The sequence below is a fragment of the Micromonospora sp. WMMA1998 genome, assembly GCF_027497375.1.
In the GTDB taxonomy this organism is placed as follows: Bacteria; Actinomycetota; Actinomycetes; order Mycobacteriales; family Micromonosporaceae; genus Micromonospora; species Micromonospora sediminicola.
The window spans coordinates 1,279,491-1,335,020 of record NZ_CP114911.1 but is presented as its reverse complement, the minus strand read 5'-3'; the positions used below and the strand labels follow the sequence as shown (position 1 = coordinate 1,335,020).

Below are 55,530 nucleotides of genomic sequence, written 5' to 3'. Positions count from 1 at the left end.
CTCCTGCGCCACCACCTCCGCCTTCGCGGCGGTGGTCGACTGCACGGCGGCGCCGGCCACGAGCGTCTCCGCCTCCACGGTCACCGCCGCCCGGGGCGGCGGCTCGGTGTCCGGGCCACGGGTCACCAACCACACCACCACGCCGGTCACCACCAGCAACAGCACCGCCGCGGCCGCCAGCCACGGCCACGGGGAACGCTTCGGCGGTACGACCGCGCGCACGTCGTACGTCACCCGGCCGCTGGAGCGGGAACTCTCCTCCGGGGCGGTGTTCGCCGAGTACGCGAACCCGGTCATGTCGTAGCGCCGGGGCGGCGTGCCGGGCGGCACGGCGAGCCGCACCAGGAACGACACCGAGCCCTGCCCGGGCACCACCCGCTGCGGCTCGGCCACCGTGAACCAGGCGCGCTGGCTGCCCTCGCCGGGCGCGACGTCGAACACCACGGTGTCCGGCGCGGTGCCCGGGTTCGACACGGTGAAGGTCAGCTCCCCGGCGTTGCGGGCGTCCAGGGTGAACTGTTCGGCGGCGGCGACGACGGTCCATTCGGTGGTCATGACGGCTCCTCGGGCGGCTGGTGGGGCGGGGGTGGGGGCACGTGCGCCCGGCCGACCGCGCGCACCGACGCCACTCCGGTCGCGCCGTCCGGGGCGGTCTCGTCGGCCTCCGGACCGGTCGGCGCCGGGTCGGCCGGCTCCGGACCGGGCGGTGCGGGGTCCGGCGGTGCGGGGTCGGACGGTGCGGGGTCCGGCGGTGCGGGGTCGGGTGGGGGCGGGTCCGTGGACGGCGCCGGGACGCCGGGCGGCGCGGCGTTGGCGGCGAGCACCTCGACGGTGACCGCGGCCGGCTTCTCCGCCTCGACGATCCGGGTGACCAGCGCGATGCGGTCCGCGGCGGCCGGCGGCACCCGCACCACCAGGTGGAACGGCCGGTCGGCCGGCTCGTCCAGCACGAACCCGGTCACCCCGGTGGCCAGTTCCAGGGCGGTGCGCATCCCGTACGGGGTGCCCCGCCACCGGGCCAGCAGCGCGCCGTGCGCGACCAGGTCCCGCAGCCGGCCCACCGGCAACGGCAGCGGCGCGTCGACGCGGGGCGCGGCGACCACGTGGTCCATCGCCACCCACCGGGTCAGGTACGCCACGAACCCGTCCGGCGTCCGGTACGCACCGAACAGCGCGTCGACGTCGGCGAGCACCGCCTCGTCCGGGGCGTGCAACGCCTCCATCACGTCCAGCAGCGCGCCCAGCACGCTGCCCGGGCCGGCGGCCCGCTGGTAGGCGGCCGGCAGCAGCCGCTCAATCGCCGTTCGACGCATCCTGCCGCACCACCTCGATGTCGTGCTCGCCGGAGCAGAGCAGCCAGGTGCCGGGAACGGTGACCACGTCGGCGGTGGCCTGGTTGGCGCTGGCCGCCCAGTCCTCGGCGTCGCCGCTGCGGAACACGCCGCGCTCCCCGCCGGCCAGGACCAGCCGTCCGGCGCCCGACGGGCCGGACGGCGCGGTCGCGGCGATGGCGTCCACCGGCACGAAGCGGGTCCGGTCGCGCAGCGGGAGGCCGCAGTTGACCATCACCGACTGCCACTGCGGCTGCCCGGCCAGGGTGTCCAGCCGCACCACGCCGCCGCTTTGCGTGGCCGCCAGCGCCAGCGGGCCGCTGAACGCCAGATCCCGGCAGGTGCCGCCGATCCAGCCGGCGGCCATCGACTGCCACTTGACGTCCGACTCGAACAGCCGGGTGCGGTGGCAGCCCTGGCCGGGTTTCTTCGGGTCCGGTTCGCCCGCGCCGCACCACAGCAGCGTGGCCGGCCCGTCGTACTGCACGGCGAGGACCCGGTTGTCCACGTTGGCCAGGCCGACGTGGGCGAACGTGCCCGGCCGGCCGGCCGCGGTGGACAGGTAGACGCCGAAGCCGGCCTGCGCGGCCACCGCCACCCCGGGCGCGCCCCGCTCGGAGACGAAGGACCGGACCGCGTAGAAGCCCCGGTCCGCGTCGGCCGGGTCGACCAGGATCTGCAACGGCACCGCCCCCGGCAGCAGCGGCACCTCGTAGAGGCCGGCGTCGGTGGCCAGCAGCAGCGCCCCGGTGCCGTCGCGGTCGATCCAGGCCAGGTCGCGTACGCCCGAGTCGAGGTCGGTGAGCAGCGTCCAGGTCTCGCCAAGGTCGGTGCTCAGCCGGACCCGGGAACCGCCGGCATCGCGGGCGGTCACCACCGCCACCGAGCCGGCCCGGGGCACCACGCCGGGGCGGGCCGGTGCGGGGGCGGGGACCACCCGGACCACGGTCTCGTCGTCGTCGAACCGGCCGGCCGGTTCCCAGCCCGCGCCGGCGTTGGTCGAGCGGAACAGCACCGGGCCGCCGCCGGCGTACCAGGTGTCGGGCTGGTACTGGTCCACCGCCACGGTGCGCACCCGCGCGTCCGGCGCCTCGTCGACCACGAACCGCACCGACTCGACGTAGCGCACGCCCGGCTCGGCGTGCTCCAGCATCCGGTAGACGTTCGAGGCACGCAGCGGCTCGCCGAACGCCCACCCGGTCGGGTTCAGCGGCGTGGGCAGCGGGCTCAGCGTCTGGTGCAGCCGGTCGTGGATGCGGCGGCGGACCGCGTCGACGTCCTCCTCGCGGCGCACCACCACCCGGGCCCGGATGGAGACCGCCTTGTAGCGCGCCCAGCTCGCGCGCACACCCGTACCCAGGGCGCGCCGCCGCTCCAGGTCGGCCTCGACCCGGCGGCGCGCCTCCTCCACCTCGTGCTCGCGCAGCACCGCCACCGGCAGCCGGCCACCGGGCCGGGCCGCCTCCGGCACGTACGGCACCAGCACCACCTCGACCTCGCCGGGGCGGGCGAAGCTGTAGACCGCGGCGCGGGTGAACGCCCGTGCCCGCGCCACCGCGCCCGATCCGGCGGCCAGGATCTCGAAGTCCCGGGCGGTCACCGCGCGCTGCTGGGCGAAGAACTCGTACGGCCCGCGCGCCAGCACCGACTCCAGCGACTCCAGCTCCCGGCCGCCGGTGGCCGGCGCCGGGTTGTCCACCTTCACCCCCGGCAGCGGGTCGCGCAGGCTGGTCAGCACGCCCGCCGCGACGTTGCCGGCCGGCCCGCCGCCGCAGCGGTACCAGAGCCGCACCTGCCGCCCGGCCGGCGGCACCGCCGCCACCGTGGTCACCCGGGCCGCCCCCTCGACGGCCGGGTCGTCCCCGAGGGTCGGGCGCAGGTCCAGCGCCGGGGCGAACGTGAGCACCCCGGCGGCCCGGTCCACCAGGTAGACCTTCGCCTGCGGGCCGAGACCGGCGAAGCTGTCCACCGGCCGCCAGATCTCGTACGTGCGACCCTCGTGCTCCCGGGCCGCCGCGCCCAGCTCCACCGAACCGGTCGGCACCTCCACACCGAGCAGCAGGTCCAGCGCCTCCGTGGTGCGGGTCAGCGGCGCGCGGGCGGCCCGGAACACCTGGCCGGGCTGCCCGGTGCCGGTGCCCAGCAGCTCCGCCTCGACCGGCTCGCAGTGGTGCACCCGTACCGTCACCGTGGTCTCGCCGGCGGGCAGCACCGCCGGTTCGGTGGTCACGAAGACGACCGGCCGGGGGTCCGCGCCCCGGGCGGCGGCGACCCGGGTGCCGGCCGGCACCCGGACCGCGCCGCGGTCCGCGCCGGTGCGGGTGAAGCGCACGTCCGCCCAGGCCGCCGCCGGTGGGTGCCGGCTCACGCCGAGCAGGTTCAGGAACGCCACGTACGCCTTCTCCGGCAACTGGTTCAGCCGGTAGATCATCACCTCGGTCAGGTAGGCGAACGCCTCCAGCAGCGCCACGCCCGGGTCGTGCGCGGACAGGTCGGTCCAGTCCGGACAGGACCGACGGATCCGATCCCGGGCCTCGGTGACCAGGTCGAGGAAGGCGCGGTCGTCCAGGTGCGGCACCGGCAGCGTCATGACGTGCCCTCCTCGTCAGGGGTGTCGCCGGGTTGCTCGTCGGCGGGGAGCAGGTCCACGGAGAACACGAGCTGGCCGGGGGAGAGGCTGGCCCGCACCCGGTAGTCCAGCCGGATCACCAGGCGCCACGGGTCGTCCGGGTCCGGCCCGGCGTCCACGTCGAGCACCTCCACCCGGGGCTCCCACCGCCGGATCGCCTGCCGGACGTAGTGGATGGCCAACCCGGCGGTGGTGTCGTCGTTCGGCGCGAAGACCAGGCGGTGCAGCCGGGAGCCGTAGCCGGGACGCATCAGCCGCTCGCCGGGGGTGGTGGACAGCAGCAGGTACAGCGCCTGGCGTACCGTCTCGTCGCCCTCGGTCATGGCGAGGCCGCCGGCGGCGGTCAGCGCCAGGCCGCCGGCGCGACCCGCGTCGAAGCCGGCGCCGACGAAGCGGAAGGCCCTCATGCGTCCGCCCCCAGGAACGCCTGCCGCGGGTCGCGGACCTGGTGGTGCACGGTGCCCGGCGGGGTGCCGTCGGTGAGGCCGTCCAGGTGCGACAGCACCACCGGCTGGCGGTCCACCCGCAGCCAGGTGCTGTAGCCCACGGTGACGGTCTTGGTGTGCAGGCAGGGTTTGATCGTCGGGCCGTAGTTCGGGCAGGCGGTGATGTCGCGCTCCTCCGGGTCGGGGCGCACCAGCACCGGGACACCCCGCACGGTGACCCAGTGCTGCGACGGGCGGTTCGCCACCCGCCCGTCGTGTCCGCAGGTGATCAGCGAGTCGCGGTGGATCCAGCGCATCAGCCACCTCCGTGGGCGCGGGCGAGCGTACGGGCCTGGGCGGCGGCGGTATCGGCGTCCTCCGCCGTCGGGGCGTGCAGGAAGTCCACGGTGCGGGCGCGCACCACCATGGCCCGTCCGGGCGCGGAGAGCACCAGGTCGCCCGCGGCGTGCACGGTGGTCAGCTCCGGCCGCAGCTCGACGAAGCTGCCGGCGTCGGTGGCCAGCCGCAGCGTGCGCCCGTCGTCGTCGATCACGATCGACTGGCCGGTGCCGGTCCGCATCGACCAGCGGCGGGACCGCCCGGAGACGATGCCCGCATCGTACGGCTCGACCGCGCCGAACAGCGAGCCGAGCACCACGCCCGAGGCCGGCTCGCCCCCGGGCAGGGCCACCAGCACGGTGTCCTCCGGGTCGGGCAGTGCGACGATCCCCTTGCCCCGGCCCGCGCCCGGGCAGAGCACGGCGAGCCAGCCGGCGTCCAGGTCCCCGTAGGCGGGCAGCGTCACGCGGGCCCGGCCCAGCCCGTCCGGGTCGGCCACGTCGGTGACCGTGCCCAGGGTGACCGTGGCCGGGGGCGGCGCGGCGGCCGACGACGGGTCGGGCGGGACGGTGGAGAACCGGGTCAGGTGCCCGTCCGCGTCCACGGTGTGCACCACCTCGGTCAGCACGTACACGCCGGCGACCGGCTCGGGCACGCCGGCCAGCGCGATCCGCCGACCCGGCCGCAGCGCGGGATCACCCTCGGCCGTGCCCTCGGCGGTGACCAGCGCGGCGACCCGGGCGTCCAGCCCGGCCTGGGCCAGCGCGGCCAGCTCGTCGTCGCTGCGCCCGGGCTGGTCCACCGCCGTGCGGACCCCGTCCGCGCCCACGTCGCCCGGATCCGGGCGCAGCGGGATGCGCCGTCCGCTGCGGGCCTCGCCGGCCCGCTGCGCCAGCGGCTCGGCGCGTTGCGGGTGCCAGCCCAGCGCGGCGCACTCGCGGCCCGCGCGGTCCAGGTTCTCGGTGACCCGTAGCGCGTGCACGGTCTCGCCGAGCGTCAGCGCGACCGGGTCCCCGTAGCCGTCGAGGGTGCACAGCCGCAACCGGTCGCCGTCCACGGCCAGCCGCAGCCCGGCCCGACCGGCCACCTCGCGCAGCAGCTCCAGGTCGGTGTGCCGGTGCTGGAGCAGCCGGTCCAGGCGCGGCCCGTCGTCCTCGGCGGCCACGCTCAACCCCAGCCCGGCGCACAGCTCCCGAGCCAGCTCGGCGGCGGTCACCGACTCGAACACCCGCAGCTCCTGGCGCTTGCGCAGCCGGTGCAGCGGGTCGTACGCGCGGATCCGCAGCAGGGCGGCGCCGTCGCCGGCGTACTCCACCTCCACGGCGGTCACCTCGCCGGCGAACAGGTCCTCCGACTGCCCGTCCAGGCGCACGTCGAGGGCGGCGCCGGGGCGTACCGGCGGGTCCAGGGCGCCCGCGCCGGGGGCGGTGGCCAGGGCCAGCTCGCACTGCGTCGGCTGGTCCAGCCGGGCGGCCACCCGGATGCCGCGCAGCCGGGACGGGTCGGCGAGCGGCCGACCGTCGACGGTCACCGCCGCGGCCCGGATCACGGCCGGCCCGCTCTCGGCGTGCCGGCCGCCGGCCGCGGGGCAGGGTGCCTCTCGGCCGCTGTCCGCAGGGTGACCGCCGCGAGCGCGGCGCCGGCCCGGGGCGGGGTGGGTTCTGGTGTGGTCACGGGGCGCCTCCGGTGGTGGTGGCGTCGGGTGGTGGGCCGGCGACGCCGCTCGGGGGCACCGCCAGCGCGGTGCCGGCCGGCACCGCGAGCGGGTCGGTGATCCGGTTGTGCTCGGCGAGCAGCCGCCAGCGCAGCGGCGAGCCCAGCGCGTCGTGGGCCAGCAGGTCGAAGCGCACCCCGGACCAGCCCGGCTCGGCCGCGCCGTCGGCGGCGGCGACCACCGCCGACCCGGGCGCCACGGTCGGCGTGCTCGCCGCGGCCAGCTCCTCCTCGAAGCCGGCGCGGGCCGCGTCGGCGGTCTCCGCCACCCGCACCAGGCGCAGGCGCAGCCAGGAGCGCCGCGGCGTGCCGGTGAGGGTGAACGCGTCGAAGCGCTCCGCGATCGCCGTGATCACGCCGGGCACGTTCCAGGTCTTGCCCCAGACCAGCCGGACCAGCGGCGGGCGGGGCCAGCCGTGCTCGACGGTCGAGTTCTCCGCCAGCATCCACAGCGGACGGGTCAGCGCGCGCACGTCGGCGGGGCGGGTCGGCGACTCCACGAAGTCGATGTCGAAGAGCAGGTCCAGCACCAGTTCGGTCCGACCGCCGCCGGTGAAGACCAGCGGATCGTCGGCCCGGCCGGCGCCGACGAGCGGCCCGTCGGGGCCGCCGCGCGGGCGTACCCCGGCGAGCCGGGTCACCTGCACGGTCTCCGGGTTGAGCAGGCAGTCCACCCGGGTTCCGGACTCGTCCACGAGGAAGGCGACACGCTCCATCAGCCACCCGCCTGTTCCCGGTCCAGCCGGGCCGTGTCGCCCCACGGCACGGCCCGCGTCGCCGGGGTCCCACCCACCGGCTCGCCCGGCAGCGCCGGCCACGGGTCCGCGTGTGCCGCGCCGCCCTCGGTCGCCCGGCCCGCGCCGGTCGGCGCCGGGCTCGTCGTCCGGGTCGGGTCGGCGTCGTCGGGCAGGGCGGGCCAGGGGGCGCCGGACGCGGGCCGCGTGGGTCGATGCTCCGGTCGCTCCCGGAACTCGCGGCCGAGCGCCGGGTCGCGCCCGTCCGGACGCGGTGAACCAGCGGCCCGACTCAGAGGGTGGCCGGCGGACTCGGCGAAACCACGCCCACGGTCTCCGCCGTGCGAGGCCGGTGCCGACCGCAGGGCCGGTGACGCGGCAGCAAACACGAGTGGACGTCCGTCCCCCCGGCCGGGCGGAGGGTCTGCACCGGCGATGTCACATGGGTGCGGTCCGCGGCGCCGGTCGGCTGGCGCGCGGCCCTCGCGGCCGGACCGTCGGGTGGGCGTCGACGCCATCTCCGGTCCGTCGAACGGCCTACCGCCCCGCGATGCGACAGTGCCCGTGGCGTCGGCCGTGGGCGTCGACCCGATCGCGCCGGCTGCGCCGCTCGTGGCTGCTGAGCCCGCGGAGCCACTCGGGTCGGCCGCACCGGTCCCGCCGGCCGCGCGCGCCGTGCCGGCTGTGTGCCCCGTGTCCGCGATGCGCGGCGTTCTCTCCGGGCCGCCTGGCCCGGGCACGGACCGGTACGCCGGAGCGATGGAAGGCGACGCGGCGTCACCCGGCCGCACGTCACCGTTGACGCGGAACCCGGTATCCGCCGCCGAGCATCCCGTCCCGGACGGTTCGCTCCCCGCACCCGCCCAGGTGGAGGCCGTTCCCGGCCCGGGTGGTCCCGTGTCGGGCGGTGCCGTGCCCCGTTCCGCCGGCCCGCCGTCGACCCCCGTCTCCAGACCACCGACGTGACCTGCCGGTGCGGCACCCCGTCCACCGACATCCTCCAGCGCCCCGTCCCCGCGCCGCCCCGTCCCGCCACAGCCGAGACACACCCCCAACGACGCGGAGTTCCCACCCGCCGAGAACCCCGTCTCATCCTGCGGAAGCTGTGGGAGATCTTGGTAGGAAACGGCCCCTATAGGGGCCCTTTCGTACCAAGATCTCGACGGATCGGGAGCGGGGGAGTGCCGCCGGGGCCGGGGCAGGCCGCGCAACAGTGCCTTCCAGCCTCGCCGCAGCCGGCCCGCCCGAGGCCGTCGCGCCGGAACCCCGTCCGCGTCGCCGCCCGTCGGTCCGTCCTCGCCCCCCGTCGACCGGCCGTCCGCCCACTCCTCGCGTGCCGGCTGGCCGGTGAGCGGCGACGCGGACGGACCGACGGGCGGCGACGCGGACGGGGGCGGGGGAAGGTCGCGCAGCAGGCCGGGGGCGTGCGCCGCCACCAGGCGCCGCCAGTGCTCGGGCGGCTGGCCGGGCGGGGGCGGCACGTCCTCCGGTGACGACGGTGAGCCCGGTCCGGACAGGCGGTCGGCGGCGACCCGCAGGGCGCGGGCCAGCCGGTCACGCGGTCGTCGGGGCGGCGGCACCGCCGGCCTCCAGCTCCAGTCCCTCGTACGCCAGGGTCAGCGCCTCGATGGCGATCTCCTGCGACAGGGTGTTGAGGTGCGCGCCCCGCCACCGGGTCGGCCAGGCGTTGATCATGTTCCAGCGCAGCACCTCGGCGGTGCCCGCCGGGTCGAGCAGCACCACCGAGACGTTGCGCCGGTTGACCGTGCCCTTCGCCGCCGCGTTCACCCAGTCCCACAGCTCGCGTGAACTGGTCAGGCCGAAGTGGAGGGTGACCGGGGCGTACTCGACCTGACCCGGCACGGCCCGGATGCGCTCGTTGCCGGCCTCCCGGTACGACAGCGCCGGTATCGCCACCTCGAAGCCGCTGACCTCGGTGAAGTGGCCGTTGGTGATGCCGTTGATGAGCAGCTTGAAGTGGTACGCGCGGTACGGGTCGACGGGTGCGCCCGGCTGCGGCGTGGCCGTGGTGGGCATGTCAGCCTCCGATCGTCTCGGTCTCGGTGCCGCCGGCCCACTGGCTCAGCTTGAACACCACGAACTCCGCGGGCTTGACCACGGCGATGCCGATGTGCGCCACCACCATCCCGGCGTCGCGTACGTCGGCCGGGTTGGTCTCCTCGTCGCACTTGACGAAGAACGCCTCCTCGGGGGTGCGGCCGAGCAGCGCGCCGTCGCGCCACACCCGGGTGAGGAACGCGCCGATGTCGCGGCGGATCGAGCGCCACAGCGTGAAGTCGTTCGGCTCGAAGACCATCCACCGGGTGCCGTTGGCGATCGCCTGCTCGATGGAGATGGAGAGCCGCCGTACGTTCAGGTAGCGCCACTCGCTGGCCTCGGCGGCGAGCGTGCGGGCGCCCCAGAGCCGGATGCCCTCGCCGGCGAAGAACCGGATCACGTTGACGCCCTTGGGGTTGAGCACGTCGTGCTCAGGCCGGGTGACCCGGTACGCCAGGTCGACCGCGCCGCGTACCGGCTCGTTCGCCGGGGCCTTGTGCACGCCGCGCAGCGCGTCGGTGCGGGCCCAGATGCCGGCCACGTGCCCGCTGGGCGGGGTGAGGACGAGGTCGCCGCTGAGCGGGTCGCGGACCCGGATCCAGGGGAAGTAGAACGTGGCGAAGTCCGACTGCCGGGGCCGGTCGCCGCCGGTGCCGGGCGGCTCGTCGTCGCCGTCCTTCGGCGTGTCCTCGGCGGGCTTGCCGGCAGACGGCTCGGCCGGCTTGGCCGGCTTGCCGGGGGTGGCGACCCGGGTGAGCCGGGAGACGTCGGCCACCTCGGGCGGCGGGTCGCAGATCGCCACCATGGTGCGCAGCCGTTCGGCCATGCTGATCAGGGCCTCGTGCGAGACCGGGTCGTGGTAGCCGGGGGCGGCCAGGATGGAGATCTCGTCGATCGCCTCCAGCAGTTGCAGGCCGCCGCGCCGCCCACCGGTGCCGGTGAGCTGGCCGCCCTCGCCGACGTTGACCACCCAGCAGCGGGTGCCGCCGTTGTCCAGGAAGCCGAACACGGCCCGGGCCAGCGGGGTGCTCTCCAGGTGCTCGCCGTCGGCGTACAGGCGCAGGAACTCGGTCCAGCTGTTCACCGCCAGCGCCTGGCCGACGTGGGCGCCACGGTTGGGCGCCAGCCCGACGAAGGCGGCGGTGCTCATGCCGACCGGGCCGATCGGGCGGGCCCCGCCGGGCACCTCCTCGACGTAGATGCCGGGGGAGAAGTAGGTGGGCATCGGTCCTCCTCGGGACGTCAGTCGGGGGCGCTGACGACGACCAGGTCGTCGCCGTTCGGGTCGAGTTCGGCGGTGTGGACGCGCCCCCGGCCGATCAGCCGGATCCGCACCGGAGCGTCCGGGGCGTCGGGGTCGTGCGGCACGCCGACCAGCCGGAACCGGCCCGCGGCGTCGGTCTCGGTGGCCTGGGCGGTGCCGACCAGCTCCACCCGCAGGGCGGCCAGGGGCTGGTCCTGCGGCCCGACCACCCGGCCGGCCACGGTGCGCATGTCGAGCTGCCGCAGCCGCAGCGGCTGCCGCACCGGCGGCGCGGTGGGGGTCGGCCGGTCGATCCGGGCCGGCACGTCGAGCAGCAGCGCCGGCCGGGGCGCCACGCCGAGCGCCCGCCACAGCGCCGGGTCGCCGGCGGCCAGCACCAGCTCCGGCTGCCCGGCCGCGGTGGCCGCGGCGAGCACCCGGTCCAGCGCCGGCAGCGCCGCCGGCCCGCCGCCGCTGACCAGCAGCCGGACCACGAACCGGTACGGCTCGCGGGCCGCGCCGACGGTCGCGGTCTGCCGGGCCGGCCGCAGCTCCAGCGGCCACACCGTGAGACCGCCGTCCGGGTCGTCGCGCGGCGGACCGACCGGGACGGGCATACCCGCCGTCCCGGTCAGCCAGGCCGTGACGTCCGCGACGGCCGCCTCGATCGCACCGGTCATCGCGGCGGCGTCCCCTGGAACCGGTACGCGATGGCCTCGTTCCAGACGTGCGGGTAGACGCCGATCTCGAAGTAGCGGGTGAAGCGGTTGATCGGCGCGTTGGTGTGGTCGTGCCAGAGCAGCCACACCGGGGCGATGGTGAACAGCGCGTAGTTGAGCGCGACCAGCGGCAGGTAGAGCGGGCCGAGCAGCCGGGCCTGGAGCACGTGCACGTCCTCGTGGCGCTGGATGCCCGGGCTCGACCCGGCGCAGACCGTGCCGATCGTGGTGGCGTAGCGGGGGGAGACGCCCTCGACCACGTTGACCCGCCCGCTGGCGGCCGAGACGACCCGGTCGAGCTGGTGGCCGAAGACCAGGTGCAGGGCCAGGTAGAGCGCGCCGGCGAACGTGTTGAGCAGGCTCCAGGTGTGGTCGACCACGAAGAGGAAGATCCCCTTCGGGTCGGCGCCGTACGTGCCGGCGGAGGCGACCGCCCAGCCGAAGGGCGCGCCGACGAGCAGCCCGACGACCGCGCCGACCAGCAGGCCGACGGTGCCCGCGGCGGCCTGCCCGAGCACGGCGCCGAAGACGATCTGGACGGCGGCGCTGATGATGCCGAAGACCATGGGGGTCACCTCTCTCAGACCCAGGAGCGGACGAAGCGGGGCTCGTTGCCCTGGGCGAGCTGGGTCGGCGACGCCTGTGTCGCCTGCCGGTTGCCCGGGGGCAGCTGGTTGATGCCGAGCGCGGCGGAGAAGATGACCAGGCCGTTGAAGAACGCGATGATCCACTTCTCCGGTCCGGCGTCGGCGGCGAACGCGGCGGTCAGGTAGGACAGCAGGAGCGCGAAGCCCAACGCGATCCACTTGCGCGCCTTGTCGCCGCTCGGTCCGATCAGGCCGCCGATGACGTTGGTGGCGAGCAGGGTTGCGGCGCTGGCGCCGGTGAGACTGCCCAGGGCGGCCCAGGTGAAGAGATCGTTCACGGCGATCCCCCTTTTCGATCGTGCGGTGGTGCGGTCGGGGTGGGATGGTGCGGCGGTCCGTGGCGTCGCCACGGTCGCGCCCGGGTCGGCGGTGGGGGACCGGCGAGGCCTCGCCGGTGGTGGGAGGGCCGCTGCGGCGGGACTCAGGCCGGTGGGCCGATGGGAGGCGTCGGCGCGGCCGGGGCCGCGGATGCGGGCGTGGCGGCGGCCGGTGCGGGGGCCGCGCCGCCGGAGCGACGTCGCCGCAGGACGACGACCGCCACCGCGACCAGGAGCAGCAGCAGCACCACGCCGCCGACGACCAGCAGCCAGGGGAAGGAGCCGCCGGTGACCGCGGCGACGGCCGCGCTGGTGGCGGGCGCGGGTGGCGCCTCGGCGACGGCGCGCAGCTCGGCCGGCTTGGGCTGGTTGGCGACGACCTTCCAGCTCACCGAACGCCCGTTGATCGCGCCGTTCGTGTCGAGCACCCGCCCGGGGAACGTCACGGATATCTCGAAAGACATCAACGTCATGAACGCCTGCTGGTTGCGCGGATCCTGCTCGGCCACCTTTCCGCCGTATTTCTTCGGATCCAGCGGCAGCGAGAAGCGGTAGAGATCGTCGTCGCGGACAAGATTCACACTTTCGCTGGTGAATTGCGACAGCGGTGTTTTCCGGTACGCGATCTGAATGCCGTAGTAGGTGGCGTCCTCGTACCGGCTCTCGACGCCGGCGGGAAGCGTGGGAATGTTCTGCCGCAGTTCGGCGAAGGCCGCCGCGACGTCCGGGTTCCGCTGCTTGAGCACGGACTTCTGGGCGGTCAGCAGGAGCTGGCCGGAGACCGTGTCGTCGGTGTTCACGGTCAGCCCGAGGTTGAGCTGCATGCAGCCGCTCAGTGTCGCCACGAGGGCGAGACACACCGCGAGGCGGAATGCCCGGCTGCGGCGGAGTCTCGTATTCATGCGCCCAGTGTGGGCGGTCGCGTCACGCTCGGCAGTCAGCGATCAGCCAGCGCTTTGTCGCCGATCTTACCGGCCGGCTCTCCCATTCGGACGACCCTGGATTCCGGCCCGCTCGATATTCTGGAAGGTTGTTCGCGAATATCATTCCGCCGTGGTGATCCGAAAGACCGGGAGGTCGGCGGCGACCCGGGTGAAGTCGGCGAGCGGGGCGTCGCGGTCCACCGGGACGTGCGGACGTGCGCCGGGGGCCAGCGCCAGGTGGCGGCGCAGGATCGGCGGCCGCTGCGCCACCGGCACCTCGACCAGCCGGACCGGTTCCCGGCGGACCCGTCGCAGCACCGCGCGTCCGCCGGCGGCGCGGACGTTGGCCACCCAGTTGACCCGTTCGCCCAGCATGGACACCAGGTAGCGCTCACCCTCGTGGTCGGCGACCACGAGCGGCACGGCGACGGTCCGGCCGGTGCGCCGTCCCGACACCTCCAGGGTGACCCAGTGCCGCGGGCCCAGGCCGGCGGCGAACTGCGCGGCGGACAGCGCGTTCATCGCCCGGGCGAGCCGGTTCGGCCGGCCGCCCCGGTACATCCACCTCAGCTGTCGGTGCCACGGCCCCGTAACCATCGGGATCTCCCTCCGTCCCCTCCATTACGGACCTCACCGGGTGGCGTCGGCCAGGGTCGCTCGGCCCCGGGTGCCGGGCCCTTTACCGGATTGAAATCGACTGTTATCTTTCCGGCAAAACTTGCAAGGTCTTGCAGCAACCGGAAGTCGGCCGGCGTCCGTACGCACCATCCACCCCCGCGTCCCGTCGGAGACCGCCATGTCCAGACCCCGTCCGGTCCTCGCCCTCCTCCTCGCCACGGTGCTGGCCGCCGTGGGCCTCACCGCCGCCGCCCCACCCGCCGGTGCCGCCGTCGACGCCCGCGCGCTCGGCGCCCGCTACGACGCCACCGGCTCGGCCATCACGTTCCGGGTCCACTCGACCGCCGCCACCCGCATCGCCGTCTACCTGTACGCCACCCCCACCGGCGCGGCCGAGAAGGTCAGCCACGTGCTGAGCCGGGACGCCTCCGGCGTCTTCGCCGTCACCGTCGACGTCGCCACGCTGCGCACCACCCACGGCATCACCGGCACCGTCTGGTACGGCTACCGCGCCTGGGGGCCGAACTGGCCCTACAGCAGCGCCTGGACGAAGGGCTCGGCCGCCGGTTTCGTGGCCGACGTCGACGCCGCCGGCAACCGGTTCAACCCCAACAAGCTGCTGGTCGACCCGTACGCGCGGGAACTGAGCCACGACCCGCTGCGCCCGGGCGCGACCGACGACTCGGTGTACGCCTCCGGACCGGCGTACCGGACCGTCGACAGTGGCCCGTACGCGCCGAAGGGCGCCGTCCTCGCCGCCGCCCCGAGCGGCGTCACCGGCGTCAAGCCCACCCGCCCGCTCAAGGACGACGTGATCTACGAGGTGCACGTGCGCGGCCTCACCCGCGACGACCCGAGCGTGCCGGCGGCCTGGCAGGGCACCTACCGCGGCGCCGCGACCAAGGCCGGCTACCTCGCCTCGCTCGGCGTGACCGCGGTGGAGTTCCTGCCGGTGCAGGAGACGCAGAACGACACCAACGACGTCGACCCGACCGGCACCGCCGGGGACAACTACTGGGGTTACATGACCCTGAACTGGTTCGCCCCGGACCGGCGCTACGCCGCCGACCGGTCGCCGGGTGGGCCGACCCGGGAGTTCCAGGCGATGGTCAGGGCGTTCCACGACGCCGGCATCAAGGTGCTGCTCGACGTGGTCTACAACCACACCGGCGAGGGCGGGGCGCGCACCGCCGGCGGCGCGACCGTCTACGACCTGTGGTCCTGGCGCGGCCTGGACAACCCGACCTACTACTCGCTGACCGCCGACCGGCAGGCGCCGTACGACAACACCGGCGTCGGCGGCAACTACAACACCTACCACCCGGTCGCCCAGGACCTGATCGTCGACTCGTTGGCGTACTGGAAGGACACGCTCGGCGTCGACGGGTTCCGGCACGACCTCGCCACCGTCCTGGGCAACACCTGCCAGCACGGCTGCTACCGGTACAGCCGCACCGACCCGGGCACCGCGCTCAACCGCATCGTGCGGGAGATGCCGGCCCGGCCGGCCACCGGGGGCGCCGGGGTCGACTGGATCGGCGAGCCGTGGGCGATCGGCGACGGCACCTACCAGGTCGGCAACCTGCCGGCGGGCTGGTCGGAGTGGAACGGCCAGTACCGGGACACCGTGCGCAGCGACCAGAACCGGATGGGCTACGACCCGGTCACCCCGGGCCGGCTCGCCAGCCGGATCGCCGGCTCCGCCGACCTCTACGGCGACGACGGCCGCCGGCCGGGGAACTCGGTGAACTTCCTGGTCGCCCACGACGGGTTCACGCTGCGTGACCTGTACGCCTGTACCGCCAAGAACAACACCCAACCCTGGCCGTACGGCCCGTCGGACGGCGGCAGCGACGACAACCGCTCGTGGGACCAGGGCGGTGCCCCGGCCGACCAGCGTCGGGCCGCCCGCACCGGGCAGGCGCTGCTGCTGCTCTCCGCCGGCACCCCGATGCTGACCGGCGGCGACGAGGTGCTGCGCGGGGTGCGCTGCAACAACAACCCGTACAACCTGGACTCGCCGGCGAACTGGCTGAACTGGAGCCCGGACGGCAACCAGACCACGTTCCGCACCTTCACCTCGCGGCTGGCCGCGTTCCGGGCCGCGCACCCGGCGCTGCGCCCGGCGACCTTCTACTCCGCCGGTGACGGCAACGGCAACGGGATGGCGCAGCTGAGCTGGTTCACCCCGGCCGGGACCGCGCCGGACGCCGCGTACTGGGACGACCCGAACAACCACGCGCTCGGCTGGCGGATCGACGGCACCGAGTTCGGCGACCCGGCGCCGGCGGTCTACGTCGGCTACAACGGCTGGTCCGGCGACGTGAGCTTCACGCTGCCCGCGCCCGGCCCCGGCCGGCAGTGGTACCGGGTCACCGACACCTCCACCTGGGCGGAGGGGCCGGACCAGGTGGCCCGCCCGGGCGCCGAGGTGGCGGTGGGCGGCCAGGGCACGACCTATCTGCTGCGCGGTCGGGGACTGCTGCTGCTGGTCGCCCGCTAGGCGGCATGGCCCGGTGCGCCGGCGGTCAGCCCGGCGGCTGCCAGTCGGCGTACCGGGCCATGCCGCGCAGCGCCGTGCGGGACGGGGTCAACCGGATCACGGTGTCGCGCAGGGCGAGCGCCACCGGGTTGCGCAGCTGCTGGCCGTACCGCGCGGTGCGCAGGGCCGCGCGGGCGACGGCCTGGCTGCGCGGTCGCCGCTGGCGGTCGTACGCGGCCAGCGCGCCGGCGAGGTCCGCCCGACCGGCCGCGCAGACGAACCCCAGCACCACGGCGTCCTCGATCGCCTGACCCGCCCCCTGGCCCAGGTGCGGCGTCATCGCGTGCGCGGCGTCGCCCAGCAACGCCACCCGCCCCCGCACGTACGACGGCAGGGGGGTGGCCAGGTGCAGCAGGTCCGTCCGGAGCACCGCCTCCGGTGGCGTGGCCGCCAGCAGCGCCGGGATCGGCTCGTGCCAGTCGCCGAACCGCTCCCGCACGGCGGCCAGCTCGTCCGGCTCGCGCCCGCCGGGCGCGGCGACGTCCGCGGCGTACCAGTAGAGCCCGCCGTCGCCGAGCGGAACGGTGCCGAACTCCCGGCCGGCGCCCCAGGTGACCGCCGTCGCCACCGGCGTGGGCCAGGGGATCGCCGCGCGCCAGGCCGTCGAGCCCGAGTAGGCCGGTGGCGGCAGCGCCGGCCAGAGCCGGCGGCGCAGCGTGCTGTGCAGCCCGTCCGCGCCGACCACCAGGTCCGCCGCGAGGACCTCGGTGGCGCCGTCCGCCCGGCAGGTGACCGACGGCGCGTCGGCGTCGACGTCGACGACCTCGACGCCGGTGCGCAGCGCCCCGGCCGGCAACGCGCCGCGCAGCAGGCGGTGCAGGGCGGTCCGGTGGATGCCGAGCGCGGTGGTCCCCAGCGCGCGGTGCAGGTCGGCGCCCTCGATCCGGGACAGCCACCGGCCGGAGCGCCGGCGCAGCCCGCCGGGGGTGTCCGGCACACCGTCGCGCCGGACGGCGTCGCCGAGGCCGAGCGCGTCGAGCCCGCGCAGCGCGTTGGCCATCAGCGTCAGGCCGGTGCCGAGCTCCCGGGGGCGGGCGGCGCGCTCCAGCACCGTGACCCGCCACCCGTGCCGGCCCAGCGCGAGGGCCGCCGCCAGCCCGCCGATCCCGGCGCCGACCACCACCGCGTGTGGTTCGCCCACCCCACGCCCCCTTCTACAGATGTAGAAGGTGATACTACCGTGGTCGGGCCCGGCTGAGGAGAGTGGACGTGAGCGCACGAGCGACCCGGGTGGCGACGCTCGCCGACGCGGCCGTGGGGCTGCTCGCGGCCGGCGGCATGCGGGCGCTGACCCACCGAGCGGTCGACGCCGCGGCCGGGATGCCGCCCGGAACCACGTCGGCCTACCTGCGGACCCGGCGGGCACTGATCGAGGCGGTCGTGCAACGCCTGGCCGACCTCGACCGGGCGGACCTGGTCGACCACGACCTGCCCACCGCACCGACCGGGCCCGCGCCGCCGCTCGGGCCGGACGGGCTCGACCACCTCGCCGCCGGCGTGGCGGACGTGCTGGACCGGTGGCTGACCGCGGGGCGCGACCGGACCCTGGCCCGGTACGCCTGCCTGCTGGAGGCCACCCACCGGCCGGAGCTGCGCGCGATCCTGCACCACGGCAGCGTTCTCCGCGTCCAGGCCCGTGAGCTGCTGGCCCGGGCCGGCGCCGCGGACCCGCTGCGGCAGGGCGACCAGTTCGTGGCGTTCGTCGACGGGTTGCTCTTCGACCGCCTGGTCGGCGCCGGCGGCCTCAGCGCGCCACCACCCGGCACCCCCGCCGGTCGGGACGACCTGCGGGCCGCCGTGCGTACCCTGCTGCGGGCGTTCACCGGCGCCTGAGCCGGGCGGCGCGCCCCGGTTCCCGGCCGCCCGACCCGGCCGGCCGCGCGCCTGAGTCGGCCCGCCGCGCCCGGCCCAGGCACCGCCCGCCCGACCCGGCCGGAGCGCGAGACCGGAGGATAGGTGCCGACGGCACAGGAGGTGAGCGATGGCGGCGGGAGCCCGGGGCCGGACCGCTACGGCGGTCCGGGAGGCGGCCGGACGGCTGCGGCGGGGCTGGGTGCCGGTGGTCGAGGCGACGCTGGCGGCCACCGTCGCCTGGGTCCTCGCCACCCGGATCGTCGGGCACCCGCAGCCGTTCTTCGCGCCCGCCGCCGCCCTCATCGTGCTCGGGCAGGCCCGCGGCCAGCGGATGCGCCGGGCGGTGGAGGTGGTGCTCGGCGTCGCCGCCGGCGTGCTCGTCGCCGACCTCGTGGTGCAGGCGCTCGGGCCGCGCACCACCTGGACCGTGCTCACCGTCATCCTGCTCACCGTCGCGCTGGCGGTGGCGGTCGGGGCCAGCTCGGTTACCGTGGTGCAGGCCGCGGTCTCCGCGCTCTACCTGGTGGTGGTCTCGCCGCCGACCGAGTCGCTGGTCCCGTTCCGGTTCGTCGACGCGCTCATCGGCGGCGCGGTGGCGGTCGTCGCCAGCCAGCTTGTCGACGCCCGCCGGCCGCTCGCCCCGCTGGTCGCCGAGTTCCGGCACACCTTCGCCGAGCTGGCCGGCGTGCTCGACGACGTCGCCGCCGCGCTCGACGACACCGACGACGACGCCGCCCTGGCCGCGCTGGAGCGGGCCCGGCACGCCGACGCCGGGGTGGAGCGGCTGCGGGGCGCGGTCCAGGCCGCCGGCGAGGCGCTGCGGCTCAACGTACGCCGCCGCCGGCACCTCGGCCGGCTGCGCTCGGTGCAGGGCTCGATCCGGCAGATCGACTACGCGGTCCGCAACGTGCGCGTGCTGGCCCGCGCGGCGGTCACGCTCACCCGCAGCCCGGCGCCCGTCCCGGCCGATCTCGGCACCGCGGTACGCACGCTCGGCGAGGCCGTCCGCTCGGCCGGCGACGCGCTCGCCGCCGACCTCGACGGGCAGGAGCAGATCGCCGACGGCCACGCCGCCCGGGTCGACGTCGCGGCGTTGGAGGCGGTCCGATCGGCCGGGCGGCTGTTCACCGCCGGCCCGACGCTGCCGCTGGCGATGATCATCGGCCAGGTCCGGGCCACCGCCATCGACCTGCTGCGCGGTGTGGGCGTGGACGACGACGCCACGGTGCTCAGCCGGGTCGACTCGGCGGTCGGCGGGCCGGAGCGCTGAGCGCCGGTCAGGCGCTCTCCCGGGCGACCAGCGTGGACGCGAAGGCGGTCGTCGGCGCGACCGGCGCCCGGGTCAGCACGGCCGTGGCCGCGGCGGCGGCGATCCGGTCCACCGGGTGGGTCGCGGTGGTCAGTGGCGGGCTGCTCACCGCGGCGTACGGCAGGTCGTCGAAGCCGGCGACCGCGACGTCGTGCGGCACCCGCAGGCCCCGCCCGCGCAGCGCCGCGATCACCCCGAACGCGGTGGCGTCGCTGGCCGCGTAGACCGCGTCCACCTCCGGCCACCGGCGCAGCGCCTCCAGCGCCGCCCGGCCGCCCCGGGCGGTGGTGAAGTCGCCGGTCACCACGCGTTCCGGCAGCCCCGCCGCGCGCATCAATTCCCGGTACGCGGTCACCGAACGCTCCGCGCAGACCAGCCAGCGCGGACCGGTGACCATGGCGATGCGGCGGCGGCCGGTGGCGTGGAGGTGGCGCAGCACCGCCTCGGCCCCGGCCGCGTTGTCCACGTCGAACGAGGGCACCGTCGCCGAGCCGGTGCCGATCGAGACGACCCGGCCGCGCAGCCGGGCCGGCACCGCCGCCAGCGCCGCCGGGGTGGTGTTGACCAGGATCACGCCGCAGACGCCCCGGTCGGCGCCGAGCCGGCCCAGGCCCGACGGGTCGCCCAGCGGCAGCCACTCCAGCGCCACCCCGACGCCGTGCGGCGCGCACACCCGCGACGCGGCGCTCACCACCCGGTGCACGTACGGGTCGTCCAGGACCGTCCCGGCGCGGCCGATCACGGCCACCACCAGCCGTACCCCGGCGCCGCGCACCAGCGCCCGGGCCGTGACGTCCGGCACGTAGCCGAGCCGGTCGGCGGCGGCGCCCACCCGCGACCGCGCGTCCGCCGAGGCGAAGCCGTAGCCACCGAGCACCCGGGAGGCGGTGGCCCGCGACACCCCAGCGGCCCGCGCCACGTCGTCGAGCGTGGCGGGTCGTGCGGTCGGCGTGCCCATGCCCGCATCATGCCCGGTCGGGGCCGGCCGGGGTAAGGGGTGGGAGCGCTTGTGGTGGTAGCGCTCTCAGGTGTGCGATGGTCGTCGGGACCACCTCGGGGAAGGGGACGACCGCACCGTGAGCAGCACCCTCGACGCACCGGCCGGGCAGCGGCCACCGGTGCCGCGGCCGGTTCTGGCCGCCCGCACCGGCGTCGCCGTCGTGTTCGCGCTCAACGGGCTGGCGGTGGCGAGCTGGTTCTCCCGGGTGCCCGCGGTCCGGGAGGCGCTCGGGCTCAGCCCCGGCCGGCTCGGCCTGCTGCTGCTCTGCATGTCGGTGGGCGCGCTGCTGGCCATGCCGACCGCCGGTCTGGTCACCCAGCGGCTGGGCCCGGCCCGCACGGTGGCGGTGGCGACGCTGCTGGTCGCGCTCGGCATGACGGTGGCCGGACTGGCCACCGGGCTGGCCGGCTGGGCGCCCGGCGTGGGGCTCGGGCTGGCCGCGTTCGGCTTCGGCTCCGGCCTGTGCGACGTGGCCATGAACGTCGAGGGCGCGGCGGTGGAGAAGCGGATCGGCCGCACCATCATGCCCCGGTTCCACGCCGCCTGGAGCCTCGGCTCGGTGGCCGGGGCCGGGCTGGGCGCCGGGGCCGCCCGCCTCGGCGTACCCATCGAGGTGCACCTGCCGGTGCTCGCGGCGCTGATCCTCGCCGGCACCCTGCTCGGCGCCCGGGCGTTCCTGTCCGCGCCGGCCGAGGCGGCCGGCGCGGGCGAGCCGGCCGCCCGCCGGCGGGCGTTGCTGGCCGCCTGGCGGGAGCCGCGCACCCTGCTGGTCGGCCTGCTGGTGCTGGTCATGGCGTTCACCGAGGGCAGCGCCAACGACTGGCTGGCGGTGGCGTTCGTGGACGGGTACGGGGTCAGCGAGGCGGTCGGCGCCGCCGTGTTCGGCGTGTTCGTGGTGGGCATGACGCTGGGCCGCACCGTCGGCACGGTCGCCATCGACCGGTGGGGGCGGGTGCCGGTGCTCTTCGGCACCATCGGGCTGGCCGCCGCCGGCGCCACCCTGGCCGTGCTGGCCGGCTCGGGTCCGCTGGCCGTGGTCGGCGTGGCGCTGTGGGGGATCGGCGCGTCGCTCGGCTTCCCGGTCGGGATGAGCGCCGCCGCCGACGACGAGGACAAGGCCCCGGCCCGGGTGAGCGTGGTCGCGGTGATCGGTTACACGGCGTTCCTCGCCGGCCCGCCGCTGCTCGGCTTCCTCGGCGACCACTTCGGGGTGCTGCCGGCGCTCGGCCTGGTGCCGCTGCTCCTGCTGCCCACGCTCGCGCTGGTCCCGGTGCTCCGCCAGCCGGCCCGCTGACGGCTCAGCCGACTCCCACCCGGCTCCCAGGCCCCTGCCAGGCCGGCGTGCTGCACTGGGACGGACGCCGAGGAGAGGAGGCGGGCATGGGCTGGTTCAGCCGACGGGCCGCCGACCCGACGACCCCGACGAAGCTCGACCGCGAGGCGAACCGGGAGGACCTGGCCCAGCTGGAGGCGTTCGTCACCAGCCGCAGCGGGGTCGAGTTCTATCTGGAACCGGAGACCACCGCCACGGACACCACGGTGGTCGCCATCGCCCACGACGGCGAGTGGATCCGCCGCCGCACCGGCTCACCCCGGGTCGCCGGCAAGATCGCGCAGCGGCACGCGGTGCCGCTGTACGAGGCGGCCCGCACCGGCTACCCGGAGCGGATGCGGGTGTGGAACCGGGCCCACCCGGAACGCCACGCCCGCTGACGAACCGGTCAGAACGCCGCGACGACCGCGTAGCCCAGGAACGCCGCACCGAGCCCGGCGATCACGCTGGCCAGCACGTTCGCGTACGCGTGCCGGCGCGCACCGGAGCGGGCCAGCCGCAGTGTCTCGTAGCTCAGCGTCGACCAGGTGGTCAGCGCGCCGCAGAACCCGGTGCCGACCAGCGCCGTCACGCCGGGGTCGGCGGGCACGGCGAGCACCGCGCCGAGCAGCAGCGACCCGGCGACGTTGACGGTCAGGGTGCCCCACGGGAACGCCGAGTCGTGCCGGGACTGCACGGCCCGGTCGGTGAGGTAACGCAGCGGCGCCCCGAGCGCGGCCCCGAGCGCGATCAGCAGGACGGTCACCGGGCCACCCCGTCCCGGGCGGTGAGCAGCCGGGCGGTCACCGCGTCCCCGACCGCCACCGCGACCAGCGCCCCGAGCACGGTCAGGGCCAGGTAGGCAAGCGCCGTCCCGGCCGCGCCGGAGGTGACCAGCCGTTGCGCGTCGACCGCGTACGCGGAGAAGGTGGTGAATCCGCCGAGCACCCCGACGCCGAGGAACGGGCGGGCCAGCGGGCCGGCCGGGCGGGCGGTGAGCACCGCCATCAGCACGCCGATCAGCAGGCAGCCGGTGACGTTGACGCCGAAGGTGGCCCACGGGAACCCGGTGGGCGGGTGCGGGACGGCGGCCTGCACGCCGGCGCGGGCCAGCGCGCCGAGCGCGCCGCCGGCGGCGATCACGGCGAGCACCGCCGCCGGATGCGCGGTCAGCTCACCCCGGTCCGCGGGCACGCGGAGATCGACATCCGGATCGACGCGGGACTCGGGCGGTCGTGACACGGTGCCTCCCACCAGGACGGGCATCACTGGCAGGGACCGTTGGCGTGTTCGCGGTTCTCCCGGCGCGTCCCGGGACGGCGGGCCCCACCGCCGGTTTCGTTCCCGAGCATAACCCGCCCGCGTCCGGTCCCGCCCCGCCGGCGGCGCGGGGCGGGGTGGGGTCAGCGGGTGGCGTCGGCCAGGTCGCGGGGGACGGGCGTGGGCTCGTGCCCGGTGCGGCGGGCGGCGCGTTCGGCGAGCAGGAGCACCGCGAGGCCGAGCAACGTGAGCGCGGCACCGGCCCAGATCGGGGCGGTGAACCCCAGCCCGGCGCCGATGGTGAGGCCGCCGATCCAGGCGCCGAGCGCGTTGCCCAGGTTGAACGCGGCGATGTTGGCGCCGGAGGCGAGCGTGGGCGCCTCGTGGGCGTACCGCATGATGCGCATCTGCAGCGGCGGCACGGTGGCGAAGCCGAACGCGCCCATCAGCACCAGCGCGACGACCGTGAGGGCCGGGCTCGCGGCGGTGAGCGCGAAGCCGACCAGCACCAGGGTGAGCACCGCGAGCACGGTGACCAGGGTGGTCGACAGCGAGCGGTCGGCGGCGCGCCCGCCGGCCAGGTTGCCGGCGAACAGGCCGACGCCGAAGAGCACCAGCAGCCACGGCACGGTGCCGGTGGCGAAGCCGCTGACCTCGGTCAGCGTGTAGGCGATGTAGGTGAACGCGCCGAACATGCCGCCGAAGCCGAGCACGGTGACCACCAGCGAGAACCAGACCTGCGCCCGGGTGAAGGCCCGCAGCTCGCCCCGGAGGCCGCCGCCGGTGGCGGCGTCGGTGGCCGGCCCCCGGCCGGGCACCAGCAGTGCCAGCCCGGCCAGCGCCAGCACGCCGATGCCGGTGATCGCCCAGAACGTCGACCGCCAGCCGAAGTGCTGGCCGAGGAACGTGCCGAACGGGACGCCGAGGACGTTGGCGACGGTCAGGCCGGCGAACATCATGGCGATCGCGCCCGCCCGGCGGGCCGGCGGGACCAGGCCGGCGGCCACCACCGCGCCGATGCCGAAGAACGCGCCGTGGCACAGCGCCGCGACGATCCGGCCGGCGAGCATGGTGGTGTAGTCGCCGGAGAGCGCGGAGAGCAGGTTGCCGGCGATGAAGAGCACCATCAGCCCGAGCAGCACCGGCTTGCGGCGCAGCCGGGTGACCGCCGCGGTGAGCGCCACCCCGCCGACCGCGACGCTGAGCGCGTACCCGGAGATCAACCATCCGGCGACCGACTCGCTGACCGCGAAGTCGGTGGCGACCTGGGGGAGCAGCCCCATGATCACGAACTCGGTGAGTCCGATGCCGAACGCCCCGATCGCCAGGGCCAGCAGGCCGCCCGGGAGCGCGGAGGTGCGTGGTGACATGACAGTCCATTCCATGCGAGAGAAGACAGAGTGCGCGTGCAACTATCCGCGCCTGCAACGAAATAGTTGCACGCGCCTGCTATCGGCGCAAGCGTGCTAGGCTGGGGGCCGTCCAGGTCACAGCGGAGGAGGGCCGGATGGGCATCGGCGACGACGCGGTCGAGATCCGCGCCCAGGGGTGGCGCACGCTCGCCGCGCTGCACGGCCTGATCGAGACCGCCCTGGAGCGCGCCCTCCAGACCGAGCACGACCTCTCCGTCGTGGAATACACGGTGCTCGACGCGCTCTCCCGGCAGGACGGCTGGCACATGCGCATGCGGCAGCTGGCCCGCGCCGCCGCGCTCTCCGGCAGCGCCACCACCCGCCTGGTCACCCGCCTGGAGGAGCGCGGGCTGCTCACCCGGATCCTCTGCGCGGACGACCGGCGCGGCATCTACACCGAGCTGACCCCGGCCGGCTCGGAGCTGCTGGCCCGGGCCCGACCCACCCACGACCGGGTGCTCACCGACGCGCTGGCCGAGGGTGGGCGCACCCCCGAGCTGGCCCCGCTGGTCGACGCGCTGCACCGGCTGCCGGCCGCCCGCTGAGCACGCTCGGCCCCGCCGATCCCGACGGCGCTGACCTGGCAGGACGGCCCGTACGGGCGTACGGTGATCGGCATCGCCCGGCGCGGCGGCGTCCGGGCCCGTCGCGCAGGAGGCAACCGTGCAGGACCGCACCCCTCGTCCGGACGAGCTGGATCCCGTCGAGCGGATCGGCGTCGACGAGCTGCGGGCCCTGCAACGTGACCGGCTGCGGCACTCGCTGCGCCACGCCTACGCGCACGTGCCGCACTACCGGCGCGCGTTCGACGCCGCCGGCGCCCACCCCGACGACCTGCGGGACCTGGGCGACCTGGCCCGCTTCCCGTTCACCACCAAGACGGAGCTGCGGGAGAACTACCCGTTCGGCATGTTCGCGGTGCCACGCGAGCGGGTCGCCCGGCTGCACGCCTCCTCGGGCACCACCGGACGCCCGACGGTGGTCGGCTACACCCGCGCCGACCTGGACACCTGGGCGACGCTGATGGCGCGCTCGATCCGCGCCGCCGGCGGTCGCCGGGGTGACCGGGTGCACGTCGCGTACGGCTACGGGCTGTTCACCGGCGGCCTGGGCGCGCACTACGGCGCCGAGGAGCTGGGCTGCACGGTGATCCCGGTGTCCGGTGGCATGACCGAGCGCCAGGTCATGCTGATCCGCGACCTCGCGCCGGAGGTCATCATGGTGACCCCCAGCTACATGCTGGCCATCGTCGACGAGATGGAGCGGCAGGGCCTCGACCCCCGCGCCACCTCCCTGCGGGTGGGCGTCTTCGGGGCCGAGCCGTGGACCGAGGACATGCGCCGCGAGCTGGAACAGCGCCTGGACATGCACGCCCTGGACATCTACGGCCTCTCCGAGGTGATGGGCCCCGGGGTGGCCGTCGAGTGCGTGGAGACCAAGGACGGCCTGCACCTGTGGGAGGACCACTTCTACCCGGAGATCATCGACCCGGCGACCGGCGCGGTGCTGCCCGACGGGGAACGGGGTGAGCTGGTGCTGACCTCGCTCACCAAGGAGGCCATGCCGGTGGTCCGCTACCGCACCCGCGACCTCACCCGCCTGCTGCCCGGCACCGCCCGCCCGATGCGCCGGATCGAGAAGATCACCGGGCGTACCGACGACATGATGATCGTGCGAGGGGTGAACGTCTTCCCGACCCAGATCGAGGAGCTGATCCTGCGCACGCCCGCCCTGTCGCCGCACTTCCAGTGCGTGCTCGACCGGCGGGACCGGCTGGACACGCTCACCGTCCACGTGGAACGGCGCGCCGACGCGGCGCCGGACGAGGCGGAGCGGGCCGGTGCGGCCCTGGCCGAGCAGGTCAAGAACACCATCGGGGTCTCCGTCGCGGTACGGGTGATCGAGCCGGACGGGGTGGAACGCTCGATGGGCAAGATGCGCCGCATCGTCGACCAGCGGCGGGAGCGCTGAGGTGGCGGGCGACGACGGCCGCACCGCCGCGCACGACATGTTCGACGCCGACGTGGCGTCGAAGGGGCTCGGCATCGAACTCGTCTCGGCCGGCGACGGCGCCGCGGTGGCCCGGATGCGGGTCACCCCGACCATGCTCAACGGCCACGCCATCGGCCACGGCGGCTTCGTGTTCCTGCTCGCCGACACCGCCTTCGCGCTGGCCTGCAACAGTCACGGACCGGCCACCGTGGCCGCCGGCGGCGCGATCTCCTTCCTCCGCCCGGTGCGCGAGGGCGACCTGCTGGAGGCGTACGCCACCGAGCGGGTGCGCCACGGCCGCAGCGGCATCTACGACGTCACCGTCCGGCGCGGCGACGAGGTGGTCGCCGAGTTCCGGGGGCGCAGCCGGACCATCGCCCGCGACTGACCGGCGCGCCCGACCTGGCCCGGCGTGCGAGCTGCGCGACGATGGGTCGATGGCCGACGTCCTGCTCCTGCACTCCGTCTTCGGGCTGCGGCCCGCCGTGCCGGCCGCCGCCGACCGGCTGCGCGCCGCCGGGCACCGGGTGACCACACCCGACCTGTACGGGGTGCCCGCCGCCGAGACGGTCGAGGCCGGGTTCGCGTTGTTCGGCGAGATCGGCCACGAGGCGGTGCTGGACCGGGCCCGCGCGGCGGCCGCCGCGTTGCCCGACGAGACGGTGCTGGCCGGGTTCTCGATGGGCGCCGGCATCGCCGGCGCGCTGCTGGCCGAGCGGCCCCGGTCGGCGGCGCTGCTGCTGATGCACGGCACCGGCGGCGCGCCCGAGTCGGTGCGCCCCGGCCTGCCGGTGCGGCTGCACCTGGCCGATCCCGACGAGTACGAGACCACGGCCGAGGTGGAGGAGTGGCGAGCGGCGATGACCGGCGCCCGCGCCGAGGTGGTCGTGCACCGCTACCCGGGGCCGGGCCACCTGTTCACCGACCCGGACACGCCCGACTTCGACGCGTTCGCCGCCGCCCTGGCCTGGGACCGGGTGCTCGCGTTCCTCGCCGACCTGTGACGCCCCCGCGCGCCCCCCGGTGACGCCCGGGCCGGAGTGGCCCCGTGCCCGCTCCGACCCGGACGCACCCGCTCAGGCGGCGAGCCCGAGCGCGGCGGGCCGCCGCGGCGCCGCCGTTTCCGGCCGCCGCCCCGCCCGTTCCGGCGGCCCCGTCGTCGACCCGGACCGCGCCACCGAGCCCGCCGGCAGTCGGAGCACGCTCCCCGGGCCGGAGGACGACCCGGCAGCCGCCGTGGACGGCACCACCGCGCCTGCTCCGGACGGTGCCGCGGCTGCTCGGGACGGTGCCGCGGCGGCCTTGCCCCGTTCGGCCGCGGCGGCCGTCGGCGGTGCGGCGGCCGTCGGGGGACCGGCGCCGGACGCGACCGGCGCGGCGTGCCCCGAGCGGTGCGACGCCGTCCGGATCGGCGGGACGGGCGCCGGTCGGGCCCCTCCACCCGACCGGCGCGACCGCCCCACCCCGAGCGGGCAGGTCACCCGCCCGTCGACGTCCCCGCGGGGAACGTCGAGCCTCGACGCGGCGCCCGGCCGGCGCGTGGCGGGGACACCCCCCGACCGGTCGTTGGTCCCGTCGCCGCGTAGCCGCCGGGCGAAGTCGGCCCGGGCCGCGCGGGGCAGTCGGTACGCGGCCATCCGGGCGACCACCGGCTCGGCGATGGTCCAGCCGCCCGCGCGGGTGCGCCGGAGCAGACCCGCCGCGGCCAGGGTGCGCAGCACCGGCCCGGCCCGCCCGGCCGCCCAGCCGAGCATCCGCTCGACCGTGGCGGGGGCGAGCGTGCCGCCGGCCGTGGCGCCGGCCATCAGCACGGCGCGCTGGGCGCCGTCGAGCCGGTCCAGTCGCGCGTCCACGAGCCGGCGCGCCGCGGCGGGCACCCCGGCCGGCTCGTCGCCGGAGTCCTCGGCGGCGTACGCGGTCGCGACCGCCGGGTTGCCCCCGACCAGCGGCAGCAACCGCGCGGCCAGCGCCGCCGGCCGGTCGGCCCGGTCGAGCAGGTGCCGCAGCAGGCGTCCGCTGTCCCGGGCCCCCAGCGGCGCCAGCCACACCCGGCGCCACCGCTCGCCCGGCCCCGGCGACGGGTCGGCCCGTCCGGCGCTGTGGGTCGTGACCACCGCGAGCGCCAGCCGTCGTTCGCCGGCCGTCGCGTGCAGGTGACGCAGGAACCGGTGCAGCGCGGGCGCCGCGCGGTCCAGGTCGTCCACCGCCACCACCACCGGCGCTCCGGCGGCCCGGTCGAGCAGCAGCTCGCGGCACGCCGCCACGGCCCGGTACGCCGCGGCGGGATCGTCCGGGGTGGCGAGAAACGCGGCCAGCGCGGGGCTGGCCGCGGCCCACCCCGGGTCGCCGGCGGTCGAGCCGGGCAGCGGGCGTACCGCCGGGTCCGGCGTGAGCAGCGCGCGGACCAGGTCGGCCAGCGGCGCCAGCTCCCCGTCCGGGTAGGGCGGGCAGTGCGCCACGCACCAGCGCACCTCGGCGCCGTCCACCCGGGACACCACGCGGGTCAGCTCGTGCAGCAGCCGGCTGCGACCGCTGCCCGGCGGGCCGGCCAGGGAGATCCACCCGGGACGTCGCTCGCGCAGCGCCCGGACCACCTCGTCGGCCGCGCCGGCCAGCTCGCGCCGGCGGCCCACCAGGGGAGGGTGGTGCCGGACGGGCCGGTGCCGGGACACCCCGGTCACCCGCCACACGTCCACCGGCCCGGCCTTGCCGGCCATGGTCATCGTCGCCAGAGGACGCTGCTCGACCAGGCCCGCGACCGCGCGTCGGGTGCTCGGGCAGACCACCACCCCGCCGGGCGGGGCGTACTCCTGCAGCCGGGCGGCGGTGGTGATCACCGCGCCGCTGGCCGCCCCGTGGCCGCCGTCGTGCGCGCCGGGAAGGTCGACGAGCACCTCACCGGTCGCCACACCGACGCGGACCCGCAGCCTGGTGTCGCCCGCCGGTCGCCGGTCGAGCGCCGCCTGGATCTCCAATCCGGCCCGCACCGCCCGGTACGCGTCGAAGCCGTCGCAGTCGTGCGCGCCGAACAGCGCCATCACCGCGTCGCCGACGTACTTCTCCACCACGCCCCGCCACCGGCGCAACACCCCGGACACGGTGCCGAAGTAGGCGCGCTGCAACGTCCGCACGTCCTCCGGGTCGAGCCGCTCCACCAGACCGGTCGAGCCGACGATGTCGACGAAGAGCACCGTGACGGTGCGGCGTTCCTCCGGCACCGGCCAGCGTGCCGCGCTGACGGCTTCCCGACTCGACACGGGCGTGGTGATCAACATCGCACCCACCCTTTCCCTGGTCCGGTGCCTGACGACCACCGGAGACTTTCACCACCGGGCCCTCGGGGGATCGGTAGGACGACGTATGTCGACCACCCGCAACCGTTAGTCGTGTTGTCGACGCGAGGAGTACGAGTACGCCCGTAAGCCCGTAGAACGGTGCGGGGACCTGTGACTAGGCTGCGTCCCATGGCCAGCGATGTGGACACCGCACCGCTCGTCGGCCGTGTCGGGACCCTGGCGACGCTGCGGTCGGCGCTGCTCGACGATGTGGCCCCCGGGCAGACGGCCGCGGTGTTCCTCACCGGCGAGAGCGGCGTGGGCAAGACCCGGCTGCTGGCCGAGGTCGGCGAGCGGCTGCGGCAGTCGGGCGCCCTGGTGCTCACCGGCACCTGTCTGGACATCGGCGACGCCTCGCCGTTGCACCCGGTGCGCCAGGCGCTGCGCCGGCTCGACACCGACGTGGCCGAGGCGCGCACCACCTCGGCGGTCCGCGGGCTGTTGCAGGTCTTCGACGAGGAGACCCCCGGCCCGGACGGCGCCGGCGCGCTGCTGGAACGGGTCACGCAGGGCCTGCACCTGGTCGCCGGTGGCCGGCCGCTGGTGCTCGTCCTGGACGACCTGCAGTGGGTCGACCGGAGCACCCGCCAGCTCCTGCTCTATCTGCTCGCCGGCCTGGGCGACCTGCAACTGTCAGTGCTCGCCGCGATCCGGGCCGAGTCGCTGCGCGGCGCGCACCCGCTGCGCCGGGTGCTCACCGAGCTGCGCCGGCTGCGGTCGGTGCGGGTGATCGACCTGCTGCCGCTGGACCGCGCCGGCACCGACGAGCTGGCCGCCGCGATCGTCGGCGCGCCCCTGCCCCCCGAGGCCGCCGACCAGGTGTGGCAGCGCAGCGGCGGCAACCCGTTCGTGGTGGAGGAGCTGGCCCGCGACCGGCGCGACGGCCGGGACGGGCTCTCCGACACGCTGCGCGAGGTCTTCCTGGACCGGGTCGACGCGCTGCCCCAGCCGGCGCACGCCGTGGTGCACGCGGTCGCCGCCGGGGTGGAGCCGGTCGAGCACTGGCTGCTGGCCCAGGTGGTCCGGCTGCCGGAGGACGAACTGCTCGACGCGGTCCGGGAGGCGGTGGCGCACCGGCTGCTGGTCGGCGCCGACGACGGCTACCGGCTGCGGCACCGGCTGGTCGCCGAGATCCTCGCCCACGAGCTGCTGCCGGCCGAGCGGGCCGCGCTGCACCGCCGTTACGCCGAGGCGCTCACCGCCGCCCCGGCCGAGCTGCACCAGGCCAGGCTGGCCCACCACTGGCGGCAGGCCGGCGAGCCGGCCCGCGCGCTGCCCGCCGCGATGGCCGCCGCCCGCGAGGCGGAACGGCTGCACGGGTACGCCGAGGCGCACCGCCACTGGTCCGTCGCGCTGGCGCTGGCCGCGACCCCGGCCCCGGTCCCGCCGGACGGCGGCCGGCCCGCACCGGTCGAGGTGGACCGCGCCGAGCTGCTCAGCCACGCCGCCGAGGCCGCACACCACAGCGGCGAGCACGCCCGGGCGCTGACCCTGCTGGAGGAGCTGGCCGCCGACGCGTCCGGCCCGCCGGCCTGCGCGCTGCACATCCGGCGGGCCCGCTACCTGGCCGCCGCCGGCCGCTCCGCCCCGGCCGAGGAGGAATACCGGCACGTGCTGGAGTCGGCCGACTGCACCCCGCGCGAGCGGTGCACCGCCGCCGCCCGGCTGGCCGAGCTGCTGCTGCACCTGGGCCGCTACGCCGAGGCCGGCGACCAGGCCCGGGAGGCGCTCGACCTCGCCGCCGACGTGCCCGGCTCCACCTCGGAGGTGGTGCTGGCCAGCGCCGCGCTCGGGTTCAGCGAGGCGTTCCTGGAGGACCAGACCGCCGGCCTGGCGGTGATGCGCCGGGCGCTGGAGACCGCCGAGCGTTCCGGCCGGCCGGAGGATGTGGCCTGCGCGTACCTGCACCTGGCCGAACTGCTCACCGGCCCGCTGAACATCCTCGAGGAGGGGGTGGTGGTGGCCCGCCGCGGCGCCGAACGGGTCGCCGAGCTGGGTCTCGGCCGCACCTGGGAGACCCGGCTGCTGGCCGTCGCCACCAACGGGCTGTTCCGGGTGGGGCAGTGGGCCGAGGCGGAGAAGGTCGTCGCCACCGCCTTGCGGCACCGCCCGTCCGGCGCCGACGCGGTCGAGCTGCTGCTGGCCCGGTGCCGGCTCTCCGTCGGCTACGGCGACGTCGAGGCCTCCGACCGCGACCTGGAGGCGGTCGCCACGGTGCTGGCCGGCGGTGGCGCCCGGCACGTGCTGCCGATGCTCATCCTGCGCGCCGGACTGGCCATGTGGCAGGGCCGGCACGACCTGGCCCGGCAGGCCGTCCAGCGGGGCCTGACCGAGAGCCGCTCCGACGACGTCATCGTGCTGGCCACGCTGGCCTGGCACGGGCTGCGCGCCGAGGCCGAGGCGGCGGCCAGCCGCACGGTCGAGGTGGATCCGACCGCGGTGCGCCGGTTGCGCGAGGTGGTCGAGCGGGTGACCCGCAAGAGCGAGAAGGCCGGCGCGCCGGTGCGCTACGTCGCCGACGGCTTCCTCGCGCTCTGCGACGCCGAGCTGAGCCGACTCGACGACGGCCGGGGCGACCCCGAGCTGTGGGGCCGGTCGGCCACCGAGTGGGACCGGCGCAACCATCCCTATCCGGCGGCGTACTCGCGGTTGCGGCAGGCCGAGGCGCTGCTGGCCCGGCGCAGCCGGGTGGCCACCGCCGGCAAGCTGCTCCGCCAGGCCCACGCGATGGCGCAGTCGCTCGGCGCGGTGCCGCTGAGCGCCGAGATCCGTACCCTCGCCGGTCGGGCCCGGGTGACCCTGGACGACGCGCCGACGCCCGCGCCGGTGCCCCGGCCGCGCACGGCGTCGGCCGCGCCGACCGCGCCGGCGGTGGACGAGCTGGCGGTGCTGACCGCGCGGGAGCGGGAGGTGCTGGCCGCGGTCGCCGAGGGGTTGACGAACAGGGAGATCGGTCAGCGGTTGTTCATCAGTGAGCGGACCATCGGCGTGCACGTGTCGCACATCTTCGACAAGCTCCAGGTCCGCACCCGGGTGCAGGCCAGCGCGATCTTCCTGCGCAACCGCCCGGAATAGACGTACGTCGGCAATACGTCGTTCTACTGATCCGGCGCGCGTGCGGCGGCTGGCAGGCTGTGCCGCGGAATCGGGTGGCGTCGTGGGGGGCGCCGACCATCGTGGAGGAGAGATGACCGAACCGGTCTGGGGTCCTGTGCACCAGGACATCGTCGGGTTGCTCGCCGACCACCCCGCCGACGTGCCGGCGGTCGTCGACCATCTCACCAAGCTGCAGGACATGCTGGTCCGGCTTCCTCCGCTGGAGGCGAGCTGCCCGCTGGCCGACTTCAACAAGCTCTACCTGGTCATCACCAGCACCGTGCTCGACGGCCTCTACGAGGACCGGTTCGTCGACCCGGCCTTCCTGGCCCGGCTCGACGTGGAGTTCGCGGCGCGCTACTTCGAGGCGCTGAGGTTCTGGACCGACGCCAGCCCGAGCACGCCCAAGGCCTGGTCCTGCCTGTTCAAGCGGATGCGCGGCCCGGACGCCCGCCCGCTGCCCTCGGCCGCCGCCGGGGTCAACGCGCACATCAACTACGACCTGCCGTTCGCGTTGGTGACCACGCTGGAGAGCCTGGAGTCCGAGCCGGTCGACGGCAGCGACCAGCACCGCGACTACCTGGAGATCAACAAGATCTTCGCCGAGCGGATCCCGGAGCTGCGCCGCGGCTACCTGGACCACTGGCAGCTCATGATCGACACCATCAACGGCGACATCGACGACTGGTACCAGGGCGAGCTGGTGGAATACACCCGGAACGTGGCCTGGCGCAACGCGCAGAAGATCTGGCGCTGCCGGCACGACCCGGACGCCCGCGAGTGTGAGCGGACGCGGCTGGACGACAACGCCGCGCTGCTCGGCCGGCTGCTGCTGTCGCCCCTCGGGGCGTTCCTGCAGTAGCCGGGACGGGGGGTCCCCGCGTCCCGCCGTCCGGGCGCGGGACGCGGGGACACCGTCCGTCGGGGGTGTCGAGCCCGCCCGGCCGGGTACGACGTGGCCGTGCCGCATCCCGTCCCGACCGGCCCGCCGGGCCCGGTCCGCCGCTTCCCGTTCCGCTTCGACCCCGCGTTCCGGGTGCCACTGGCTCTGCTCGGCGTGCGGCCCGAGACCGCCGCGGTGGAACTCGCCCCGGACGCGCTCGTCGTCCGGTTCGGCCCGTGGCGCCTGCGGACCACCCCGGGCAACGTCGCCGGTGCCGAGCTGAGCGGCCCGTACCGCTGGTGGCGGGCGATCGGCCCGCACCTGTCGCTGGCCGACGGCGGCGCGACGTTCGGCACCAGCGTCGCCGGCGGCCTCTGCCTCCGGTTCGCCGAGCCGGTGCCGGCGCTGGCGCCCGGCCCCTGGCCGCGACACCCGGCGCTCACCGTGACCGTGGCCGACCCGGCGGTGCTGCGCGACGCGCTGACGGTCGGCTCTTCCGGCGACGCTTGACCGGTTCCGCCGGGCCGCGCCCCGGCCACCGCCTACCGTGATCAGGGGCCGGAGGGGAGCAGATGGCGCAGGCAGAGGACGGGGAGCAGCCCCGGCGTACGCGGGACCGGCGGCGCGACGCGCACGCCGCCGCCGCGGCCCGGGCGGGCCGGCACGCCGAGCACGGCGACCGGTCCGGCCGCGCGCCGGGCACGCTCCCGGAGCGGGTGGAGGCGCCGGCCCGGCCGACGGCGTCGGCCGACCGCCTGCACCGCTGGCTGTTCCAGCACCGCGTCGAGCCGGTCGGCCCGGAGATACGGGAGCACCAGGCACGCGCCCACCCGTGGTGGCAGGTGATGTGCCTGACCGGCGTCGACTACTTCTCCACCCTGTCCTACCTGCCCGGCATCGCGGCGGTGGCGGCCGGCGCGCTGAGCCCGCTCGCCACCCTGCTCATCGTGGCGCTGACGCTGTTCGGGATGCTGCCGATGTACCGCCGGGTGGCCCGGGAGAGCCCGCACGGGCAGGGGTCGGTGGCCATGCTGGAACGGCTGCTGCCGTTCTGGCGCGGCAAGATCTTCGTGCTGGTGCTGCTCGGGTTCGTCGCCACCTCGTGGATCATCACGATCACGCTCTCCGCCGCCGACGCCAGCGTGCATCTGCTGGAGAACCCGGTCCTGCCGGCGTCGTTCCCGCACGGCGCCACGGCCGCGGTGGCGGTGACCGTGGTGCTGCTGCTGGTGCTGGGCGGCGTGTTCCTGCTCGGCTTCAGCGAGGCGGTGCAGGTGGCCATCCCGCTCGTGGTGGTCTTCCTGGCGTTGAACGCGGTGGTGGTGGCCGTCGGGGTGGCCGAGATCGTCGCCGACCCCGGGCTGCTCGGCGACTGGACCGACCGGCTCACCCGGGTCGGTGGCGCGGGCGACGTGCTGACCACCAGCGTGCTCGCCTTCCCGCTGCTGGTGCTGGGCCTGTCCGGTTTCGAGACCGGGGTGAGCATGATGCCGTTGGTCCGGGGCGACGGCGACGACCCGGAGCGTCGGTTGGCGGCCCGGATCCGCAACACCCGGCGGCTGCTCACCGCCGCCGCGCTGATCATGTCGGTCTACCTGGTCGCCACCACGTTCGTCACCACCGTGCTGATCCCCCCGGCGGCGTTCCAGCCCGGCGGCGCGGCCAACGGCCGGGCGCTCGCCTTCCTCGCCCACGAACACCTGGGCGAGGCGTTCGGCACCGTCTACGACATCAGCAGCGTCCTCATCCTCTGGTTCGCCGGGGCCTCGGCGATGGCCGGACTGATCAACATCGTGCCGCGCTACCTGCCGTCGTACGGCATGGCGCCGGAGTGGGGCCGTGCGGTCCGCCCGGTGGTGCTCGTCTACACCGCGATCAGCATCGCCATCACCGTCGCCTTCCGGGCCGACGTCAACGCCCAGGCCGGCGCGTACGCCACCGGCATCCTGGCCATGATGGTCTCGGGTGCGATCGCGGTGACCATCTCGGCGCTGCGGGCCGGGCGCCGGGGCGCCGGCGTCGGGTTCGCGGTGCTCACCGCCGTGCTGCTGTACGCGCTCGCGGAGAACGTCGTGGCGAAGCCCGACGGCATCACCATCTCCGGGTTCTTCATCGCCGGCATCGTCGCGGTCTCGCTGATCTCCCGGGTCACCCGGACCACCGAGCTGCGCGCCGAGCGGATCGAGTTCGACGGCGCCGCCCGCCGGTTCGTCGACGAGTCCGTCGCCCGCGACCGGCGGCTGCACCTGATCGCGAACAAGCGGCAGAGCGGCTCGGTCAAGGAGTACCGGGTCAAGGAGCGGGCGCAGCGGTCCATGAACCCGGTGCCGGGCGCCGCCGACGTGCTCTTCCTGGAGATCGACGTGAGCGACCCGTCCCAGTTCAGCCAGGTGCTCAAGGTGCACGGGGTGCAGGTCGGCGACTATCGCGTCCTGCGGGCCAGCAGCCCGGCCGCGCCGAACGCGATCGCCGCCATCCTGCTCGCGCTGCGCGACGCCACCGGCGTCCGCCCGCACTGTCACTTCGAGTGGTCCGAGGGCAACCCCATCGCGCACCTGCTGCGCTACCTGATCCTGGGCCGCGGCGACACGCCGCCGGTGGTCCGGGAGATCATCCGCAAGTCCGAGCCGGACCCGACCCGCCGCCCCGGCATCCACGTCGGCGGCTGAGCCGCGACAGCTAGCCGAGCGCGCGGATCCGGGCGAGCAGGTCGCCCGCGCAGAAGTCGAGGAAGCCGTCCGGGTCCGGGCCGGCGTTCTGCAGCACGATGTGGTCGTAGCCCGCCTCGACGTACGCCCGCGCCTTCTCCACGTGCGGCTCCGGCGCCGGGCCGACGGAGAACTGCTGCCGGATGTGGTGGTCCTCGACCCAGGCGGTGGCCGCGTCGAAGTTCACCGGGTTGGGCAGTTCGCTCATCACCTTCCACCCGGTGACCGCCCAGCGGCTGGTCTCCTTCGCCGCGCGTACCGCCTGCTCCTCGTCGGTGGCCCAGGCCATCGGCACCTCGGCGTAGCGCGGGCCCTGACCGCCGGCCTCCCGGTAGTGCCCGACGATGGACGCCTTCGGCTCGGTGGCGAACAGCCCGCTGCCCAGTTCGGCGGCGAGCGTCGCGGACGCCCGACCGCTGGCCGCGACGGCGATCACCGGCGGCTGCTCGGGCAGGTCCCACACCCGGGCGTCCTCCAGCTGGAGGTGCCGGCCCTCGTAGGACTGGTAACCGCCCTGCCAGAGCAGCCGGATGATCTCCAGCGCCTCGCGCAGCCGCTCGTGCCTGCCCCGTACGCTCGGGAAGCCCAGCCCGACCACGTGCTCGTTCAGCCGCTCGCCGGCGCCCACCCCGAGCGTGAACCGACCGTCGGAGATCAGCGCCAGGGTCGCCGCCGCCTGGGCGACGATTGCCGGGTGGTACCGGACCGAGGGGCAGGTGACCCCGGTGGCCAGGCCGAGCGTGCTGGTGCGGGCGGCGATCGCGCCCAGCGCGCTCCAGGTGAAGCAGGAGTGTCCCTGCACCTCCAGCCACGGGTGGTAGTGGTCGCTCATCTCGACGAAGTCGAAGCCGGCCTCCTCCGCGCGGACCGCCTGCCGGATGAGTTCCTGCGGGCCGAACGCCTCCGAGGCGAGCTTGTAGCCGATCTTCATGCCGGGGTTCTCCGTCCCGTCGTCAGCGGACCGCTGCCGTTCCCGCCTGGCTCGACGGCAAACCCCACAAGCCCAGCCTCCTAGGACGCCTGACAGATGGTGCGGCGCGCGACTCGGGGCACGCAACGGCCCGCGCTCGCCAGGCGGGCGCGGGCCGGGGGAGTACGGGGTGGCGGCCTACTTGGACGGCTCCGGAAGCTTGCAGTCGATCTTCGGGTTGGCGCCGATGTAGTTCAGCGGGCCGGCCACGATGGTGACCAGGATCGTGCCCGCCTCCGCGCAGTTGGTGTCGTCGTTGCCGTAGTAGCCGCGCTGCCCGGCGGCGATCGCGCCGATGATGAGCCAGATGACGACCAGGACGCCGACTATCGAGGTGCCGCGCATCAGTTGCCTCCACTGGGGTTGTGGTGGATTCGAGGTGGAGGCCATGTACCCCGCGCGGGTGATCCGCCAAACGGAACGCCGGTGCCGGCACGGCCGATTCCGATTACCTGCCGGCGCGGTGACTCAGTGCGGTGGCGCCGGCTCCTCGGGCGGACGGCCGCGGCTGCGCCGGTGGTCGGCGACGGCTACCCCGGCCAGCACCAGCATCGCCCCGACGGAGGCGTAGAGCGGCGCGAGGAACAGCGCCGCGGGCGCGATGCAGAGCAGCGCCAGGACCCCGCCGGGGCGCGACAGCGACACCCGGCTGAACACCTCGTACTCGAAGGCTGCCCGACCGGCCAGGAACAGCGCCGGGCCGCCGAGGATGATCGCCAGCCAGGCCGGCGGGGTGTGCCCGGTCGGTTCCAGCAGCACCAGGTCGAAGCCGGCCGCGCTGGTCACCACCCCGGCCACCATCAGCAGATGCGTGTACGGGGCGGTGTTCAGGAACCGGCTCGGCTGGGTCGACCGGGCGATGGCCTCTGGCAGCAGCTCACCGGACTTGTGCACGTAGATGCGCCAGAGCAGCAGCGTGGTGGCGAACGCGGTGCTGAACGCGAGGAGGTTCTCCACCTCCGAGTGGTGCAGGCTGAACACGGTCCCGGAGACCAGCACGGCGTCGCCCAGCGCGATGATGAAGAACTGCTGGTAGCGCTCGGAGAGGTGCTCGGCGGTCACGTTGCGCTGGGCGTCCGGCACCGAGCCCAGGCCGGGCACCGGGTAGGCCAGCCGGAAACCGAGGTAGTCGATGGCCAGCGCCAGCGCCCAGAACCACAGCCGGGCGGTGCCGTGTGCCGCCACCGCCCCGATCAGCCAGGGCACCGCCGACACGGCGAACCAGATGAAGATGCGGATGGCGCGACGCCGGGTCTGCGGGTGGCGGCGGACCGCCGGCATGAGGAACAGGCCGCGTCCGAGATGGATCGCCACGTACGTGCCGGCGAACACCAGCCCACGGGCGCCGAACGCCTCCGGGATGGCGGTGGTCATCAGCAGCGCGCCGAACATCACCGCCACGATGAGCAGCTTGATCTCGCCGCGCTGCGGATCGTAGAGGTCGGTGACCAGCGTGGTGATCGCCCAGGTCCACCAGATCGCCATCAGCATGACCAGCGACTGGGCGGCCCGCTCCCCGCTGACCTCGCCCACCAGGTTGCGCGAGATCAGGGCCAGCGCGACCACGTAGACCAGGTCGAAGAACAGCTCCAGCAGGGTCACCCGGCGCGGCGCCTCCGGATCGCGGACCGGCGGCCGCCGGCCGCCGGGCTCCGGTGTTCCGGTGGGCACGAGCTGCTCCTGCGGGCGGGATCGGGCGCGGCGGGCCGTCCGTCCTGGCCCTTCACCGACCGTAGCGACGCCCGTCCGTCTCCGGTCGGCTTTCCGCCATTCCGGGCAGGTGGCGGGGTCCCGTCCGGACGGGACCGGTCGGCGGGACGTGGGCGAACACGTCGGGCCGGCGGCGACCATCGGTCACCACCGGCCCGGTACGGGTGCGGACTACTCGCCCGCGGGCAGGATCTGCTCGGCCTCGGCGCGGGCGCCGGCGAGCACCTTCGCCTGCTGCGGCCAGGTGGCCAGCCCGGGCGCAGCCCGCAGGCCGGCGGCCTTCACGGTCTCCCGCAGCGCCGCCTCGTCCAGCTCGGCGAGCTGGCGGTAGGTGCGGATGCCCGCGTCCTGCAGCGCGGTGGCCAGCTTCGGCCCGATGCCCTGGATACGCCGGAAGTCGTCCGGCGTCGCACCGTCCGACAGATCGTTCTCGGCCGAGGCCCGCGGCACCGGCACCACCGCCGGCGCGGTGTCCGATCCGGTCGGTTCGGCCACCGGCTCCACGGTGGCCACGGTGGCGGGTTCCGGCTCGGCGCCGACCGGCTCGGTGACGGCGGGCGACCGCGGGTCGGTGGTGGCGGGTTCGGCGTCGACACCCACCGGCGCGGGCTCGACGGGCGCGGACTCCGCGACCGGCTCGGGCGTGACCGGGGACGGCTCGGCGCTGACGCCGACCGGCTCACGGTCCGGCTGCGGCGCGGCGACCGGCTCGTCGACGGCCACGGGCGCGGCGGCGGGGGTCACGGGCTCCGCGGCTTCCACCGGCTCCGCGGCGGTCACGGGCTCGGCGGCGGCCGGCTCCGCGGCGGCGGCCGGCTCCGTGGTGGCGGGCGCGGGCTGGTCGGTCACGGCGGCCGGAGCCGGCGTCTCGTCGACCACCGCGGCCGGACGGGGCTCGTCGACGACGGCGGTCACCTCGGGGGCCGGGGTGGCGGCGGCGTCCACAGTGGGCGCGGAGCTGCCGGCGCCGGCCCGACGGCCGCTCACCACCCAGCCGACGACCAGTCCGATGAGCAGGGCCAGGATCACGACCAGCCACTGCCCGAAGCTCGACGGCATGGCCTACCTCCTTCTATGTGCGTGCACGACGGTCACGAGAAAACTCGGGGCAGCTTCGCACACGCGCGCACGGGGCGACAGGCAGGCCGGGGGTCGGGCGTCGACGGTGGGATCGGCCGTGTCGGCCGGTGGTCGGTGGATGACCGAGCGTGTGCCGTCGGCGATGGGGGGAGGGCGCCCCGGGACCTGGTGCCGTGCGCGGTCCCGGGACGTCCCGTCCGTCGCCCGTGGCCGGTCAGCGGATCCGGTCGGGCGTGGGGGTGTCGGCGGCGTCCCAGCTGTAGAAGCAGCCGGCCACGGCGTCGCGGGGGGAGTGCCAGGTCGGCAGGTACGGCGAGGTGTGCGCGGAGAGCCGCTCGTTGACGCGTTCGTAGAGCGGGTGGTCGCGCAGGTCGGCGGCGAGGTCGGGCGCGACGTCGCCGGTCTCCATCAGGTGTACGCACAGGTCGTGCAGGTAGTACAGGGACCGGTGCCGGATCCCGGTGAGGTGCGGCAGCTCGGTCGCGTCGGACTCGGCGAAGATCTGTGCCACCCGGCCCTGCGACCCGGGCACGATCCGGCTGACCACCAACAGTCGACTCATCGGGACCCCTCTCGCCGCGCCGCTGCTGTGTCCACCGTGCCGGCCGGGCTGTCACCTCGCCGTCACGGCGTACCCCTGGGTATTGATGGCGGTGGTGCGGCGCGTTGCGGGCGGGCGGGGCCGGCGGGCCGGCCGCGGTCGGCCCGCCGTTGCGGCGGTTCCGGCCGGCTGGCCCGGCGGATCGGGGCGAGGGTGTCGTCCAGCAGGGCCGTCATCGCCGGGGAGGGTTCCAGGCGCAGTTCGCGCAGGAGCAGGTCCCGGTAGACGTAGAAGGAGTGCACCGCCTCGAACGCGTTGCCCTCGGCCAGGTGGATGCGGACGACCAGGCGGTGCGGGGTCTCCCGCAGCGGCTCGGCCGCCATCGCCTCCAGCGCGGCCTCCAGGGCCTCGCCGTGGCGACCGGCGGCGAGGTGGTTGCCGGCCAGTTCCTCCAGCATGTGCAGGCGGAGCTGGCGCAGCCGTTCCCGTTCCAGCAGGACCCAGTCGTCGTACCAGCCGGGGAGCAGGTCGTGCCGGCCGGCGCCGGCGGCGCCCCGGGGGGTCGCGCCGTCGCGGACCCGGGCGGCGGCCACCACCAGCTCGTCCACGTCGAGGTGGACGGTGGGTCCGAGGCGTACGGTGTCGCCGTCGGTGCGCAGCGGGCAGCACGGGTCCTGGCGCAGCCGCCACAGGGCGGTCCGCAGGGAGGAGAGCGCCCGTTCCTCGGAGGTCTCGGGCCAGAGCAGCCCGGCGAGGTGGCTGCGGGTGGCGCCGGGGCGCAGCCCGATGAGGGCGATGACCCGTTGCAGGCCCCGGGGCACCACCACGGGCACGCCGTCGTGCAGCAGCTGGAAGCCGCCGAGCAGGTGCAGTGACACCCGGGGGGCGGGATCGCCCGCCGTCGGCATCCTCGAACCACCGGACACGGCGCACCCCCCTGCACCGGAACATTCGTCCCGACCGTCCTGTGTGTTGCCCGGCTCTGCTCGCCCGCGACCCCGGTGTCGGAACGTTCCGCCTCGGCCGGAGAGGTCCGTCGCGGCCGGGCTGACCGAGACGAAGAATATCAACGCCTGTTACTCTCAGTCAACGGCTCGCAACATCGATGACAGTCCGTAACGGACTCGTAAGTCGCCCGTGATCTGCGAAAAAGTGTCGCCAACGAGAAGTGGAACTCGATCTTCCCATAGGCCACGCACAGTTTGCGTCAACGCAGCGTCACCATGTTTCCGCTCTGCTCGTGCCCGGTTGACGCCCGGGTGACGCCCCCGGCGGCACCGTGAGCCATCCGTGCGGCGCGACCGGTTCGCCGCGCACCGGGACATACGCAGGGGAGGCCGCGAATGGACCGCTCGCTCATCGTCGCCAAGGTGGTGCCCACCGCCGAGGACCGGGTCGCCGAGATCTTCGCCGAGTCCGACGCGACCGAACTGCCCGGCCTGGTCGGCGTGCGGCACCGTTCCCTCTACCGGCTGCACGACCTCTACGTCCACCTGCTGGAGACGGAGTCGCCGGCGCAGGGCGCGGTCGAGGACGCGCGGGGGCATCCGGAGTTCGTCCGGATCAGCGAGCGGCTGCGGCCGTACATCTCGCCGTACCTGCCGACCTGGCGCTCGCCGCGCGACGCCATGGCGCGCTGCTTCTACCGCTACGACGCCCCGGGTCACCAGGCCCACCGGTACGACGCCGCCGGGCGGCGGCCGTGACCACCACCGCGCCCCGGGACGAGCAGCTCTGGTCGCGGTGCGACGGCTGCGCCTCGCTGCTCTACCGCAAGCGGCTGCGCCGCAACCTGGACGTGTGCCCGGAGTGCGGCGCGCACACCCGGCTGGACGCGCCGGACCGGGTGGCGCAGCTGGTCGACCCGGACTCGTTCACCCCGCTGCCGGACCGGGCGGTACGGGTGGACCCGATCGACTTCGTCGACGCGGTGCCGTACCCGCACCGGCTCGGCGCGGCGCGCGCGGGCACCGGCCTGGACGAGGCGGTGCTCTGCGGCACCGCCCGGCTGGGCGGGCACCCGGTGGCGCTGGCGGTGATGGACTTCCGGTTCCTCGGCGGCAGCCTCGGCTGCGCGGTCGGCGAGCTGATCACCCGCACCGCCGAGCGGGCGCTGGCTGACGGCTGCCCGCTGGTGCTGGTCACCGCGTCCGGCGGGGCGCGGATGCAGGAGGGCGCGCTGTCGCTGATGCAGATGGCCACGGTCAGCCAGGCCCTCGCGGGGCTGCGCGAGGCGGGACTGCTGACGGTCAGCGTGGTCACCGACCCCACGTACGGCGGGGTGGCCGCGTCGTTCGCCACCAACACCGACGTCGTGCTCGCCGAGAGCGGCGCCCGGTTGGGCTTCGCCGGCCCCCGGGTGATCCGCCAGGTCACTGGCGCCGCGTTGCCCGAGGGCTTCCAGACCGCCGAGTACCTGCTGCGCCACGGCCAGGTCGACCTGGTGGTGCCCCGGCACGCCTTGCGGGGACGCCTGACCGCGCTGCTCGCGGCCGCCGACGCCGGCCGGCGCCCCCCGGCGCCCCGGCCGGCGTCGGCACCGTCGCCGCGTCCGGCCGCCTCGGCGCCCCGCGACGCCTGGGAGACGGTACGCGTCGCCCGGCACCCCGGCCGGCCGACCACCCTCGACTACCTGGAGACCGCGTTCGACGGGTTCGTCGAGCTGCACGGCGACCGGCTCGGCGCGGACTGCCCGGCGATCGTCGGCGGCATCGCCCGCCTGGACGGGCGGTCGGTGATGGTGATCGGCCACCAGAAGGGACACACCACCGCCGAGCTGGTGGCGCGCAACTTCGGGATGGCCAGCCCGGCCGGGCACCGCAAGGCGTTGCGGCTGGCGCGCCTGGCGGCCCGGCTGCGGCTGCCCGTGGTGACGCTGGTGGACACGCCGGGCGCGGACCCGGGGGTGACCGCCGAGCAGCAGGGCCAGGCGGCGGCGATCGCGGAGAACATCCTCGCGCTGAGCGTCCTGCCCACCCCGGTGGTCGCGGTGGTCACCGGAGAGGGCGGCAGCGGCGGCGCGCTGGCGCTCGCGGTCGCCGACCGGGTGCTCATGCTGGAGCACGCCGTCTACTCGGTGATCAGCCCGGAGGGCTGCGCCGCGATCCTCTGGCCGGACAGCTCCGCCGCGCCGCAGGCCGCCCGGGCGCTGCGCCTCACCGGCGCCGACCTGTGCCGCCTCGGAGTGGTCGACGAGCTGGTGCCGGAGCCGTACCCGGCCGCGCACGGCGACCCGGTGGGCGCGGCCGAGCTGCTGGCCCGCGCGGTCGCGGCGAACCTCGCCCCGCTGCTCTCGGTGCCGCCGGCCACGCTGGTCCGCCGCCGCCGGCAGCGCTTCCGGCGCTTCGGCGCGGCCCGCTCCGCGGCCGTCCCGCCGAGCGGCGGCCGGGCGGAGGTGGCGTGATGGCCGACGCCGGCCCCGAGCAGGTGTTGGACGGGCTGCGCCGGCAGGCCCGCAAGCTGGTCGCCGACCTCGACGGGCCGGTGCGCCGGGTGCGGCTGCGCAGCGGCGAGGCGCTGCTGGAGGTCGAGTGGCACGATCCGGTGCCGCCGCCCAGGACGGGCGCCGACCCCGCCGCTGCGCCCGGGCAACCGGCCGCGCAGGCGGCGCCGACCACCGATCGGGCGACGGTACGGGCCCCCGTGGTCGGCACGTTCTACCGCGCCCCCGAGCCCGGGGCGATGCCGTTCGTCGCGGTCGGCGACCTGGTCCGGCCGGGCCAGGTGATCGGCATCGTCGAGGCCATGAAACTGATGAACGAGGTGACCGCCGGCCAGGCCGGACGGGTGGCCGAGGTGCTGGTGGAAGACGGCAAGCCCGTCGAGTACGACCAGCCGCTGATCGCCCTGGACCCGATCACCGGACGGGACGCCTGATGTTCGACAAGGTGCTGATCGCCAACCGCGGCGAGATCGCGTTGCGGGTGCTGCGCGCCTGCCGGGAGATGAGCGTACGGACGGTGGTGGTGCACTCCAGCGCCGACGCCGACTCGCTGCCGGTGCGACTGGCAGACGAGGCGGTACGGATCGGGCCGGCGGCCAGCCGGCGCAGCTATCTCAACGCCGCCGCGATCGTCGAGGCCGCCCGGCAGACCGGCGCGCAGGCCGTCCACCCCGGCTACGGCTTCCTCTCCGAGGACGCCGACTTCGCCGAGATCTGCGCCGAGAACGGGCTGGTCTTCATCGGCCCGCCGCCGCAGGTGATGGCCGCGCTGGCCGACAAGTCCACCGCCCGCGCGTTGATGAGCGGCGCCGGCCTGCCGCTGCCGCCGGGCAGCGTACGGACGCTGCCGACCGCCGCCGAGGCCCAGGAGGTGGCCGCCGAGGTCGGCTACCCGGTGATCGTCAAGGCCGCCGCCGGCGGGGGCGGACGGGGGATGACGGTGGTGCGCACGGCCGCCGAGCTGCCCCGCGCGTACGCCCGCACCCGCGCCGCCGCGCAGGTCGCGTTCGGCGACGACCGGGTGTACGTCGAGCGGTACCTCGCCGACGCCCGGCACGTGGAGGTGCAGGTGCTCTGCGACGCCCACGGCAACGGCGTGCACCTCGGCACCCGGGACTGCTCGGTGCAGCGCCGGCACCAGAAGCTCATCGAGGAGGCGCCCGCGCCCGCGCTGCGACCGGCCACCCTGGACACGCTCGCCGAGGTCGCCCTGCGCGGCGCGCTGTCGGTCGGCTTCACCGGCGCCGGCACGGTCGAGTTCCTGGTGGACGAGGCGGAACGGGCCCACTTCCTGGAGATCAACTGTCGGATCCAGGTGGAGCATCCGGTGACCGAGATGATCACCGGCGTCGACCTGGTCCAGGAACAGTTGCACGTGGCCGCCGGCACGCCGTTGCGCCTGCGACAGTCCGACGTGCGGCCGCACGGGGTGGCGATCGAGTGCCGGGTCAACGTGGAGGACCCGGACCACGACTTCGCGCCCGCACCCGGGCGGCTGGAGCGGTTCCGGCCGCCGGGCGGCCCGTTCACCCGGGTCGACACGCACGGCCACGTCGGCTACCTGGTCAGCCCGCACTACGACTCGCTGCTGGCCAAGGTGGCCGTCTGGGCGCCGAACCGGGACGCCGCGCTGGACCGGCTCGACCGGGCGCTGGCCGAGTTCGACGTGGCCGGGCCGGGGGTGCGCACCACCATCCCGTTCGCCCGACGGGTGCTGCGCGATCCCGCGTTCCGGGCCGCCCGGCACACCACCGGCCTGGTCGAACGCCTGCTCGCCCCGCCCGCTGACGCCGCCGCCGACGTCGTGCCCGCCGGGAGCGCCGACGAGGCCGCGCCCGTGGCGAGCGCCGACGCCGCCGGTGGCGTCGACAGCGCGCCGGCCGTCGGTCGGACCGACGGCGCCGTCCACGCCGACGCCGCCCTACCGAGGCTGCGCTCGGCGGTGCCCGACCCGCGCGCCGAGACCGACCCGGCCGGCCGTACCCCCGTTCCCGCCGCGCCCGCCGCCGGCCCGACCACCTGGAGGAACCGATGACCGTCGCCCCCGACCGCCCGCTCGCCAGCGAGATCACCGACATCCTGGTGACGCACTGCGGCCTGGACCCCGACGCCGCCGCCAGCACCCCGGCCGCGAGCCTGGAGGAGCTGGGCATGGACTCCCTGGCGCTGCTCGAACTCTCCGCGGTCGTGGCCGACCGGTGGCGGGTGAAGATCCCCGAACAGGCCGGCCAGCTCAGCATCGCCGGCGTCGCCGACCTGGTGGCCCGCAGGGCGGACCCGCCCGGGCACACCGAGAACGCGATCGACATCGACGCGCCGCTGCCGCAGGTCTGGGACATCACCAACGACGTGGCCCGGTGGACCGAGCTGTTCACCGAGTACGCGCTGGTGGAGATCCTGCACTCCGACGGCGACACGGTCCGCTTCCGGCTCACCATGCACCCCGACGCCAACGGCGTGGCGTGGAGCTGGGTCAGCGAGCGCACCGCCGACCCGGCGACCCGGCAGGTGCACGCCCGCCGCGTCGAGACCGGACCGTTCGAGTACATGCGCATCCACTGGCGGTACGAGGAGGTCGACGGCGGCACCCGGATGACCTGGGTGCAGGACTTCGCGATGAAGCCCACCGCGCCGCTCGACAACGCCGGCATGACCGCACGGATCAACACCAACAGCAAGGTCCAGCTCGCCGTGATCAAGGAGCGGATCGAGCGGGCGCACGCGGGAGGCGCGCGATGACCGACATCACCACCGCCCGGGTCTCCGTCCACGACGTGTCCGCCGACCGCCGTCGCGGCGGGGAGCTGCGGGTGCTGCTCGGCCCGAAGACCGTCGGCAGCACCTCCGGCTTCATGGGCGTGGCCGCGCTCGCGCCGGGGGAGCGGATCGCCGAGCACTACCACCCGTACAGCGAGGAGTTCCTCTACGTGGCGCGCGGCGCGATCACCGTCGACCTGGACGACGTCGAGGTGCCGCTGGCCGCCGGGGAGGCGCTCTACGTGCCGAAGTACGTGCGGCACCGGCTGCGCAACACCGGCGACGAGCCCGCCGAGGTGGTCTTCCACCTGGGGCCGCTCGCGCCCCGACCGGAACTCGGCCACGTCGACACCGAGAGCGCCGCCCCACCGCCGCGGGAGCCGTCGTGACCGGCCGGCGCACCGTGGTCACCGGCGTCGGCGTGGTCGCGCCCGGCGGCGCCACCCGGGACCGCTTCTGGAAGACCATCACCGAGGGGCGGACCGCCACCCGGCGGATCAGCTTCTTCGACCCGTCGCCGTTCCGCTCGCAGATCGCCGCCGAGTGCGACTTCGACCCGGACGCCGCCGGGATCACGCTGGCCGAACGGCAGCGCGCCGACCGGTACGTGCAGTTCGCGCTCGCCTGCTCCGCCGAGGCGCTCGCGGACAGCGGGCTGACGCTCACCGACGCCGGGCGGGAGCGGGCCGGCGTGGTGCTCGGCACCGCCGTCGGCGGCACCATGGCCCTGGAGCAGGAGTACGTCCGGGTCAGCGACTCCGGCCGGCACTGGCTGGTCGACCACGCCCTCGGCGGGCCGTACCTCTACCAGGCGCTGGTGCCCAGCAGCCTGGCCGCCGACGTGGCCTGCCGGCACGGGCTGCACGGCCCGGCCCAGGTGGTCTCCACCGGCTGCACCTCGGGCATCGACGCGATCGGGTACGCCCACCAGCTCGTCGCCGACGGCGAGGCCGACGTGGTGCTCGCCGGGGCCGCCGACTCGCCGATCTCCCCGGTCACCGTCGCCTCGTTCGACGCGATCGGCGCGACCAGCCCGGACAACGACGACCCGGAGCACGCGTCCCGGCCGTTCGACGCCGACCGGCACGGGTTCGTCCTCGCCGAGGGCGCGGCGGTGCTGGTGCTGGAGGAGGCCGAGCACGCCCGCCGCCGCGGCGCGCACGTCTACTGCGAGGTCGCCGGCTACGCCAGCCGCAGCAACGGTTTCCACATGACCGGACTGCGTCCGGACGGCGCCGAGATGGCGGTGGCCATCACCGACGCGCTGCGCCAGGCCCGGCTCGCCCCCTCGGCCGTGTCGTACGTCAGCGCGCACGGCTCCGGCACCCGGCAGAACGACCGGCACGAGACGGCCGCGTTCAAGCGGGCGCTCGGCCCGGCCGCGTACCGGGTGCCGATCAGCTCGATCAAGTCGATGGTCGGCCACTCGCTCGGCGCGATCGGCTCGATCGAGATGGCCGCCTGTGCGCTGGCCATCGAGTACGGCGTGGTTCCGCCGACCGCCAACTGGGCCACCCGCGACCCGGAGTGCGACCTGGACTACGTGCCGAACGAGGCCCGGGAGGTGCCGGTGGACGTGGCGTTGTCGGTGGGCAGCGGCTTCGGCGGCTTCCAGTCCGCGATGGTGTTCCGCCGGATGGCGGTGACGCCATCGTGAGCGCGAGGAGTGAGCCGGTGTTGCGAGCCCCGCAGTCGCGAACAAGGAAAGCACCGTGAGCGCGAGGAGTGAGCCGGTGTTGCGAGCCCCGCAGTCGCGAACAAGGAAAGCACCGTGAGCGCGAGGAGTGAGCCGGTGTTGCGAGCCCCGCAGTCGCGAACAAGGACGGCACCGTGACGGCGCGGGCGGTGGTGACCGGCATCGGCGTGGTCGCCCCCAGCGGTGTCGGCACGGACGCGCACTGGGCCACCGTGCTGGCCGGCACCCGGCGCACCGGCCCGATCACGCTGTTCGACCCGGCGCGCTACCCGACCCGGGTGGCCGGCGAGGTGGCCGACTTCGACCCGGCCGGGTTCACCGACCCCCGGCAGCGGGTGCAGACCGACCGCTGGACCCATCTCGGCTTCGCCGCCACCCGGCTGGCGCTGGCCGACGCCGGCCTGCCCGAGGTGTCACCCGACCCGTACGGCTGGGCGGTCACGCTGGCCAGTTCGTCCGGCGGGAACCTGTTCGGGCAGCGGGAGCTGCAACGGCTCTGGGGCGGCCCGACCCGCACCGTCGGGGCGTACCAGTCGATCGCCTGGTTCTACGCGGCCAGCGTCGGGCAGCTGTCGATCCGGCACCAGTTCAAGGGCCCGTCCGGGGTCACCGTGTCCGAGTCGGCCGGTGGGCTGGACAGCCTGGCGCACGCGGTCCGCACCATCCGCCGGGGCACGCCGGTGGTCGTCGCCGGGGCGACCGAGTGCCCGCTGAGCCCGTACGCGCTCGCCTGCCAACTGCGCTCCGGCCTGCTCAGCGACGTCGCCGACCCGGAGCGGGCGTACCGCCCGTTCGACACCGCGGCCAGCGGGTACGTGCCGGCCGAGGGCGGCGCGGTGTTCGTGGTGGAGGAGTTGGGGCACGCGCTCGGTCGGGGCGCGCGGATCTACGGGGAGATCACCGGCTGGGCGGCCACCCACGACGCCGCCCCCACCGACCCGGCGGCCGAACCCGACCCGACCCACTACGCCCGGGCGCTGCGCCTGGCCCTGGACCGGGCCGCGGTCCGTCCGCACGACGTGGACGTGATCTGGCCGGACGCGCTCGGTGTGCCGGCGTACGACCGGGCCGAGGCGAGCGCGCTGCGGGCCGTGTTCGGCGACCGGACCCCGCCGGTGACCACGCAGAAGCCGTTGACCGGCCGGGCCCACCAGGGCGGGTCGGCGCTGGACGCGGCCACCGCGCTGCTGGCGTTCCAGCGAGGCGTGCTGCCCGTCTCCGCCGGCCCGGACGACCCCGCCCCCGGGTGCGAGCTGACCTTCCTGCGCGAGCCCCGCCGGCCGCGCAGCCGGATCGCGCTGGTCGGCGCGCGCGGCTTCGACGGGTTCAACAGCGCGCTGGTGCTGCGCGGCGCCGCGCCCCCACCGACCGGGGAGGGCTGACCGGGCAGGTCGGCCCGGTGTGCCGGGTCACGACGGCCGCGCAGCCAGGTAGGCCGTCTTGGCGTCGCCGGAGAACCCGCAGGCCCGGTAGAAGGCGTGGGTCGCCGGCCGGCGTGACCCGGTCATGAGCATCGCCTTGTAACAACCGGCGTCCCAGGCGGCCTGGAGCGTGCCGGCCATGATCCGCTTGCCCAGACCGGTGCCGCGCCGAGACTCGTCGACGACGACGTTCTCGATGACCCCGTAGGGCGACGCCGATCGGCTGATGTTCGGGATCACGTTGAGGTACGTGGTGGCGACGACGGCCCCGTCCAGGTCGAGCACGAACAGGTGCAGCCCCGCGGTGGCCAGGATCCGCGCGAAGGCCCGCGCGTCGGAGCCGTCGGTCAGGTGCGGGTCGTCGGGGTTCAACTGCCGGTAGAGGCGGACGATCTGCGCGAAGTCGTCGGGCCGGGCCGCACGGAACATGCCCCGAGCGTAGCCATCGGCCGGACCGCTCCGCACTGCGCGGAGCACAGCGTCGGGCGGCCGGCGGGCTACCTTGCCGGCGTGCGTCCGATCCTGCCTGTCCGATCGATCCTGGGCAATCCACCAGGCGCTGTTTTGGATCTAGCCATTTGCATCTGGCGATGCCGAGAAGGGCCGCCGTAGGGTTCCGTCAGCACCCCGAAAGACGTACCCGGTGGGCGGATCCGTCCACATCGAGACTGGGCGGTGGCCGGTCGTGAGTGCACATCCCGTGGCGGACGATCCCGCGTCGACGACGGTGGACTGGGTGGACGACATCCTGTTCACCGGCCGCGACACCGACGTGTGTCTCCGCCTGCCGGAGGCGGTCGACAAGGGCACGCTGCGCCGCCTCGTCGGCGAGGCGCAGGCCCGCCTGACCGGGGCCGGGCTGCGCCCGGGCGGCGCCGCGGCGCTGCGCCTGCCGCCCTCCCTGGCGTACGTGGCGCACCTGCTGGCCACCTGGCGCGCCGGCGGCCAGGCCGTGCTGCTCGACCACCGGCTCACCGACCACGAGGTCGACCGGGCCCTGCGCCGGCTCACCCCGCAGGTGGTGGTCGCGCCGGTCCGCACCGGCGGCGGCGCGCTGCGCGTCTTCGTCGACGTCACCGCCGGCGTCACGTCCTACTCCGACCGTCCCGCCGGCAGCCCGCACGCGGTGATCCAGCTCAGCTCCGGCTCCACCGGCCCGTCCAAGGTGATCGGCCGCACCGCCGCCGACCTGGTCGCCGAGGTGCGCCGCTACACCCGGATCGACGGGGTTGCGCTGCCCGGCGAACGGATCGTCCTGCTGCCGTCCATGGTGCACGTGCTCGGCCTGGTCGGTGGCCTGCTCTACGGCCTGCACGCCGGGGTCGAGCTGTGCCCGCCGGAGCGGCTCGGCGGCGACGCGATCCTCGCCGCGGTCGCCGCCCAGGACACCCCGGCCACCGTGCTCGGCGTGCCGTTCCACATCGGACTGCTCGCCTCCACCGTGCCCACCGGCCCGCTGCCGCAGCTGCGGCGCATGACCACCGGCGGCGAACTGGTCCCGGCCGCGGTCGCCCGGGCCTTCACCGACCGCTACGGCGTCCCGCTGGGCAACATGTACGGGATGACCGAGGTCGGGGTCATCGGCACCGACCTGTACGGCGCGCACCGTCCCGCCGTCGCCCCCGCCCCCGGCATCGAGGTGCGGGAACTCGACGGCGAGCTGTGGGTCAGCTGCCCGGCGAACCCGTACGTGGGGCTCGCCGACCCGACCCGCTGGGCCGACGGCTGGCTGCACACCCGCGACGCCGGCGCGGTCGACCCCGGGACCGGGCTGGTCACCGTGCGGGGGCGGCTCGACTCGCAGGTGTCGGTCGGCGGCCTGAAGGTCGACCTCACCGAGGTGGAGGCCACCGTGGCCGGGCTACCCGGCGTCACCGCCGCCGTGGTGGTCTGGGACGACGGGATCAGCGCCTACGTGCAGACCGACGGCACACCCACCGAGGAGACGCTGGACATCCTGCTCGCCGAGCGGCTGGCCGGGTTCAAGCGGCCCCGCACGCTGCACCTGCTCGCACAACTGCCCCGCACCACCACCGGAAAGCTGGTCCGCGCGGTGCCGGCCCTGCGGGAGGCGGCCTCGTGACCGGCCCGCTAGGCGAGCACGACCCCGACCGGCCCGGCGGCGCCGAGCACCGCGACCGCGAGCACCAGATCGTCCCCACCGGCGGGATGACCGACGCGCGCGTCCGGACGCCCGGGGACCGGCCACAGCTCGCCGCCGCCGCGCGGCGCCGGCATCCGGCGGCGCAGCCCACCGTCGCGCAGCCCCCGACCGAGCGCCTTGCCGACCGCCTCCTTCGCCGTCCACAGGCGCAGGAAGTCCAACTCCCGCCCGGTTTCGTCGCGGGCCGCCAGCCAGTCCGCCTCGTCCGGGGAGTACCAGCGGCGGGCCAGGGACGTGGCGGGCAGCGGACGGCGCCGTTCCACGTCCACCCCGACCGGGCCGCCCGCCCGGGCGGCCACCACGACCACCCCGTCGACGTAACTGACGCTGACCGGCAGCGTCCGCCCGTCGTCGGCGCGCACCTCCGGGCGCCCGCCGGGCCCCCGGTCCACCCCGATCCCCGCCTCGGGCCGGCCGAGCAACGCGCCACCCGCGCGCCTGAGCAGCCGCCGCGTCAGCTCTCGCTGGTCGCCGGTGGCACGGCTGGTCCACACGTACACGGTGTCCCGACCGGGCACCGGTAGCTGGTTCACGGAAAGAGGTTAACCCCATGCGCGACGAGGTCCGCACCTTCGTCATCGAGCAGCTGGCCGACATGAACTACGACGTCGACGACCTCGACGACGACACCACCCTGGGCCCCTCCGGCGTCGACCTGGAGTCGCTGGCCCTGGCCGACCTCGCGGTCCGCGTGGAGGACCGCTACGGCCTGAAGTTCGCCGACGACGAGTCGGAGAAGCTGGCCCTGATGACGGTCGGTGAGTTCACCACCATGGTCGCCGACCGCGCGGCCGCCGACGGCGACGACTCCTGATGTCCGGTCGGCCCGACCTGGGGCGAGCTGACCTGGTGAGCATGCTCGCCGAACTGACCGCGAAACCCGTCGACCGGGTGCCCGACCGGATCGGCTCGATGGAGCTGGCCTGGCTGGTCCACCTCGTCGAGCAGCGCTACGACCGCCGGCTGGAGCTGAGCGACGACCAGCTCGCCGGCATCCGCACCGTCGACGACGCGTTGGCCGTGTTCCGCAGCTCGCTGACCGCTCCCGCAGATGGCTGAGCGGGCGACCGTACGGATCACCGGCACGCACGCGCTCAGCGCCCTCGGCAGGGGCGCCGACGCGCTGCTGTCCGGGGTGCTCGCCGGCACCCCGGCGTTCGGGCCGGTGCGCCGCTTCGACACCACCGGCCGCCGGGTCACCGTGGCGGCCACCCTGCCGGAGGTCGGCACGCTCGCCGCCGAACTCACCGACGCGATCGACGCCGCCGCCCGGTCCGCCGGGCTGGGCCGGGCCGACCGGGCCGGGTCCGCCCTGTTCCTGGCCACCCACGGCGGGCCGCACTCGCTGCCCGTACCCCGGGGGCGGGACGAGCCGACGGTGCCGGCGCTCGCCGGTCACCTGGCCGCCCGCTGCGGGCTCGGCGGGTCCACCCGGGTCTACACCACCGCCTGCGTCTCGGCCAGCACCGCGGTCGCCGACGCGGCCACGCTGATCCGCCGCGGTGACCTGGACCGGGTCGTGGTCGCGGCCGGCTACCTGGTCGAACCCGACCAGTACGCGCTCTTCGACGCCGGCCGGGCGCTCGCCGCCGACGGTGCGGTCCGGCCGTTCAGCGCCGGCCGCACGGGCCTGCTGCTGGGCGACGGCGTGGCCGCGGTGGTGCTGGAGTCGGCCGGCGCCGCCGCCCGGCGGGACGCCGAGTCGCTCGCGACGGTGGCCGGGTGGGGCCGGGCGGGGGACGCGTACCACCCGTGCCAGCCGCATCCGGACGGGACCGGGCTGGCCCGCGCGGTCGAGGCGGCGCTGCGCCGGGGCGGCCTGCCCCCGGATGCGGTCGGCTACGTCAACGCCAACGCCACCGGCACCCCGTTCAGCGACGCGTCCGAGGCGGCGGCGCTGACCCGGGTGTTCGGCGCGGACGCCGGACGGCTGCCGGTCAGCTCCACCAAGTCGGTGCACGGGCACGCGCTGGAGGCGTCCGGGCTGCTGGAACTGCTGGTCACCGTGCTGGCCCTGCGGCACGGCAAGCTGCCGGTCACCGCCGGCTGGCTCGGCGGCGACCCGCAGTGCCCGCTGGACGTCATCCGCGACGCACCCCGCCCCGCGCGTACCGCGCACGCCCTGACCCTCAACGCCGCCTTCGGCGGCGCCAACACGGCCCTCCTGGTGAGCACCTCATGACCGCGGTGCTCGCGGAGGCGCGGTGGCCCGAGGCGGGGGACGCGGGTGCCGGGCCGGCGGGGGTGCCGGGGTTCGTGCACTCGCCGTTCGCGCCGCTGGTGGTGGCGGTGGCCGAGCGGTGCCTCGCGCGGCGGTACGGGGACGGACCGCTGCCGCCGGGCAACCGGACGGCGGTGGTGCTGGTCAGCGCCGGCGGGGACTCCGCCGGCGCGGCGCACGTGCGCGCCACGGTGGCCGCCGGTGGGCGGGTCGGGCCGCTGTTCTTCTTCCAGTCGGTGCCGAACAGCGTGGCCGGGCACGTCGCGGCGCGCCGGGGACTGGACGGGCCGGTGGTGTGCCTGAGCCCCACGGGGGACCCACGGGCCGAAGGTGAGGCCGAGGCGGACCTGCTGCTGCACGACGGCGACGCCATGCAGGCGTTGCTGATCCTGATCGAACTGGCACCGGACGGCACGTCGGGCGAGGCGACCGCGGTGCTGCTGGGGGAGGAGACACGTCAATGAGGACGAAGGGACTGCGCGGCGCGCTCGCGGCCGACGCCGAGGTGGGCGCGGGCAACGTGCTCGCCCGGGTACTGGCCCACGGCGCCGACCCGGACGGCCCGGGGCTCACGTTCGACACCGAGATCGACGGCCACCCGGCCGAGACCCCGCTGACCCTGGGCCAGCTCGACCGGATGGTCGGCGCCCGGGCGGCCTGGCTGCACGAGCGCGGGGTGAAGCCACGCGACCCGGTGGCGGTCTGGGCCGGCACGGCGGCCGACATGGTGCTGTCGTTCCTTGCGCTGACCCGCCTCGGCGCGATCCCCGCGCTGATGAACGGCAGGCTGCGCCCGGAGATCGCCGCCGAGTACATCCGCCGGCTGCGGGCCGCCGGGGTGCTCGCCGACGCCGACCGGGCCACCGCGCTGGCCGGCCACGACCTGGGCGCACCGATGCTCGGCGAGCCGGCGTGGGCGGGCGCCGGCGACCCCGACGCCGCGCCCGCGCACTACCGTCACCACCCCGACGACCCGATCGTCATCACCCACACCTCCGGCACCACCGGCGTGCCGAAGGCGGTGCTGCACTCGCACGCCAGCCTCTTCGCCGCCACCCGGCACCTGCTGTCCATGCCGCAGGCGCAGGGCACCGGCCGGATCCTCAACGCGCTGCCCGCCCCGCACACC

The 55,530-nt window shown here is 75.6% G+C and carries 54 protein-coding genes and 1 pseudogene (2 of these 55 running past the window's edge); 27 read left to right on the top strand and 28 right to left on the bottom strand.

Annotation, left to right across the window (positions count from 1 at the left end):
• From O7600_RS05715 to O7600_RS05650, 14 genes are all read right to left on the bottom strand, one after another.
• A protein-coding gene (locus O7600_RS05715; RefSeq protein WP_281592630.1) for a hypothetical protein crosses the window boundary here: on the bottom strand, window positions 1–555 show its 5' portion. It extends 363 nt beyond the left edge of the window; only the first 555 of its 918 coding nucleotides appear in the window; its start codon is at window positions 553–555; the stop codon falls past the left edge of the window.
• Window positions 552–1,313, bottom strand: coding sequence for a phage tail protein (locus O7600_RS05710; protein WP_281592629.1), 762 nt, complete (start codon window positions 1,311–1,313; stop codon window positions 552–554). The genes O7600_RS05715 and O7600_RS05710 overlap by 4 nt, the downstream gene beginning before the upstream one ends.
• Window positions 1,294–3,921, bottom strand: coding sequence for a putative baseplate assembly protein (locus O7600_RS05705; protein WP_281592628.1), 2,628 nt, complete (start codon window positions 3,919–3,921; stop codon window positions 1,294–1,296). The genes O7600_RS05710 and O7600_RS05705 overlap by 20 nt, the downstream gene beginning before the upstream one ends.
• Window positions 3,918–4,367: a GPW/gp25 family protein gene (locus tag O7600_RS05700; protein WP_281592627.1), complete on the bottom strand. Its 450-nt coding sequence runs from the start codon at window positions 4,365–4,367 to the stop codon at window positions 3,918–3,920. The genes O7600_RS05705 and O7600_RS05700 overlap by 4 nt, the downstream gene beginning before the upstream one ends.
• On the bottom strand, window positions 4,364–4,702 hold the full coding sequence (locus tag O7600_RS05695; protein ID WP_098744535.1) for a hypothetical protein: 339 nt from the start codon (window positions 4,700–4,702) through the stop codon (window positions 4,364–4,366). The genes O7600_RS05700 and O7600_RS05695 overlap by 4 nt, the downstream gene beginning before the upstream one ends.
• Complete coding sequence (locus O7600_RS05690; protein WP_281592626.1) at window positions 4,702–6,273, bottom strand: phage baseplate assembly protein V; 1,572 nt, start codon at window positions 6,271–6,273, stop codon at window positions 4,702–4,704. Before O7600_RS05690 ends, O7600_RS05695 begins: the two co-directional genes overlap by 1 nt.
• A 121-nt stretch (window positions 6,274–6,394) precedes the next feature.
• Window positions 6,395–7,153: a hypothetical protein gene (locus O7600_RS05685; protein WP_281592625.1), complete on the bottom strand. Its 759-nt coding sequence runs from the start codon at window positions 7,151–7,153 to the stop codon at window positions 6,395–6,397.
• Between the two features lie 1,572 nt (window positions 7,154–8,725).
• Window positions 8,726–9,208 (bottom strand): phage tail protein, encoded by a 483-nt coding sequence (locus O7600_RS05680; protein ID WP_091574102.1) that lies wholly within the window; start codon window positions 9,206–9,208, stop codon window positions 8,726–8,728.
• A gap of 1 nt (window position 9,209) precedes the next feature.
• Entirely contained in the window at window positions 9,210–10,454 is a 1,245-nt protein-coding gene (locus tag O7600_RS05675; protein ID WP_099160690.1) for a phage tail sheath subtilisin-like domain-containing protein, read from the bottom strand.
• Between the two features lie 17 nt (window positions 10,455–10,471).
• Window positions 10,472–11,152, bottom strand: a complete 681-nt coding sequence (locus O7600_RS05670) for a carboxypeptidase-like regulatory domain-containing protein (protein ID WP_281592624.1) — start codon at window positions 11,150–11,152, stop codon at window positions 10,472–10,474.
• On the bottom strand, window positions 11,149–11,757 hold the full coding sequence (locus O7600_RS05665) for a glycine zipper family protein (RefSeq protein ID WP_281592623.1): 609 nt from the start codon (window positions 11,755–11,757) through the stop codon (window positions 11,149–11,151). Before O7600_RS05665 ends, O7600_RS05670 begins: the two co-directional genes overlap by 4 nt.
• A 14-nt stretch (window positions 11,758–11,771) precedes the next feature.
• Window positions 11,772–12,116 carry a hypothetical protein gene (locus O7600_RS05660; protein WP_281592622.1) on the bottom strand — a complete coding sequence of 115 codons (345 nt, stop codon included), beginning with the start codon at window positions 12,114–12,116 and terminating at the stop codon, window positions 11,772–11,774.
• 143 nt (window positions 12,117–12,259) lie between these two features.
• Window positions 12,260–13,057, bottom strand: coding sequence for a DUF3153 domain-containing protein (locus tag O7600_RS05655; RefSeq protein ID WP_281592621.1), 798 nt, complete (start codon window positions 13,055–13,057; stop codon window positions 12,260–12,262).
• Window positions 13,058–13,198: 141 nt separating this feature from the next.
• Window positions 13,199–13,675, bottom strand: a complete 477-nt coding sequence (locus O7600_RS05650) for a nitroreductase/quinone reductase family protein (RefSeq protein ID WP_281592620.1) — start codon at window positions 13,673–13,675, stop codon at window positions 13,199–13,201.
• A gap of 199 nt (window positions 13,676–13,874) precedes the next feature.
• On the opposite strand from O7600_RS05650, the gene O7600_RS05645 reads away from it, so the two are divergent.
• Window positions 13,875–16,199: an isoamylase gene (locus tag O7600_RS05645; RefSeq protein WP_281592619.1), complete on the top strand. Its 2,325-nt coding sequence runs from the start codon at window positions 13,875–13,877 to the stop codon at window positions 16,197–16,199.
• A 25-nt stretch (window positions 16,200–16,224) separates the two neighbouring features.
• Here O7600_RS05645 and O7600_RS05640 read toward each other — a convergent pair whose 3' ends face one another.
• Window positions 16,225–17,379, bottom strand: coding sequence for an FAD-dependent monooxygenase (locus O7600_RS05640; protein WP_281592618.1), 1,155 nt, complete (start codon window positions 17,377–17,379; stop codon window positions 16,225–16,227).
• A gap of 68 nt (window positions 17,380–17,447) precedes the next feature.
• Between O7600_RS05640 and O7600_RS05635 the strand changes: the two genes are divergently transcribed.
• A complete protein-coding gene (locus O7600_RS05635; RefSeq protein WP_281592617.1) occupies window positions 17,448–18,071 on the top strand; it encodes a TetR/AcrR family transcriptional regulator in 624 nt (207 codons plus the stop codon).
• A gap of 148 nt (window positions 18,072–18,219) precedes the next feature.
• The gene (locus tag O7600_RS05630) at window positions 18,220–19,362 is read left to right on the top strand and encodes an FUSC family protein (protein WP_281592616.1); all 1,143 of its coding nucleotides are present in this window, start codon (window positions 18,220–18,222) and stop codon (window positions 19,360–19,362) included.
• Window positions 19,363–19,369: 7 nt separating this feature from the next.
• On the opposite strand, the gene O7600_RS05625 is transcribed toward O7600_RS05630, so the two are convergent.
• Window positions 19,370–20,359, bottom strand: coding sequence for a LacI family DNA-binding transcriptional regulator (locus O7600_RS05625; RefSeq protein WP_281592615.1), 990 nt, complete (start codon window positions 20,357–20,359; stop codon window positions 19,370–19,372).
• 118 nt (window positions 20,360–20,477) lie between these two features.
• Between O7600_RS05625 and O7600_RS05620 the strand changes: the two genes are divergently transcribed.
• Both O7600_RS05620 and O7600_RS05615 read left to right on the top strand, forming a co-directional pair.
• The gene (locus tag O7600_RS05620) at window positions 20,478–21,695 is read left to right on the top strand and encodes an MFS transporter (protein WP_281592614.1); all 1,218 of its coding nucleotides are present in this window, start codon (window positions 20,478–20,480) and stop codon (window positions 21,693–21,695) included.
• Window positions 21,696–21,781: 86 nt separating this feature from the next.
• Entirely contained in the window at window positions 21,782–22,114 is a 333-nt protein-coding gene (locus tag O7600_RS05615) for a hypothetical protein (RefSeq protein ID WP_281592613.1), read from the top strand.
• Between the two features lie 8 nt (window positions 22,115–22,122).
• Here O7600_RS05615 and crcB read toward each other — a convergent pair whose 3' ends face one another.
• From crcB to O7600_RS05600, 3 genes are all read right to left on the bottom strand, one after another.
• Window positions 22,123–22,479, bottom strand: coding sequence for a fluoride efflux transporter CrcB (gene crcB / locus O7600_RS05610; RefSeq protein WP_281592612.1), 357 nt, complete (start codon window positions 22,477–22,479; stop codon window positions 22,123–22,125).
• The gene (locus tag O7600_RS05605; RefSeq protein ID WP_281594076.1) at window positions 22,476–22,967 is read right to left on the bottom strand and encodes a CrcB family protein; all 492 of its coding nucleotides are present in this window, start codon (window positions 22,965–22,967) and stop codon (window positions 22,476–22,478) included. The genes crcB and O7600_RS05605 overlap by 4 nt, the downstream gene beginning before the upstream one ends.
• Window positions 22,968–23,116: 149 nt before the next feature.
• A complete protein-coding gene (locus O7600_RS05600; protein ID WP_281592611.1) occupies window positions 23,117–24,343 on the bottom strand; it encodes an MFS transporter in 1,227 nt (408 codons plus the stop codon).
• A gap of 137 nt (window positions 24,344–24,480) precedes the next feature.
• Here O7600_RS05600 and O7600_RS05595 point away from each other — a divergent pair, with 137 nt between their 5' ends.
• From O7600_RS05595 to O7600_RS05580, 4 genes are all read left to right on the top strand, one after another.
• On the top strand, window positions 24,481–24,930 hold the full coding sequence (locus O7600_RS05595) for a MarR family transcriptional regulator (RefSeq protein ID WP_099160702.1): 450 nt from the start codon (window positions 24,481–24,483) through the stop codon (window positions 24,928–24,930).
• Between the two features lie 118 nt (window positions 24,931–25,048).
• A complete protein-coding gene (gene paaK / locus O7600_RS05590; protein WP_281592610.1) occupies window positions 25,049–26,356 on the top strand; it encodes a phenylacetate--CoA ligase PaaK in 1,308 nt (435 codons plus the stop codon).
• 37 nt (window positions 26,357–26,393) lie between these two features.
• Entirely contained in the window at window positions 26,394–26,765 is a 372-nt protein-coding gene (gene paaI / locus O7600_RS05585) for a hydroxyphenylacetyl-CoA thioesterase PaaI (RefSeq protein WP_281594075.1), read from the top strand.
• Window positions 26,766–26,814: 49 nt separating this feature from the next.
• Window positions 26,815–27,381, top strand: coding sequence for a dienelactone hydrolase family protein (locus tag O7600_RS05580; RefSeq protein ID WP_281592609.1), 567 nt, complete (start codon window positions 26,815–26,817; stop codon window positions 27,379–27,381).
• 72 nt (window positions 27,382–27,453) lie between these two features.
• On the opposite strand, the gene O7600_RS05575 is transcribed toward O7600_RS05580, so the two are convergent.
• On the bottom strand, window positions 27,454–29,652 hold the full coding sequence (locus tag O7600_RS05575) for an adenylate/guanylate cyclase domain-containing protein (protein WP_281592608.1): 2,199 nt from the start codon (window positions 29,650–29,652) through the stop codon (window positions 27,454–27,456).
• Between the two features lie 189 nt (window positions 29,653–29,841).
• On the opposite strand from O7600_RS05575, the gene O7600_RS05570 reads away from it, so the two are divergent.
• From O7600_RS05570 to O7600_RS05555, 4 genes are all read left to right on the top strand, one after another.
• Window positions 29,842–32,787, top strand: coding sequence for a LuxR family transcriptional regulator (locus O7600_RS05570; protein ID WP_281592607.1), 2,946 nt, complete (start codon window positions 29,842–29,844; stop codon window positions 32,785–32,787).
• A 112-nt stretch (window positions 32,788–32,899) separates the two neighbouring features.
• Window positions 32,900–33,670 (top strand): DUF5995 family protein, encoded by a 771-nt coding sequence (locus tag O7600_RS05565; RefSeq protein WP_281592606.1) that lies wholly within the window; start codon window positions 32,900–32,902, stop codon window positions 33,668–33,670.
• A gap of 99 nt (window positions 33,671–33,769) precedes the next feature.
• Window positions 33,770–34,201: a hypothetical protein gene (locus tag O7600_RS05560; RefSeq protein WP_281592605.1), complete on the top strand. Its 432-nt coding sequence runs from the start codon at window positions 33,770–33,772 to the stop codon at window positions 34,199–34,201.
• A gap of 62 nt (window positions 34,202–34,263) precedes the next feature.
• Complete coding sequence (locus tag O7600_RS05555) at window positions 34,264–36,360, top strand: amino acid transporter (RefSeq protein WP_281592604.1); 2,097 nt, start codon at window positions 34,264–34,266, stop codon at window positions 36,358–36,360.
• Between the two features lie 10 nt (window positions 36,361–36,370).
• Here O7600_RS05555 and O7600_RS05550 read toward each other — a convergent pair whose 3' ends face one another.
• From O7600_RS05550 to O7600_RS05525, 6 genes are all read right to left on the bottom strand, one after another.
• Entirely contained in the window at window positions 36,371–37,330 is a 960-nt protein-coding gene (locus O7600_RS05550; protein ID WP_281592603.1) for a TIGR03557 family F420-dependent LLM class oxidoreductase, read from the bottom strand.
• Window positions 37,331–37,507: 177 nt separating this feature from the next.
• The gene (locus tag O7600_RS05545) at window positions 37,508–37,714 is read right to left on the bottom strand and encodes a hypothetical protein (RefSeq protein ID WP_091574126.1); all 207 of its coding nucleotides are present in this window, start codon (window positions 37,712–37,714) and stop codon (window positions 37,508–37,510) included.
• Window positions 37,715–37,837: 123 nt separating this feature from the next.
• Window positions 37,838–39,040 carry a low temperature requirement protein A gene (locus tag O7600_RS05540; protein ID WP_281592602.1) on the bottom strand — a complete coding sequence of 401 codons (1,203 nt, stop codon included), beginning with the start codon at window positions 39,038–39,040 and terminating at the stop codon, window positions 37,838–37,840.
• A gap of 210 nt (window positions 39,041–39,250) precedes the next feature.
• Complete coding sequence (locus O7600_RS05535) at window positions 39,251–40,138, bottom strand: helix-hairpin-helix domain-containing protein (RefSeq protein WP_281592601.1); 888 nt, start codon at window positions 40,136–40,138, stop codon at window positions 39,251–39,253.
• A 235-nt stretch (window positions 40,139–40,373) separates the two neighbouring features.
• On the bottom strand, window positions 40,374–40,721 hold the full coding sequence (locus tag O7600_RS05530; RefSeq protein ID WP_099160712.1) for a TcmI family type II polyketide cyclase: 348 nt from the start codon (window positions 40,719–40,721) through the stop codon (window positions 40,374–40,376).
• A 62-nt stretch (window positions 40,722–40,783) separates the two neighbouring features.
• Window positions 40,784–41,626 (bottom strand): BTAD domain-containing putative transcriptional regulator, encoded by an 843-nt coding sequence (locus O7600_RS05525; protein WP_091574130.1) that lies wholly within the window; start codon window positions 41,624–41,626, stop codon window positions 40,784–40,786.
• A 417-nt stretch (window positions 41,627–42,043) separates the two neighbouring features.
• Here O7600_RS05525 and O7600_RS05520 point away from each other — a divergent pair, with 417 nt between their 5' ends.
• The 8 genes and pseudogenes from O7600_RS05520 (at window position 42,044) to O7600_RS05485 (ending at window position 49,977) form a co-directional block, all read left to right on the top strand.
• On the top strand, window positions 42,044–42,406 hold the full coding sequence (locus O7600_RS05520) for a TcmI family type II polyketide cyclase (RefSeq protein WP_281592600.1): 363 nt from the start codon (window positions 42,044–42,046) through the stop codon (window positions 42,404–42,406).
• Entirely contained in the window at window positions 42,403–44,103 is a 1,701-nt protein-coding gene (locus O7600_RS05515; RefSeq protein WP_281592599.1) for an acetyl-CoA carboxylase carboxyltransferase subunit alpha, read from the top strand. Before O7600_RS05520 ends, O7600_RS05515 begins: the two co-directional genes overlap by 4 nt.
• Complete coding sequence (gene accB / locus O7600_RS05510; RefSeq protein ID WP_281592598.1) at window positions 44,103–44,576, top strand: acetyl-CoA carboxylase biotin carboxyl carrier protein; 474 nt, start codon at window positions 44,103–44,105, stop codon at window positions 44,574–44,576. Before O7600_RS05515 ends, accB begins: the two co-directional genes overlap by 1 nt.
• Window positions 44,576–45,919 (top strand): annotated as a pseudogene (locus O7600_RS05505) (acetyl-CoA carboxylase biotin carboxylase subunit); the annotation flags it as partial. The gene accB and the pseudogene O7600_RS05505, both read left to right, overlap by 1 nt.
• Window positions 45,920–46,173: 254 nt before the next feature.
• Complete coding sequence (locus O7600_RS05500) at window positions 46,174–46,881, top strand: SRPBCC family protein (RefSeq protein WP_281592597.1); 708 nt, start codon at window positions 46,174–46,176, stop codon at window positions 46,879–46,881.
• The gene (locus tag O7600_RS05495) at window positions 46,878–47,288 is read left to right on the top strand and encodes a cupin domain-containing protein (protein ID WP_091574136.1); all 411 of its coding nucleotides are present in this window, start codon (window positions 46,878–46,880) and stop codon (window positions 47,286–47,288) included. The genes O7600_RS05500 and O7600_RS05495 overlap by 4 nt, the downstream gene beginning before the upstream one ends.
• Complete coding sequence (locus O7600_RS05490) at window positions 47,285–48,556, top strand: beta-ketoacyl-[acyl-carrier-protein] synthase family protein (protein ID WP_281592596.1); 1,272 nt, start codon at window positions 47,285–47,287, stop codon at window positions 48,554–48,556. Before O7600_RS05495 ends, O7600_RS05490 begins: the two co-directional genes overlap by 4 nt.
• A gap of 173 nt (window positions 48,557–48,729) precedes the next feature.
• Window positions 48,730–49,977, top strand: coding sequence for a beta-ketoacyl synthase N-terminal-like domain-containing protein (locus O7600_RS05485; RefSeq protein WP_281592595.1), 1,248 nt, complete (start codon window positions 48,730–48,732; stop codon window positions 49,975–49,977).
• Between the two features lie 27 nt (window positions 49,978–50,004).
• Here O7600_RS05485 and O7600_RS05480 read toward each other — a convergent pair whose 3' ends face one another.
• Entirely contained in the window at window positions 50,005–50,445 is a 441-nt protein-coding gene (locus O7600_RS05480; protein ID WP_281592594.1) for a GNAT family N-acetyltransferase, read from the bottom strand.
• Window positions 50,446–50,701: 256 nt separating this feature from the next.
• On the opposite strand from O7600_RS05480, the gene O7600_RS05475 reads away from it, so the two are divergent.
• Complete coding sequence (locus O7600_RS05475; protein ID WP_281592593.1) at window positions 50,702–52,099, top strand: class I adenylate-forming enzyme family protein; 1,398 nt, start codon at window positions 50,702–50,704, stop codon at window positions 52,097–52,099.
• Between the two features lie 8 nt (window positions 52,100–52,107).
• On the opposite strand, the gene O7600_RS05470 is transcribed toward O7600_RS05475, so the two are convergent.
• Window positions 52,108–52,713 (bottom strand): 4'-phosphopantetheinyl transferase superfamily protein, encoded by a 606-nt coding sequence (locus tag O7600_RS05470; protein ID WP_281592592.1) that lies wholly within the window; start codon window positions 52,711–52,713, stop codon window positions 52,108–52,110.
• Window positions 52,714–52,730: 17 nt separating this feature from the next.
• Between O7600_RS05470 and O7600_RS05465 the strand changes: the two genes are divergently transcribed.
• The 5 genes in view from O7600_RS05465 to O7600_RS05445 are tightly spaced (each overlapping or abutting the next) and all read left to right on the top strand, a layout consistent with a single transcriptional unit that may run on beyond the window.
• Entirely contained in the window at window positions 52,731–52,994 is a 264-nt protein-coding gene (locus tag O7600_RS05465) for a phosphopantetheine-binding protein (protein WP_098744577.1), read from the top strand.
• Complete coding sequence (locus O7600_RS05460) at window positions 52,994–53,239, top strand: hypothetical protein (RefSeq protein ID WP_091574143.1); 246 nt, start codon at window positions 52,994–52,996, stop codon at window positions 53,237–53,239. The genes O7600_RS05465 and O7600_RS05460 overlap by 1 nt, the downstream gene beginning before the upstream one ends.
• Window positions 53,232–54,362 (top strand): beta-ketoacyl synthase N-terminal-like domain-containing protein, encoded by a 1,131-nt coding sequence (locus O7600_RS05455; protein ID WP_281592591.1) that lies wholly within the window; start codon window positions 53,232–53,234, stop codon window positions 54,360–54,362. Before O7600_RS05460 ends, O7600_RS05455 begins: the two co-directional genes overlap by 8 nt.
• Complete coding sequence (locus O7600_RS05450; protein ID WP_281592590.1) at window positions 54,359–54,865, top strand: beta-ketoacyl synthase chain length factor; 507 nt, start codon at window positions 54,359–54,361, stop codon at window positions 54,863–54,865. The genes O7600_RS05455 and O7600_RS05450 overlap by 4 nt, the downstream gene beginning before the upstream one ends.
• A protein-coding gene (locus O7600_RS05445) for a class I adenylate-forming enzyme family protein (RefSeq protein WP_281592589.1) crosses the window boundary here: on the top strand, window positions 54,862–55,530 show its start. Its footprint extends 951 nt past the window's final position; 669 of the gene's 1,620 nt are visible here — the first part of the coding sequence; the start codon lies at window positions 54,862–54,864; the stop codon falls past the right edge of the window. The genes O7600_RS05450 and O7600_RS05445 overlap by 4 nt, the downstream gene beginning before the upstream one ends.

Excerpts from the sequence above, each read along its gene's own strand:
- O7600_RS05710 (WP_281592629.1), bottom strand. The coding sequence starts at position 1,313 with ATGCGTCGAACGGCGATTGAGCGGCTGCTGCCGGCCGCCTACCAGCGG.
- O7600_RS05705 (WP_281592628.1), bottom strand. The coding sequence starts at position 3,921 with ATGACGCTGCCGGTGCCGCACCTGGACGACCGCGCCTTCCTCGACCTG.
- O7600_RS05700 (WP_281592627.1), bottom strand. The coding sequence starts at position 4,367 with ATGAGGGCCTTCCGCTTCGTCGGCGCCGGCTTCGACGCGGGTCGCGCC.
- O7600_RS05695 (WP_098744535.1), bottom strand. The coding sequence starts at position 4,702 with ATGCGCTGGATCCACCGCGACTCGCTGATCACCTGCGGACACGACGGG.
- O7600_RS05685 (WP_281592625.1), bottom strand. The coding sequence starts at position 7,153 with ATGGAGCGTGTCGCCTTCCTCGTGGACGAGTCCGGAACCCGGGTGGAC.
- O7600_RS05680 (WP_091574102.1), bottom strand. The coding sequence starts at position 9,208 with ATGCCCACCACGGCCACGCCGCAGCCGGGCGCACCCGTCGACCCGTAC.
- O7600_RS05675 (WP_099160690.1), bottom strand. The coding sequence starts at position 10,454 with ATGCCCACCTACTTCTCCCCCGGCATCTACGTCGAGGAGGTGCCCGGC.
- O7600_RS05670 (WP_281592624.1), bottom strand. The coding sequence starts at position 11,152 with ATGACCGGTGCGATCGAGGCGGCCGTCGCGGACGTCACGGCCTGGCTG.
- O7600_RS05665 (WP_281592623.1), bottom strand. The coding sequence starts at position 11,757 with ATGGTCTTCGGCATCATCAGCGCCGCCGTCCAGATCGTCTTCGGCGCC.
- O7600_RS05655 (WP_281592621.1), bottom strand. The coding sequence starts at position 13,057 with ATGAATACGAGACTCCGCCGCAGCCGGGCATTCCGCCTCGCGGTGTGT.
- O7600_RS05650 (WP_281592620.1), bottom strand. The coding sequence starts at position 13,675 with ATGGTTACGGGGCCGTGGCACCGACAGCTGAGGTGGATGTACCGGGGC.
- O7600_RS05645 (WP_281592619.1), top strand. The coding sequence starts at position 13,875 with ATGTCCAGACCCCGTCCGGTCCTCGCCCTCCTCCTCGCCACGGTGCTG.
- O7600_RS05630 (WP_281592616.1), top strand. The coding sequence starts at position 18,220 with ATGGCGGCGGGAGCCCGGGGCCGGACCGCTACGGCGGTCCGGGAGGCG.
- O7600_RS05625 (WP_281592615.1), bottom strand. The coding sequence starts at position 20,359 with ATGGGCACGCCGACCGCACGACCCGCCACGCTCGACGACGTGGCGCGG.
- O7600_RS05615 (WP_281592613.1), top strand. The coding sequence starts at position 21,782 with ATGGGCTGGTTCAGCCGACGGGCCGCCGACCCGACGACCCCGACGAAG.
- O7600_RS05600 (WP_281592611.1), bottom strand. The coding sequence starts at position 24,343 with ATGTCACCACGCACCTCCGCGCTCCCGGGCGGCCTGCTGGCCCTGGCG.
- O7600_RS05595 (WP_099160702.1), top strand. The coding sequence starts at position 24,481 with ATGGGCATCGGCGACGACGCGGTCGAGATCCGCGCCCAGGGGTGGCGC.
- paaI (WP_281594075.1), top strand. The coding sequence starts at position 26,394 with ATGTTCGACGCCGACGTGGCGTCGAAGGGGCTCGGCATCGAACTCGTC.
- O7600_RS05580 (WP_281592609.1), top strand. The coding sequence starts at position 26,815 with ATGGCCGACGTCCTGCTCCTGCACTCCGTCTTCGGGCTGCGGCCCGCC.
- O7600_RS05575 (WP_281592608.1), bottom strand. The coding sequence starts at position 29,652 with ATGTTGATCACCACGCCCGTGTCGAGTCGGGAAGCCGTCAGCGCGGCA.
- O7600_RS05570 (WP_281592607.1), top strand. The coding sequence starts at position 29,842 with ATGGCCAGCGATGTGGACACCGCACCGCTCGTCGGCCGTGTCGGGACC.
- O7600_RS05565 (WP_281592606.1), top strand. The coding sequence starts at position 32,900 with ATGACCGAACCGGTCTGGGGTCCTGTGCACCAGGACATCGTCGGGTTG.
- O7600_RS05555 (WP_281592604.1), top strand. The coding sequence starts at position 34,264 with ATGGCGCAGGCAGAGGACGGGGAGCAGCCCCGGCGTACGCGGGACCGG.
- O7600_RS05550 (WP_281592603.1), bottom strand. The coding sequence starts at position 37,330 with ATGAAGATCGGCTACAAGCTCGCCTCGGAGGCGTTCGGCCCGCAGGAA.
- O7600_RS05545 (WP_091574126.1), bottom strand. The coding sequence starts at position 37,714 with ATGCGCGGCACCTCGATAGTCGGCGTCCTGGTCGTCATCTGGCTCATC.
- O7600_RS05535 (WP_281592601.1), bottom strand. The coding sequence starts at position 40,138 with ATGCCGTCGAGCTTCGGGCAGTGGCTGGTCGTGATCCTGGCCCTGCTC.
- O7600_RS05530 (WP_099160712.1), bottom strand. The coding sequence starts at position 40,721 with ATGAGTCGACTGTTGGTGGTCAGCCGGATCGTGCCCGGGTCGCAGGGC.
- O7600_RS05520 (WP_281592600.1), top strand. The coding sequence starts at position 42,044 with ATGGACCGCTCGCTCATCGTCGCCAAGGTGGTGCCCACCGCCGAGGAC.
- accB (WP_281592598.1), top strand. The coding sequence starts at position 44,103 with ATGGCCGACGCCGGCCCCGAGCAGGTGTTGGACGGGCTGCGCCGGCAG.
- O7600_RS05500 (WP_281592597.1), top strand. The coding sequence starts at position 46,174 with ATGACCGTCGCCCCCGACCGCCCGCTCGCCAGCGAGATCACCGACATC.
- O7600_RS05495 (WP_091574136.1), top strand. The coding sequence starts at position 46,878 with ATGACCGACATCACCACCGCCCGGGTCTCCGTCCACGACGTGTCCGCC.
- O7600_RS05480 (WP_281592594.1), bottom strand. The coding sequence starts at position 50,445 with ATGTTCCGTGCGGCCCGGCCCGACGACTTCGCGCAGATCGTCCGCCTC.
- O7600_RS05465 (WP_098744577.1), top strand. The coding sequence starts at position 52,731 with ATGCGCGACGAGGTCCGCACCTTCGTCATCGAGCAGCTGGCCGACATG.
- O7600_RS05460 (WP_091574143.1), top strand. The coding sequence starts at position 52,994 with ATGTCCGGTCGGCCCGACCTGGGGCGAGCTGACCTGGTGAGCATGCTC.
- O7600_RS05455 (WP_281592591.1), top strand. The coding sequence starts at position 53,232 with ATGGCTGAGCGGGCGACCGTACGGATCACCGGCACGCACGCGCTCAGC.
- O7600_RS05450 (WP_281592590.1), top strand. The coding sequence starts at position 54,359 with ATGACCGCGGTGCTCGCGGAGGCGCGGTGGCCCGAGGCGGGGGACGCG.